The 56,527-nt window shown below is 53.5% G+C and carries 55 protein-coding genes, 1 tRNA gene and 2 pseudogenes (2 of these 58 cut by a window edge); 32 read left to right on the forward strand and 26 right to left on the reverse strand.

All coding sequences use genetic code 11. The features are described from left to right. The 5 genes from sspB to zapE all read right to left on the reverse strand — a co-directional run. Window positions 1-362, reverse strand: the 5' portion of a protein-coding gene (gene sspB / locus P9J57_RS18655; protein ID WP_013024314.1) for a ClpXP protease specificity-enhancing factor. Its footprint begins 124 nt before the window's first position; 362 of the gene's 486 nt are visible here — the first part of the coding sequence; it begins with the start codon at window positions 360-362; the stop codon falls past the left edge of the window. Window positions 363-365: 3 nt separating this feature from the next. After that, window positions 366-1,007 (reverse strand): stringent starvation protein SspA, encoded by a 642-nt coding sequence (gene sspA, locus P9J57_RS18660; RefSeq protein WP_013024313.1) that lies wholly within the window; start codon window positions 1,005-1,007, stop codon window positions 366-368. Window positions 1,008-1,323: 316 nt separating this feature from the next. Further along, complete coding sequence (gene rpsI, locus P9J57_RS18665; protein WP_006121723.1) at window positions 1,324-1,716, reverse strand: 30S ribosomal protein S9; 393 nt, start codon at window positions 1,714-1,716, stop codon at window positions 1,324-1,326. Between the two features lie 15 nt (window positions 1,717-1,731). After that, a complete protein-coding gene (gene rplM, locus P9J57_RS18670) occupies window positions 1,732-2,160 on the reverse strand; it encodes a 50S ribosomal protein L13 (RefSeq protein ID WP_006121722.1) in 429 nt (142 codons plus the stop codon). A gap of 225 nt (window positions 2,161-2,385) precedes the next feature. Further along, window positions 2,386-3,513 (reverse strand): cell division protein ZapE, encoded by a 1,128-nt coding sequence (gene zapE / locus P9J57_RS18675; protein ID WP_014595150.1) that lies wholly within the window; start codon window positions 3,511-3,513, stop codon window positions 2,386-2,388. Window positions 3,514-3,690: 177 nt separating this feature from the next. Between zapE and zapG the strand changes: the two genes are divergently transcribed. From zapG to degS, 3 genes are all read left to right on the forward strand, one after another. Further along, the gene (gene zapG / locus P9J57_RS18680; RefSeq protein ID WP_006121720.1) at window positions 3,691-4,092 is read left to right on the forward strand and encodes a Z-ring associated protein ZapG; all 402 of its coding nucleotides are present in this window, start codon (window positions 3,691-3,693) and stop codon (window positions 4,090-4,092) included. 109 nt (window positions 4,093-4,201) lie between these two features. After that, entirely contained in the window at window positions 4,202-5,584 is a 1,383-nt protein-coding gene (degQ, locus tag P9J57_RS18685) for a serine endoprotease DegQ (protein ID WP_210494782.1), read from the forward strand. 89 nt (window positions 5,585-5,673) lie between these two features. Further along, window positions 5,674-6,735, forward strand: a complete 1,062-nt coding sequence (gene degS / locus P9J57_RS18690) for an outer membrane-stress sensor serine endopeptidase DegS (RefSeq protein WP_013024309.1) — start codon at window positions 5,674-5,676, stop codon at window positions 6,733-6,735. An 84-nt stretch (window positions 6,736-6,819) separates the two neighbouring features. Here degS and epmA read toward each other — a convergent pair whose 3' ends face one another. Continuing rightward, window positions 6,820-7,797, reverse strand: a complete 978-nt coding sequence (gene epmA / locus P9J57_RS18695) for an elongation factor P--(R)-beta-lysine ligase (RefSeq protein WP_029569496.1) — start codon at window positions 7,795-7,797, stop codon at window positions 6,820-6,822. Between the two features lie 134 nt (window positions 7,798-7,931). Between epmA and P9J57_RS18700 the strand changes: the two genes are divergently transcribed. Continuing rightward, complete coding sequence (locus P9J57_RS18700) at window positions 7,932-8,456, forward strand: lipocalin family protein (RefSeq protein ID WP_014595147.1); 525 nt, start codon at window positions 7,932-7,934, stop codon at window positions 8,454-8,456. A gap of 40 nt (window positions 8,457-8,496) precedes the next feature. Here P9J57_RS18700 and P9J57_RS18705 read toward each other — a convergent pair whose 3' ends face one another. The 3 genes from P9J57_RS18705 to efp form a co-directional block, all read right to left on the reverse strand. Further along, entirely contained in the window at window positions 8,497-8,631 is a 135-nt protein-coding gene (locus P9J57_RS18705; protein ID WP_014606758.1) for an entericidin A/B family lipoprotein, read from the reverse strand. Between the two features lie 104 nt (window positions 8,632-8,735). Next, on the reverse strand, window positions 8,736-8,867 hold the full coding sequence (locus P9J57_RS18710) for an entericidin A/B family lipoprotein (protein WP_024472200.1): 132 nt from the start codon (window positions 8,865-8,867) through the stop codon (window positions 8,736-8,738). A gap of 48 nt (window positions 8,868-8,915) precedes the next feature. Continuing rightward, a complete protein-coding gene (efp, locus tag P9J57_RS18715) occupies window positions 8,916-9,482 on the reverse strand; it encodes an elongation factor P (RefSeq protein ID WP_013024304.1) in 567 nt (188 codons plus the stop codon). Between the two features lie 40 nt (window positions 9,483-9,522). On the opposite strand from efp, the gene epmB reads away from it, so the two are divergent. Next, a complete protein-coding gene (epmB, locus tag P9J57_RS18720; protein WP_014595146.1) occupies window positions 9,523-10,551 on the forward strand; it encodes an EF-P beta-lysylation protein EpmB in 1,029 nt (342 codons plus the stop codon). Between the two features lie 161 nt (window positions 10,552-10,712). Here epmB and P9J57_RS18725 read toward each other — a convergent pair whose 3' ends face one another. The 4 genes from P9J57_RS18725 to P9J57_RS18740 all read right to left on the reverse strand — a co-directional run bounded on the left by P9J57_RS18725 (window position 10,713) and on the right by P9J57_RS18740 (window position 13,941). Next, the gene (locus P9J57_RS18725) at window positions 10,713-11,063 is read right to left on the reverse strand and encodes a DUF4156 domain-containing protein (protein WP_014606760.1); all 351 of its coding nucleotides are present in this window, start codon (window positions 11,061-11,063) and stop codon (window positions 10,713-10,715) included. 192 nt (window positions 11,064-11,255) lie between these two features. Continuing rightward, entirely contained in the window at window positions 11,256-12,905 is a 1,650-nt protein-coding gene (groL, locus tag P9J57_RS18730) for a chaperonin GroEL (RefSeq protein WP_013024301.1), read from the reverse strand. Window positions 12,906-12,953: 48 nt separating this feature from the next. Then, window positions 12,954-13,247, reverse strand: a complete 294-nt coding sequence (locus tag P9J57_RS18735) for a co-chaperone GroES (RefSeq protein ID WP_014606761.1) — start codon at window positions 13,245-13,247, stop codon at window positions 12,954-12,956. Between the two features lie 232 nt (window positions 13,248-13,479). Then, complete coding sequence (locus P9J57_RS18740) at window positions 13,480-13,941, reverse strand: FxsA family protein (protein WP_014606762.1); 462 nt, start codon at window positions 13,939-13,941, stop codon at window positions 13,480-13,482. A gap of 321 nt (window positions 13,942-14,262) precedes the next feature. Here P9J57_RS18740 and aspA point away from each other — a divergent pair, with 321 nt between their 5' ends. The 6 genes from aspA (at window position 14,263) to P9J57_RS18770 (ending at window position 19,982) form a co-directional block, all read left to right on the forward strand. Beyond that, a complete protein-coding gene (gene aspA, locus P9J57_RS18745; protein ID WP_015701111.1) occupies window positions 14,263-15,699 on the forward strand; it encodes an aspartate ammonia-lyase in 1,437 nt (478 codons plus the stop codon). A 114-nt stretch (window positions 15,700-15,813) separates the two neighbouring features. Then, window positions 15,814-17,115: an anaerobic C4-dicarboxylate transporter gene (locus P9J57_RS18750; RefSeq protein WP_064353043.1), complete on the forward strand. Its 1,302-nt coding sequence runs from the start codon at window positions 15,814-15,816 to the stop codon at window positions 17,113-17,115. Window positions 17,116-17,163: 48 nt separating this feature from the next. Then, on the forward strand, window positions 17,164-17,487 hold the full coding sequence (gene cutA, locus P9J57_RS18755) for a divalent cation tolerance protein CutA (RefSeq protein WP_250331278.1): 324 nt from the start codon (window positions 17,164-17,166) through the stop codon (window positions 17,485-17,487). Further along, window positions 17,463-19,157, forward strand: a complete 1,695-nt coding sequence (locus P9J57_RS18760; RefSeq protein WP_110286560.1) for a protein-disulfide reductase DsbD — start codon at window positions 17,463-17,465, stop codon at window positions 19,155-19,157. The genes cutA and P9J57_RS18760 overlap by 25 nt, the downstream gene beginning before the upstream one ends. A 64-nt stretch (window positions 19,158-19,221) precedes the next feature. Then, on the forward strand, window positions 19,222-19,800 hold the full coding sequence (dicD, locus tag P9J57_RS18765) for a division control transcriptional repressor DicD (RefSeq protein WP_015701114.1): 579 nt from the start codon (window positions 19,222-19,224) through the stop codon (window positions 19,798-19,800). A gap of 106 nt (window positions 19,801-19,906) precedes the next feature. After that, window positions 19,907-19,982: transfer RNA gene (locus tag P9J57_RS18770), tRNA-Phe, on the forward strand. Between the two features lie 929 nt (window positions 19,983-20,911). Here P9J57_RS18770 and P9J57_RS18775 read toward each other — a convergent pair. From P9J57_RS18775 to feoA, 8 genes and pseudogenes are all read right to left on the reverse strand, one after another. After that, a complete protein-coding gene (locus tag P9J57_RS18775; RefSeq protein ID WP_014606869.1) occupies window positions 20,912-21,331 on the reverse strand; it encodes a hypothetical protein in 420 nt (139 codons plus the stop codon). Between the two features lie 59 nt (window positions 21,332-21,390). Further along, on the reverse strand, window positions 21,391-22,245 hold the full coding sequence (locus P9J57_RS18780; protein WP_029569399.1) for a hypothetical protein: 855 nt from the start codon (window positions 22,243-22,245) through the stop codon (window positions 21,391-21,393). 822 nt (window positions 22,246-23,067) lie between these two features. Continuing rightward, window positions 23,068-23,220: pseudogene (locus tag P9J57_RS18785) on the reverse strand (transposase); the annotation flags it as partial. 594 nt (window positions 23,221-23,814) lie between these two features. Further along, window positions 23,815-24,750 (reverse strand): glycosyltransferase family 2 protein, encoded by a 936-nt coding sequence (locus P9J57_RS18790; protein WP_231858596.1) that lies wholly within the window; start codon window positions 24,748-24,750, stop codon window positions 23,815-23,817. 462 nt (window positions 24,751-25,212) lie between these two features. Next, a complete protein-coding gene (locus tag P9J57_RS18795; protein WP_014606871.1) occupies window positions 25,213-26,517 on the reverse strand; it encodes an oligosaccharide flippase family protein in 1,305 nt (434 codons plus the stop codon). Beyond that, a complete protein-coding gene (locus tag P9J57_RS18800; RefSeq protein ID WP_015701205.1) occupies window positions 26,514-27,512 on the reverse strand; it encodes a glycosyltransferase family 2 protein in 999 nt (332 codons plus the stop codon). The genes P9J57_RS18795 and P9J57_RS18800 overlap by 4 nt, the downstream gene beginning before the upstream one ends. Window positions 27,513-28,374: 862 nt before the next feature. Then, window positions 28,375-30,696 carry a Fe(2+) transporter permease subunit FeoB gene (gene feoB / locus P9J57_RS18805; protein WP_110286563.1) on the reverse strand — a complete coding sequence of 774 codons (2,322 nt, stop codon included), beginning with the start codon at window positions 30,694-30,696 and terminating at the stop codon, window positions 28,375-28,377. Beyond that, on the reverse strand, window positions 30,696-30,920 hold the full coding sequence (gene feoA / locus P9J57_RS18810) for a ferrous iron transporter A (protein ID WP_013024283.1): 225 nt from the start codon (window positions 30,918-30,920) through the stop codon (window positions 30,696-30,698). The genes feoB and feoA overlap by 1 nt, the downstream gene beginning before the upstream one ends. A 433-nt stretch (window positions 30,921-31,353) precedes the next feature. Between feoA and cspE the strand changes: the two genes are divergently transcribed. Both cspE and P9J57_RS18820 read left to right on the forward strand, forming a co-directional pair. Then, complete coding sequence (gene cspE, locus P9J57_RS18815) at window positions 31,354-31,566, forward strand: transcription antiterminator/RNA stability regulator CspE (protein WP_014606872.1); 213 nt, start codon at window positions 31,354-31,356, stop codon at window positions 31,564-31,566. Window positions 31,567-32,120: 554 nt separating this feature from the next. Further along, window positions 32,121-33,782 carry a methyl-accepting chemotaxis protein gene (locus P9J57_RS18820; RefSeq protein WP_013024281.1) on the forward strand — a complete coding sequence of 554 codons (1,662 nt, stop codon included), beginning with the start codon at window positions 32,121-32,123 and terminating at the stop codon, window positions 33,780-33,782. A 43-nt stretch (window positions 33,783-33,825) separates the two neighbouring features. Here the strand turns inward: P9J57_RS18820 and P9J57_RS18825 are convergent, their stop codons facing one another. From P9J57_RS18825 to P9J57_RS18835, 3 genes are read right to left on the reverse strand one after another with little or no spacing between them, the layout of a single operon-like run. Continuing rightward, the gene (locus P9J57_RS18825) at window positions 33,826-34,149 is read right to left on the reverse strand and encodes a YciI family protein (protein WP_013024280.1); all 324 of its coding nucleotides are present in this window, start codon (window positions 34,147-34,149) and stop codon (window positions 33,826-33,828) included. An 18-nt stretch (window positions 34,150-34,167) separates the two neighbouring features. Next, the gene (locus tag P9J57_RS18830) at window positions 34,168-34,794 is read right to left on the reverse strand and encodes an FMN-dependent NADH-azoreductase (protein ID WP_013024279.1); all 627 of its coding nucleotides are present in this window, start codon (window positions 34,792-34,794) and stop codon (window positions 34,168-34,170) included. A 24-nt stretch (window positions 34,795-34,818) separates the two neighbouring features. Beyond that, complete coding sequence (locus tag P9J57_RS18835; protein ID WP_014595134.1) at window positions 34,819-35,598, reverse strand: alpha/beta fold hydrolase; 780 nt, start codon at window positions 35,596-35,598, stop codon at window positions 34,819-34,821. Window positions 35,599-35,717: 119 nt separating this feature from the next. Between P9J57_RS18835 and P9J57_RS18840 the strand changes: the two genes are divergently transcribed. Then, the gene (locus P9J57_RS18840) at window positions 35,718-36,722 is read left to right on the forward strand and encodes a GlxA family transcriptional regulator (RefSeq protein WP_013024277.1); all 1,005 of its coding nucleotides are present in this window, start codon (window positions 35,718-35,720) and stop codon (window positions 36,720-36,722) included. Here P9J57_RS18840 and P9J57_RS18845 read toward each other — a convergent pair. Continuing rightward, complete coding sequence (locus tag P9J57_RS18845; protein ID WP_275241636.1) at window positions 36,705-37,862, reverse strand: endo-1,4-beta-xylanase; 1,158 nt, start codon at window positions 37,860-37,862, stop codon at window positions 36,705-36,707. The genes P9J57_RS18840 and P9J57_RS18845 overlap by 18 nt on opposite strands. A 388-nt stretch (window positions 37,863-38,250) precedes the next feature. On the opposite strand from P9J57_RS18845, the gene P9J57_RS18850 reads away from it, so the two are divergent. The 5 genes from P9J57_RS18850 (at window position 38,251) to P9J57_RS18870 (ending at window position 42,594) form a co-directional block, all read left to right on the forward strand. Beyond that, window positions 38,251-39,213, forward strand: a complete 963-nt coding sequence (locus P9J57_RS18850) for an aldo/keto reductase (RefSeq protein ID WP_013024275.1) — start codon at window positions 38,251-38,253, stop codon at window positions 39,211-39,213. A gap of 207 nt (window positions 39,214-39,420) precedes the next feature. Further along, a complete protein-coding gene (locus P9J57_RS18855; RefSeq protein WP_110286565.1) occupies window positions 39,421-40,761 on the forward strand; it encodes a carbohydrate porin in 1,341 nt (446 codons plus the stop codon). A 212-nt stretch (window positions 40,762-40,973) separates the two neighbouring features. Next, window positions 40,974-41,285 (forward strand): cupin domain-containing protein, encoded by a 312-nt coding sequence (locus P9J57_RS18860; protein ID WP_072404336.1) that lies wholly within the window; start codon window positions 40,974-40,976, stop codon window positions 41,283-41,285. 70 nt (window positions 41,286-41,355) lie between these two features. Continuing rightward, window positions 41,356-41,895 (forward strand): P-loop NTPase family protein, encoded by a 540-nt coding sequence (locus P9J57_RS18865; protein WP_013024272.1) that lies wholly within the window; start codon window positions 41,356-41,358, stop codon window positions 41,893-41,895. Window positions 41,896-42,072: 177 nt separating this feature from the next. Next, complete coding sequence (locus P9J57_RS18870) at window positions 42,073-42,594, forward strand: GNAT family N-acetyltransferase (RefSeq protein WP_031283310.1); 522 nt, start codon at window positions 42,073-42,075, stop codon at window positions 42,592-42,594. Window positions 42,595-42,619: 25 nt separating this feature from the next. On the opposite strand, the gene P9J57_RS18875 is transcribed toward P9J57_RS18870, so the two are convergent. Beyond that, window positions 42,620-43,432: an IclR family transcriptional regulator gene (locus P9J57_RS18875; protein ID WP_014595130.1), complete on the reverse strand. Its 813-nt coding sequence runs from the start codon at window positions 43,430-43,432 to the stop codon at window positions 42,620-42,622. Window positions 43,433-43,750: 318 nt separating this feature from the next. Here P9J57_RS18875 and P9J57_RS18880 point away from each other — a divergent pair, with 318 nt between their 5' ends. The 13 genes and pseudogenes from P9J57_RS18880 to P9J57_RS18940 all read left to right on the forward strand — a co-directional run. Beyond that, entirely contained in the window at window positions 43,751-45,277 is a 1,527-nt protein-coding gene (locus P9J57_RS18880; RefSeq protein ID WP_013024269.1) for a sugar ABC transporter ATP-binding protein, read from the forward strand. A 22-nt stretch (window positions 45,278-45,299) separates the two neighbouring features. Further along, complete coding sequence (locus tag P9J57_RS18885) at window positions 45,300-46,400, forward strand: ABC transporter permease (RefSeq protein WP_013024268.1); 1,101 nt, start codon at window positions 45,300-45,302, stop codon at window positions 46,398-46,400. Further along, window positions 46,397-47,497, forward strand: a complete 1,101-nt coding sequence (locus P9J57_RS18890) for an ABC transporter substrate-binding protein (protein ID WP_013024267.1) — start codon at window positions 46,397-46,399, stop codon at window positions 47,495-47,497. The genes P9J57_RS18885 and P9J57_RS18890 overlap by 4 nt, the downstream gene beginning before the upstream one ends. Before the next feature lie 14 nt (window positions 47,498-47,511). Beyond that, window positions 47,512-48,342, forward strand: a complete 831-nt coding sequence (locus P9J57_RS18895) for an SMP-30/gluconolactonase/LRE family protein (protein ID WP_014595129.1) — start codon at window positions 47,512-47,514, stop codon at window positions 48,340-48,342. Window positions 48,343-48,594: 252 nt separating this feature from the next. After that, window positions 48,595-49,593 (forward strand): 3-dehydro-L-gulonate 2-dehydrogenase, encoded by a 999-nt coding sequence (gene yiaK / locus P9J57_RS18900; protein ID WP_014595128.1) that lies wholly within the window; start codon window positions 48,595-48,597, stop codon window positions 49,591-49,593. A 10-nt stretch (window positions 49,594-49,603) separates the two neighbouring features. Further along, window positions 49,604-50,071 carry a NanQ anomerase/TabA/YiaL family protein gene (locus P9J57_RS18905; RefSeq protein ID WP_133344671.1) on the forward strand — a complete coding sequence of 156 codons (468 nt, stop codon included), beginning with the start codon at window positions 49,604-49,606 and terminating at the stop codon, window positions 50,069-50,071. A gap of 15 nt (window positions 50,072-50,086) precedes the next feature. Next, window positions 50,087-51,382 (forward strand): MFS transporter, encoded by a 1,296-nt coding sequence (locus P9J57_RS18910; protein WP_089517678.1) that lies wholly within the window; start codon window positions 50,087-50,089, stop codon window positions 51,380-51,382. Beyond that, window positions 51,379-52,862: pseudogene (locus tag P9J57_RS18915) on the forward strand (FGGY-family carbohydrate kinase). The gene P9J57_RS18910 and the pseudogene P9J57_RS18915 overlap by 4 nt, the downstream one beginning before the upstream one ends. Next, entirely contained in the window at window positions 52,859-53,515 is a 657-nt protein-coding gene (gene ulaD / locus P9J57_RS18920) for a 3-keto-L-gulonate-6-phosphate decarboxylase UlaD (RefSeq protein WP_014595124.1), read from the forward strand. Before P9J57_RS18915 ends, ulaD begins: the two are co-directional and overlap by 4 nt. Next, window positions 53,512-54,372, forward strand: coding sequence for an L-ribulose-5-phosphate 3-epimerase (locus tag P9J57_RS18925; RefSeq protein ID WP_014595123.1), 861 nt, complete (start codon window positions 53,512-53,514; stop codon window positions 54,370-54,372). Before ulaD ends, P9J57_RS18925 begins: the two co-directional genes overlap by 4 nt. Beyond that, complete coding sequence (araD, locus tag P9J57_RS18930; protein WP_029570889.1) at window positions 54,369-55,067, forward strand: L-ribulose-5-phosphate 4-epimerase; 699 nt, start codon at window positions 54,369-54,371, stop codon at window positions 55,065-55,067. Before P9J57_RS18925 ends, araD begins: the two co-directional genes overlap by 4 nt. A 38-nt stretch (window positions 55,068-55,105) precedes the next feature. Beyond that, a complete protein-coding gene (locus P9J57_RS18935) occupies window positions 55,106-55,624 on the forward strand; it encodes a YagU family protein (RefSeq protein ID WP_078828962.1) in 519 nt (172 codons plus the stop codon). Window positions 55,625-55,888: 264 nt separating this feature from the next. After that, on the forward strand, window positions 55,889-56,527 hold the 5' portion of the coding sequence (locus tag P9J57_RS18940) for an acyltransferase family protein (RefSeq protein ID WP_105077056.1). The gene runs 435 nt beyond the window's last position; 639 of the gene's 1,074 nt are visible here — the first part of the coding sequence; its start codon is at window positions 55,889-55,891; its stop codon lies beyond the right edge, outside the window.

Consider the following 56,527-nt stretch of genomic DNA (forward strand, 5'->3'; position numbering starts at 1 on the left):
TGATTCTCAGCAAATTCCTGTGTGCCGCCTTCATAGGCCGGTTCAGGTTCAAACATCGTGCCTGCGCCGTTTTCACGCGCATAGATGGCGAGTATGGCCGCCATTGGGACGTTCACCTGACGTGGAACGCCACCAAAACGTGCGTTAAACGAGACTTCGTCATTGCCCAGATCAAGGTTACCCACGGCACGCGGCGCAATGTTCAGTACGATCTGACCATCGCGGGCATATTCGAGTGGAACCTGAACGCCAGGCAGGTTGATGTCGACGACCAGATGCGGTGTGAGCTGGTTATCCAGTAACCAGTCATAAAAAGCACGCAGCAAATAAGGTCGGCGGGCTGTGAGTTGTGACATTTCCATACGTTAGCCCCGGGCTTGCAGGCGCATTTCACGTTCAGCTTCAGTCAGTGAAGCAAGGAAGGAGTCACGCTCAAATACGCGGTTCATGTAGCCTTTCAGCTCTTTAGAGCCCGACCCGAGCAGATCGATACCCATTGACGGTAAACGCCACAACAGCGGAGCCAGATAGCAGTCTACCAGGCTGAACTCGTCGCTCATAAAGAATGGCGTACGCCCAAACAGAGGAGCAATAGCCAGCAGCTCTTCACGCAGCTGCTTGCGCGCCGCTTCAGCTTCCTGACCGCTACTGTTCTCAACCTTTCTCATCAGGCTGTACCAGTCTTGCTCAATACGGTGCATCATTAAACGGCTTTCGCCACGTGCAACCGGATAGACAGGCATCAATGGTGGGTGGGGAAAACGCTCATCCAGATATTCCATGATGATGCGTGATTCGTACAGCGTCAGTTCGCGATCTACCAGCGTCGGCACAGTGCGGTACGGATTGAGGTCAATCAGATCCTGCGGCAGGTTATCCATTTCGACCTGCTCGATCTCTACGCTGACACCTTTCTCGGCAAGCACGATACGTACCTGATGGCTAAAAATGTCAGTAGGACCAGAAAACAGCGTCATTACCGAACGTTTGTTGGCAGCGACAGCCATGAAAACCTCCCAGTTTGTTCACAAAAAGTTACTGCGAATGGCCAACCACACGGCGACTCACCTGCTCATAGAACTCGCTCGCAATCCGCGCTAACCACCCCCGACTAATGCGAGGCGCATAACGCGCCAGCTTGCGGGCGCAAAGTGACACAGAGTTTACCAGATTTTAGGCAGCTTGTGGGTGGGGGAATGCATTTTTGCGGGTAAAATGCGAACAGTATTGTGGTTTTATACGACAGGATGACCTGAGAATAAAAATAAAAAACCCGCCGGAGCGGGTTTTTTGTGCCAACTGTGTCTGCCGAAGCAGCAACAATTAACGCTTGGAGAACTGAGGACGACGACGTGCTTTACGCAGGCCGACTTTCTTACGTTCAACCTGACGAGCATCACGGGTAACGAAGCCTGCTTTACGCAGTTCGCCACGCAGTGACTCATCATACTCCATCAGAGCGCGGGTGATACCATGACGGATCGCGCCTGCCTGACCAGAGATACCACCACCTTTAACGGTGATGTACAGGTCCAGTTTACCAACCATATCAACCAGTTCCAGAGGCTGACGCACGACCATGCGTGCAGTCTCGCGACCGAAATACTGCTCCAGAGAGCGTTGGTTGATTACGATGTTACCGCTACCCGGCTTGATGAAGACGCGTGCGGATGAGCTTTTGCGGCGACCAGTGCCGTAGTTTTGAGTTTCAGCCATTGCCTTTAATCCCGATTAAATGTCAAGAACTTGCGGTTGCTGTGCCGCATGGTTGTGCTCGTTACCTGCGTAAACTTTCAGTTTACGGTACATAGCACGACCCAGCGGGCCCTTCGGCAGCATGCCTTTAACCGCGATCTCAATCACGCGCTCAGGACGGCGAGCAATCATCTCTTCAAAGGTCGCCTGTTTGATACCACCGATGTGACCAGTGTGGTGATAGTAAATCTTGTCAGAACGCTTGTTGCCGGTTACAGCAACTTTCTCAGCGTTCAGAACGATGATGTAATCACCAGTATCAACGTGCGGAGTGTATTCCGCTTTATGCTTACCACGCAGACGGCGCGCCAGTTCAGTCGCCAGGCGACCCAAGGTTTTGCCAGTTGCGTCAACAACATACCAGTCACGTTGGACGGTTTCTGGTTTAGCTGTAAAAGTTTTCATCGAAAAGCTTACCCAAATTAAGTTACACGTTGGTGAAATCCCAAACGCTTAAGTAAACGAATGAGGCTCACACGACCATTTTGACCAGCAAGCCACCCCTTCGGATAGCGTTACCGGAACGCAGAGGATTTGGGAAAAAAATCCTGTGCTGTAACGTGGGGTCGCAAGATTATAGAGAAGTCGATTACAAAAATCGAACCCTATTTTCATTTATTACCTGGAATCTCAGGGTAAATGCGCCAGCCGCAGGTACTCTTCGCTCTGCATTTCCTGCAAACGGGACAGACAGCGCTGATATTCAAATTTCAGGCGCGTGCCCTGATAAATTTCGAACAAGGAGGTTTCTGCAGCGACCACCAGTTTGACATGGCGCTCGTAAAACTCATCCACCAACGCCAGAAAACGCCGCGCCTGATCTTCCGTCTTGTAGATCATGACCGGTACATCAAACAGCAGGACGCTGTGAAAGCGGCGTGACAGCTCAATATAATCATGCTGGCTGCGCCCTTCTCCACACAGGGTTTTAAAATCAATCGCAATCACCCCTTCTGCCACGCCCAGGGTCGGCATTTTACGGTGATTGATCTCCAGCACCGGTGCGCTGTCGCGTTTTTCGCCTGACAATGCCTGGAACATGCGGTCCATCTCGGCGTAGGTTTCCGGCCCCAGAGGAAACGTCCACAAATGCGCGGACGTCAGCGTACGCAGACGGTAATCAATGCCCGCATCGACATTCATTACCTCACAATGCTGCTTAATCTGCTCGATGGCGGGCAGAAAACGGGCACGCTGCAGGCCGTTTTTGTACAAGTTATCAGGCGGAATATTCGAGGTCGCAACCAGGCTGATGCCGCGCGCAAACAGGGCTTCCATCAGCGTTCCCAGCAGCATGGCATCCGTGATGTCAGACACAAAAAACTCATCAAAACAGAGAATATCGGTTTCTGCTTTAAAGCGGTCGGCGATGATCAGTAACGGATCGCTGTGCCCCTGCAGTTCGGTCAGCTCTTCATGCACGCGCAGCATGAAACGGTGAAAGTGTAAGCGCAGTTTGCGGTCGCCAGGAATAGACTGAAAAAACAGATCCATTACCCAGGTTTTCCCCCGACCAACACCGCCCCACATATACAAGCCACGGACGGGCGCTTTGGGCTGCGACTTTTCTTTTCCCATCAGCTTCGACAGACGACCTAACAGCCCCTGCGAGGGAAGTTCGGTGGTGTGCTGACGCGCGATCAGCCCTTGCTGGATAGCATCTAAGCGGGTAATCGCTTCACGCTGTACGTCGTCGGGCTTGAAATCGCCCTGTGATAGCGCTTGCTCATAGCGGGCAAGCGGAGATGAGGTTTGCATGGTTCGCTCAGTGTCCCTGAATTTTGTCTTATTCAAACGTCGTTTGTCGAAAAAAAGGCCGCTCTACACTAAGGCATGGCGCTCCAGAGTTCCACATCCATAAGATTAACGGGTATAGTGACTATTATTAAGTGGTGCAACGCCCTACGGAACAACGGAAATAACACGGGAGTCATTATGACCTGGGAATACGGGCTAATTGGTTTAGTGGTAGGTATTATTGTCGGCGCAGTCGCAATGCGTTTTGGCAACCGGAAGCTGCGTGAGCAGCGCAGCATGCAGTACGAACTGGATAAGACGAAAGCCGAGCTGGCAGATTATCGCGAAGAGCTGACCAACCACTTTGCGCAGAGCGCAGAGCTGCTGGATAACATGGCGCGTGATTACCGTCAGCTTTATCAGCACATGGCGAAAGGGTCCAACGATCTGCTGCCGAACATGCCCGGGGACAAAAACCCCTTTGCATGGCAACTGACCGAAGCCGAAGCGGATAACGATCAGGCACCGGTGCAAATGCCGCGTGACTACTCTGAAGGCGCCTCTGGCTTACTGCGTGGTGAACGCGCCGTCCGCGACTAAGCATGATCGGGCACAGTGACGCTGTGCCCGCTGTTTTTGCGAACCCCGGCCGCAAACGGCTGTCTCATTGATTTACTCCCCCCATTTTTGCAGCGAGAGCGTTGTAGCAATGAAAAAACAAGCACGACTGTTAAGCGCATTAGCCTTGAGTATTGGAATGAGTCTTGCCTCTGCGCCCGGCGCGATGGCGACGCTGCCTGCACAGATTCAGAGCCAGCCGCTTCCCAGCCTGGCACCGATGCTGGAAAAAGTGTTACCTGCTGTGGTCAGCGTGCACGTTGAAGGCACCCAGTCTGATGCCCAGGCCCAGACACAGGATATTCCCGAGCCGCTTAAGCGTTTCTTTGGCCAGTTGCCAGGTGGCGCCCCAAGCCAGCCTCAACCCTTTGAGGGGCTGGGGTCCGGTGTCATCATTGATGCCGCCAAAGGCTATGTTCTGACTAATAACCACGTGGTCAACGGCGCGGATAAGATCAACGTCCAGCTCGGCGATGGCAGCGAATATGATGCCAAACTGATTGGTCACGATGAGCAGACCGACATCGCCCTTATCCAGATTCAGGGCGCGAAAAACCTGACGCAGATAAAAGTCGCCGATTCGGATCAGCTGAAAGTCGGTGATTTTGCCGTGGCCATCGGCAATCCTTTTGGCCTTGGTCAGACAGCGACCTCTGGAATTATTTCGGCACTGGGCCGCAGCGGCCTGAATCTCGAAGGGCTGGAAAACTTTATCCAGACCGATGCCGCCATTAACCGCGGTAACTCGGGCGGCGCGCTGGTTAATCTGAACGGCGAGCTGATCGGCATTAATACCGCCATTCTGGCCTCCAGTGGCGGCAATATCGGCATTGGCTTTGCGATTCCGAGCGATATGGCTATGAACCTGGCCGAGCAGTTGATTAAGTACGGCGAAGTCAAACGGGGTCAGTTGGGTATCAAAGGTACCGAGATGACCGCGGACATCGCAAAAGCGTTTAACGTTGACGCACAGCGCGGCGCGTTCGTTTCTGAAGTGCTGCCGCAGTCTGCGGCGCAAAAAGCCGGTATCAAGTCAGGCGATATCATTGTTTCGGTCAACGATAAACCGATTACCAGCTTCGCAGAACTGCGGGTGAAGATCGGCACGACGGCGCCGGGTGAGAAAGTGAAGCTTGGCCTGCTACGTGAAGGTAAACCGGTGAGTGTTGATGTCACCCTTGAGCAAAGCGCCCAGACGACGGCCAGCGCACAGCTGCTTTCTCCAGCCCTGCAGGGCGCGACTCTGAGCGATGGTCAGACCAAAACCGGTGATAAAGGCGTGAAGATTGATGCCATCGAAAAAGGCACTCCGGCTGAACAGGTCGGCCTGCAAAAAGATGACGTGATCATTGGCGTCAACCGCACGCGAATTCAGAATATTGCCGAAATGCGCAAGGTGCTGGAAGCCAAACCGCCGGTGATGGCGCTGAATGTGGTTCGTGGTGAGGAAAGTATCTATCTGTTATTGAGATAAACCCCGCACGATGGCGGACACAAGCACGTGTGTGTCCGCCGCTCTCATGTTATTCTCCCCAACGTTCTCCCCTGACGTGATTTAACACCATGTTTCTTAAACTCTTGCGTTCAGTGGTGTTGGGACTGATTGTTGCGGGCATCTTGCTCGCAGCGCTGCCCGCACTGCGTTTGGGCGGTGCTGCCCTGTATAGTCAAAATGACAGTAACGATGAAACGCCCTTTGGCTTTAATCAAGGGGTGAGGCGTGCCGTGCCTGCCGTTGTGAATGTTTACAACCGCAGCGCGCATGGGAACAACAACCGCGGTATTACCACGCTGGGCTCTGGCGTGATTATGAATAACCGGGGTTATATCCTGACCAACAAGCACGTTATCAATAATGCCGATCAGATCATCGTCGCTCTACAGGATGGCCGTTTTTTTGAAGCCACGCTGGTGGGTTCAGATGCCATGACCGATTTGGCCGTGCTAAAAATTACCGCGTCAAACCTGCCGGTTATCCCGATTAATCCCAAACGCGTCGCACACATTGGCGATGTGGTGATGGCCATCGGCAACCCCTATAACCTGGGACAAACGGTCACACAGGGCATTATCAGCGCCACGGGCCGCGTTGGACTCAGCTCGTCAGGCCGCCAGAACTTCCTGCAAACGGATGCATCAATCAATCAGGGGAACTCCGGTGGCGCACTAATTAACTCGCTGGGCGAACTCATGGGCATCAATACCCTGACGTTCGATAAAAGCAGCGATGGCGAAACGCCCGAAGGCATTGGTTTTGCTATCCCCACCGCGCTGGCAACCAAAATAATGGATAAGCTCATCCGTGATGGTCGGGTCATTCGCGGCTATATCGGCATTACCGCCCGCGAAGTGCCGCCGCTTCACGGCCAGGGCAACAGTCTCGATCGGGTTCAGGGCATTATCGTCAGCGTGGTGACGCCGGGCGGCCCGGCTGAGAAAGCCGGTATCCAGGCCAATGATGTGCTGCTGAGCGTAGACGGTAAACCGGCGCTCTCCGCACAGGAAACCATGGACCAGGTTGCGGAAATTCGTCCCGGCTCGGTGGTGAATGTGCAGGTGCTGCGTAATGACAAAAAGCTGACCTTCCCGGTGACGATTCAGGAGTTTCCGGACAGCAGTCAGTAGCGGTGAAGGCAAACAAGGCCCACTGGAGGCCTTGTTTATCAGCTTAAACGGCGCTGCGCCATTCTGTCAGCACGGCGTTAAGCGTCAGCAGCGGTCTACCGGAAACGCAATCACCTCCGACAGCGACTCTGCCTTCAGCGCCAGCATAATCAACCTGTCCACGCCCAGTGCAACGCCCGAACAGGCCGGCATGCCGTGCTCCAGCGCGGCCAGCAGGTAGTGATCAATCGGATGTTGCGGCAACCCTCGCGCCGCACGCCGACGATTATCCTGCTCAAAGCGTTGGCGCTGTTCACGGCTGTCGGTGAGTTCACGGAAGCCATTCGCCAGCTCAATGCCCTTGTAATACACCTCAAACCGCTCTGCCACCCGATGATCTTCCGTACTGATCTCCGCTAATGCCGCCTGGCTGGCCGGAAAGTGGTAGATAAAACACGGCTTGTCCTGACCAATCTTCGGTTCCACGCCCAGCATAAACAGCAGCATCAGCAAGGTATCGCGATCCTCTTCCCGACTGGCCAGCTCGCCCTCACCCAGTTTTTCCGCCGCCTCACGCAGCTGCGCTTTGTCGGCAGAAAGCGGGTCCAGCTCAAGGTGACGAATAAAGGCCTGCTGATAAGAGAGCGACTCCGCGCTGTCGCACTCCAGCACCTGCTGCAGCAAATCGTCGACCTCATTCATCAGGCGGTACATATCGTAATGGGGGCGATACCACTCCAGCATGGTGAATTCAGGGTTGTGGTAGCGCCCGGCCTCTTCGTTGCGAAAGCTGCGGCCCATTTGATAGATAGGGCCACTTCCGGCCGCCAGAAGGCGTTTCATGTGGTATTCCGGGCTGGTCATCAGCCAGAGATCGCGGCCTTCAGACAGGCCAGGGCCGACAAAGCGCGTCTGGAATGGCACCAGATGAATGTCGGTAATCGTGGCCTGACTCATCGCGGGCGTGTCGACTTCCAGTACGCCACGATCGGCAAAGAAACGACGCACTTCAGCAATAATGGCTGCGCGTTTAATTAAATTGGCAATCGAAGCGCCAGGTTGCCAGCTTGTCGTTTCACTCATGGTGACGGCTCCTGATACAAATAAGGGAGGGAAGTCTACTCGTAATGTCAGTGGCAAACAATCGTGGCGCAAGCCTGTCCAATAAACTGACCGGCTTCTATAATTAACAGGTTAAATAACAAAGGAATCTTTTTATGTCTCCATGGAAAACATTGGTCGCCAGCCTGAGTGCATTCCTGTCCGTCGCCTGCACGACCACACCGCCAAAAAACGTTACCGTCGTTGAAAACTTCGACAGTCAGCGTTACCTCGGTCAGTGGTACGAGATAGCCCGGCTGGATCATGGCTTTGAACGCGGCCTCGAACAGGTTACGGCAAATTACAGCCCACGTGAGGATGGCGGCCTGAAAGTCGTTAATCGCGGCTATAACGTTAAAAAGCAGCGCTGGCAGGAGAGCGTGGGTAAAGCCTACTTCACCGGCGATAAACAGCGTGCGGCACTCAAGGTCTCGTTCTTTGGGCCCTTCTATGGTGGCTATAACGTGATAGCGCTGGATCCTGACTACCGTTACGCACTGGTATGCGGGCCTAACCGCCACTATCTGTGGATACTGTCACGGACGCCGCAGTTGGATGAAGGTGTGAAACAAAAGCTGGTGCAGCAGGCACGCCAGGCCGGTTTCCCGGTAGATGAGCTGATTTGGGTGAAACAGGGCTAGAGAAAGGCCGGTACGAAAAACGTTCGTACCGGTTTTACCGTTACTGCGCGCTACGCTGGATTGCATGGCCGCCCGCTTCAACGTCTTCGCCGACGCCGCGCGTGGTGTTGCAGCCAGAAAGCAGTGCAGAGAACATCATCACAGAGAAAATCGCAACAATACTTTTCTTCAACATATCCATATCCTTTTTGGTTGCATTATAGGTACAGCTTTTAAAGCATAGACTGATTATGCAACGTCGCGAGCCTGAGCCGCCGAAAAAAGGAAGGCAGGAATAACTTATTTAGCCGCGCGCGAGATTGCGCCGCCCAGGTGAGATACGTCTTCGCCAAAACCGTGGAAGGTGTTACAGCCGCTTAGTCCAGAAGCCACCAGCAACGCCAAGGCGATAAGTTTTGCTCGTTTTTTCATGGTGAACTCACTCAAAAAAAGGCGCATCACAGGATGCGCCTTTCAAGGTTATTTTACGCGTGACACGTATTCGCCAGAGCGGGTATCAACCTTCACCACCTCGCCAATCTGCACGAACAATGGCACTTTAATGACTGCACCCGTAGACAGCGTTGCTGGCTTACCGCCCGTACCGGCAGTATCACCTTTCAGGCCTGGGTCAGTTTCAATGACTTCCGCTTCAACAAAGTTTGGTGGCTGAACCGCAATCGGTTTATCGTTCCACAAGGTTACGATACACTCCGCGTTGTCCTGCAACCACTTCTGCACTTCATCCAGCACTTTTGCTTCAACCTGGTATTGCTCAAAAGATTCCGGGTGCATGAAGTAGTAGAAATCGCCGTCGTTGTAAGAGTACTGCAGCGTCATATCCTTCACGTCTGCGCCTTCGGCAGAATCCGTTGATTTGAAGGTTTTCTCAACGCGTGAACCGGTCAGCAGACGACGCATTTTTACACGTGCAAACGCCTGACCTTTACCCGGCTTAACGAACTCGCTTGATTCGATGGCATAAGGTTCGCCTTCGAACATGATTTTAAGACCGGGACGGAAATCGTTGCTAAGATAAGTCGCCATAAAGGCCCTCTGTAGATATTAACTGGTAATAGCCAAAAAAATGGCACACATTGTAACCCTAAATTCCCCTTCCAGAGAAGATTGGTTGCAGCAACTTGCTGATGTTGTCACTGATCCTCATGAATTACTGCAACTTTTAGCGCTCGACCATCATCCGGATCTGGCTGCTGGCGGCGACGCACGCCGACTTTTTGCCCTGCGCGTGCCGCGCGCCTTTATCCGGCGAATGAAAAAAGGCGATGCGCAGGATCCCCTTCTACTCCAGGTCCTGACCAGTCGTCAGGAGTTTGTCGACGCGCCCGGTTATAGCACCGATCCGCTGGACGAACAAAATAGCGTCGTGCCGGGATTACTGCATAAATATAAAAACCGTGCATTGCTGCTGGTCAAAGGCGGCTGCGCGGTGAACTGCCGCTACTGCTTCCGCCGTCATTTTCCCTATCAGGATAATCAGGGCAACAAGCGTAACTGGCAGGCCGCGCTGGATTATATTGCAGCCCATCCTGAACTGGATGAGATCATCTTTTCGGGTGGCGATCCGTTAATGGCAAAAGATCATGAGCTGGCCTGGCTCATTGACGCGCTGGGCGCTATCCCGCATCTGAAACGGCTACGTATTCACAGTCGACTGCCGGTCGTGATTCCGGATCGCATTACCGAGGCGCTGTGTCAGACGCTGGCGGAAACGCGGCTTCAGGTCTTGATGGTCACCCACATCAACCACGCCCGTGAGATTGATGAGGCGCTCTGCGATGCCATGCTGCGCCTGAAACGTGCTGACGTGACGCTGCTTAATCAGAGCGTACTGCTGCGCGGCGTGAATGATGATGCACAAACCCTGGCGGCGCTGAGCAATGCGCTGTTTGATGCCGGCATTCTGCCCTACTACCTGCATGTGCTGGACAAAGTGCAGGGCGCAGCGCATTTCTTCGTTTCTGATGAAGAAGCCCGGGCGTTGATGCGTAGCCTGCTGCCGCGGGTGTCCGGTTATCTGGTGCCGAAGCTGGCACGTGAGATCGGCGGGGAACCCAGTAAAACCCCGCTGGATCTGCAACTTCGGCAGGAATAAATCACGGGCGGCACACAGCCCGGTAGCCGCAAGCCTCATTTCCGCCGAGCAGCGGGCTGCCAACCCGTTGCACTGGCGGCTAAAAGCCATTGATAAACGCTAAAAAAACGACCGGCACATTGGCCGGTCGTCTCAAAAAATGTTGCCTGTTCAGCGCAGGCTCAGTTAGGGCATTTATAGACCTGGCCGGTCATCTTGCTGTCGAGTGGTGCAAAGGCTGAAAGCAGGTTTTGTGTAGGACTGGTTGCGCCATAAATGACGTTTCCGCCCATTTCGGCAGCACGGTTCCGCAGGTCGTTAGCCGCACCGCGCAGCGCGCTGGTTTCGCCACCGGCTCCGCTTAACCAGTTACTTTGCGAGCCGGTCAGGCTGCCCAGAAGCTGACATTGTTTGCCAGGCTGCTGATCGGTAAAGGTGACGCGCTGTCCAGCAGAAGTCAGGTCGGTTGAGCTGCTGCAGCCTGCAAGCAATAACGCACCAGCCGTAAGACCGAGCAAGAGGTTAATACGCATTATAATCCCCATTTATTATCATCAGTGTCGGATGGCAGCGTAGCAGAAAAACACGCATTTTTTCTGAACATTCATTGCCCTAATCCGTGCCAACGTAACCGTTGCGCCCCTACTTATACCCTTTCCTCTGCAAAAGAAAAACCCCCGACCGTTTCCGATCGGGGGTTCTTATGACGCAAGCGTCAGGGGCGATTACATCATGCCGCCCATACCGCCCATGCCACCCATACCGCCAGCGCCTGCACCTAAGTCTGGCGCATCGCCTTTCGGCAGGTCAGTGACCATACATTCGGTGGTGATCATCAGGCCAGCAACCGATGCCGCGTACTGCAGAGCAGAACGGGTCACTTTGGTTGGGTCCAGAATACCGAAGTCGATCATGTTGCCGTATTCTTCAGTCTGCGCGTTGTAACCGTAGTTACCGTCGCCTGCTTTCACGTTGTTCGCCACAACAGAAGGCTCTTCGCCGGCGTTAGAAACGATCTGACGCAGTGGAGATTCCATTGCGCGCAGCGCAACTTTGATACCCACGTTTTGGTCTTCGTTCTGACCACGCAGTTCGGTCAGCTGTGCTGCAACGCGAACCAGCGCCACACCACCACCTGCAACCACGCCTTCTTCAACCGCAGCACGGGTTGCGTGCAGGGCATCTTCAACGCGTGCTTTTTTCTCTTTCATTTCAACTTCAGTTGCTGCGCCCACTTTCAGAACGGCAACGCCGCCTGCCAGTTTCGCTACGCGCTCCTGCAGTTTTTCTTTGTCGTAGTCAGAGGTGGCTTCTTCAATCTGCTGACGAATCTGAGTGACACGACCCTGAATAGTGGTTTCTTCACCCACGCCATCGATGATGGTGGTGGTGTCTTTGTTGATCACGACACGCTTCGCCTGGCCCAGATCTTCCAGTGCTGCTTTTTCCAGCTCCATACCGATCTCTTCAGAGATCACGGTACCGCCGGTCAGGATAGCGATATCCTGCAGCATGGCTTTACGGCGGTCGCCGAAGCCCGGTGCTTTAACCGCAGCCACTTTCACGATGCCGCGCATGGTGTTCACCACCAGCGTCGCCAGCGCTTCGCCTTCTACGTCTTCCGCGATGATCAGCAGTGGTTTGCCTGCTTTCGCAACGGCTTCCAGCACTGGCAGCATTTCACGGATGTTAGAAATCTTCTTGTCAGCCAGCAGGATGAACGGGGTTTCCAGCTCAACGGCACCTGTTTCTGGCTTGTTGATGAAGTACGGAGACAGGTAGCCACGGTCGAACTGCATACCTTCAACCACGTCCAGCTCGTCCTGCAGGCCGGTGCCTTCTTCAACGGTGATGACGCCTTCTTTGCCCACTTTTTCCATCGCCTGAGCGATCAGGGTACCGACGGTTTCATCAGAGTTAGCAGAGATAGTCCCTACCTGAGCGATAGCTTTAGAGTCTGAGCAAGGAACAGACAGTTTTTTCAGCTCTTCAACCGCAGCGATGACCGCCTGGTCGATACCGCGCTTCAGATCCATCGGGTTCATGCCCGCTGCAACGGCTTTCAGGCCTTCGGTGATGATGGACTGCGCCAGCACGGTTGCCGTGGTGGTACCGTCGCCTGCCGCGTCGTTCGCTTTAGAGGCAACTTCTTTCACCATCTGTGCGCCCATGTTTTCGAACTTGTCTTCCAGCTCGATTTCACGCGCAACAGAAACACCATCTTTAGTGATGGTCGGTGCACCAAAAGATTTATCCAGAACCACGTTACGGCCTTTCGGGCCCAGGGTAACTTTTACTGCATCTGCCAGTACGTTCACGCCACGCAACATTTTTACGCGTGCGTCATTACCGAATTTTACGTCTTTAGCTGCCATTTCAAATTTCCCTTAAATTCGTTTCGTTCAGTGAATTACGCGTAAAACTTACGCTTCAACAATCGCCAGAATGTCGCTTTCAGAGATGATCAGGACTTCTTCGTTGTCGATTTTTTCAGTTTTGGCACCGTAGCCTTCGCTGAAGATCACGACGTCACCAACTTGTACGTCCAGCGGCTTCACTTCGCCACTCTCAAGGATACGGCCTTTGCCCACAGCCAGGACTTCACCACGCGTGGATTTGCCTGCTGCAGAACCGGTCAGCACAATGCCACCCGCTGACTTAGCTTCAACTTCTTTACGCTTCACGATGACACGATCGTGTAATGGACGAATTTTCATTTGATAGCTCTCCTTTGAGAAGTCCAATCATTCATTTTTGGGTTGAATACCGGGCTGTGTGGCTTCCGGCCTCGTGACCAGAGAGATAGGGCCGCGACCTGACACTTTCAAGGGGGCAACCCACAAATTTTTTTAGTCTGATGATGCAACTGATGACTTTTTAGACAAACCGCGCGGACGGGTCAGAAGACAAACAAAAAGCGCGACCTGATGTCGCGCTAAGAGGATGAGATTAACGATCTTTTGGATCGTCATGATGTTCAAGGCGATCGCTGTCTTTGCGTTCGAACTCGCCATCCATTGTATAACCGCTGTCCGGGCCTGCACCCGGCCCCCGCCAGACGCGCAGATGCGGCATCAGTTTTAAGGTCAGGTGTTTTTGCACCGGTGGCAGTAAGAGCAGCAGGCCCAGCATGTCGGTAAAGAAACCCGGCAGCAGCAGCAGGAAACCGGCAATGATCAGCGAAACGCTTTTCACCATTTCCTGCGCCGGACTTTCGTTACGAGCCAGCTTCTCCTGCATCAGCATAAAGTTTTTCATGCCCTGATTTTTTACCAAAGACACGCCGATGCAGGAGGTGAAAACCACCAGCAGCATGGTGAGCAGCACGCCAAGGACGTGTGCAACCTGAATGAAAAGCGAGATCTCAATCCAGGCCAGTACGAAAAAGATCACTAACGGTAACCAGCGCACCGGATTCTCCTGTGAGTCAGGCTGCCCGGCTGATGACCCGGCAGCGTAAAAATGATGGTAACAAGATACAGAGATGGTCATTCAGGCCGCCCATTTCAACCGTGCCAGGCAAATTTTTGCTGCAGGGTTAAATTTGTGAGCAATTTCACATATTGTTAACGTCATAAGGCCAGTAAGGTGATCTCTGTTCGCGCTTTAGGGCTGGGTCAGAATAGGATCGTGCTCACCCGCCTGAATACGGATAAAATAGCGGTTCTGGCGCTTCCCCACAAAACAAACACATCATCTGCGATGGTTAGCAGTGACAACAAGAAGGTTATCATGGCGAACAACATTCGTATCGAAGAAGACCTGTTAGGCATGCGCGAAGTTCCGGCGGATGCTTATTATGGCGTTCATACTTTGCGTGCGATTGAAAACTTTTACATCAGCAACAGCAAAATCAGTGATATTCCTGAGTTTGTGCGCGGCATGGTGATGGTAAAAAAAGCGGCGGCGATGGCCAATAAAGAGCTGCAGACGTTGCCGCGTGACATCGCCAATACCATTATTCAGGCCTGCGATGAAGTGCTGAACAAAGGTCGCTGCATGGATCAGTTCCCGGTCGATGTGTATCAAGGCGGCGCGGGCACCTCGGTCAACATGAATACCAATGAGGTGCTGGCCAATATTGGTCTGGAGCTGATGGGGCATCAGAAAGGCGAATACCAGTATCTGAATCCCAACGACCACGTGAATAAATGCCAGTCCACCAACGATGCTTACCCGACCGGCTTTCGCATCGCCGTTTACAGCTCGCTGTTGAAACTGCTCGACGGCATCAGCCAGTTAGCCGAAGGTTTCCAGCGTAAAGCTGACGAATTCCAGACGATTTTAAAAATGGGCCGTACTCAGCTACAGGATGCGGTGCCGATGACGCTGGGTCAGGAATTCCATGCGTTTAGCGTGCTGCTCAATGAAGAGACGAAAAGCATTTTGCGCACCGGCGAACTGCTGCTGGAGGTTAACCTGGGCGCGACCGCTATTGGTACTCGCCTGAATACGCCGGATGGCTACCAACACTTAGCCGTTCAGAAACTGGCAGAAGTCAGTAACCTGGCGGTGGTGCCAGCCGAAGATCTGATCGAGGCCACCTCCGACTGCGGCGCCTACGTTATGGTGCACTCTTCGCTGAAGCGTCTGGCCGTGAAGCTTTCTAAAATTTGTAACGACCTTCGCCTGCTCTCGTCGGGTCCGCGTGCCGGCCTGAACGAAATTAACCTGCCAGAATTGCAGGCCGGCTCCTCAATCATGCCTGCCAAAGTGAATCCGGTGGTGCCTGAGGTGGTAAACCAGGTGTGCTTCAAAGTGATTGGCAACGATACCACGGTCACCATGGCGTCCGAGGCCGGGCAGCTGCAGCTTAACGTTATGGAACCGGTGATTGGCCAGGCGCTGTTTGAGTCGGTCAGCATCCTGACTAACGCTTGCTACAACCTGCTGGAAAAATGCGTTAACGGCATCACAGCCAACAAAGCGGTCTGTGAAGCTTATGTATTTAACTCCATTGGCATCGTCACTTACCTGAACCCCTACATTGGGCACCATAATGGCGATATCGTCGGTAAAATTTGTGCCGAAACCGGTAAAAGCGTTCGCGAAGTGGTGCTTGAGCGCGGCCTGCTCACCGAAAGCGAGCTGGACGATATTTTCTCTGTGCAAAACCTGATGTATCCGGTTTATAAAGCCAAACGTTACACCGACGAAAACGAACAGTAAGGCTTAATTGTACTTACTGATGTAAAAGGCACATCGTAATCAAAACGATGTGCCTTTTTGTTTGTTAAAAGGATGAGTTTGCTTACCGGCTAATCCTGTTTGAGGAAGTGACAGATGTTCCTGATTGAGCTGTTTATCGTGTTGATGGCGATCTGGCTGGGCGCACGCCTGGGCGGCATCGGCATAGGTTTCGCAGGCGGCACAGGCGTCCTGATCCTGACGCTGGGCTTTGGCATGAAGCCCGGTGCGATCCCTTTTGATGTGATCGAAATCATCATGGCCGTGATCGCCGCGATTGCCGCCATGCAGGTGGCGGGCGGCATGGATTATCTGGTCAGCCTTGCCGAGCGTTTGCTGCGTCGTCATCCACGTTATGTCACTTTCCTTGCGCCGCTGGTGACCTACATGATGACCCTGCTGGCGGGTACCGGCCACACCGCCTTCTCCACCTTGCCGGTCATTGCTGAAGTGGCGAAAGAGCAAGGCGTCCGGCCTTCCCGCCCGTTATCGATTGCGGTTGTCGCCTCTCAGGTCGCCATTACCGCCTCTCCCATTTCGGCAGCGGTGGTGTTCTTTGCCACGCTGCTGGAACCGCGCGGAGTGAGCTATATCATGCTGCTGGCGATTGCCATTCCGGCCACCATGGTGGGGCTGTTTCTTGCCGCCCTGGTGACCAATTTTCTGGGTAAAGAGCTAAAAGATGATGCGGTTTACCAGGCAAGGCTGGCGAAAGGTGAAGTGACGCTGCGCGGCGAGACGGTTTATCAGACTCAACCCGGTGCTAAAAAATCGGTACTGCTGTTCCTGGCCGGTATTGCCGCCGTGGTGATTTACGCCACCGCCACCAGCGAAAGCGTCAACCTGATCGCTAACCCACCGCTGCCGCGCAATGAGGCGATCGTCGTGTTTATGCTCACTATTGCCACGCTGATCAGTCTGACCTGCAAAATTGATACCGGTGCTATCCTCAGCGCCAGCACATTCAAGTCTGGCATGAGCGCCTGCATCTGTGTGATGGGCGTGGCCTGGCTGGGCGACACCTTTGTAAAAGCCCATCTGGCTGATATCCAGATGCTGGCGGGCGATACCTTAAAAACCTATCCGTGGATGCTGGCGCTGGTGCTGTTCTTCTCTTCCATGCTGCTTTATTCCCAGGCCGCCACCGCCAAAGCCCTGCTGCCTGCCGCGTTAGCGCTTGGCGTAACGCCACTGACAGCCATCGCTTCATTTGCCGCCGTGTCTGCGCTGTTTGTGTTACCGACCTATCCCACCCTGTTAGCCGCCGTGGAGATGGACGATACGGGTTCGACCCGAATCGGTAAGTTTGTCTTCAACCATGCCTTTATTATTCCTGGCGTCCTTGCTATCACCTTGTCTGTCATGTTCGGCTTTATTTTTGGTGGGCTGTTACTGTAACTCCAGCCGGGCAGGGAACGTGCTACTATCGGCGTTATTTTCAACAGGATCGTTACGATGAACGCCGTTATCATCCTCTGTACTGCGCCAGACCAGGCCTGTGCGCAAAAGCTTGCCGCACAGGCGCTGCAGGCCAGGCTGGCCGCCTGCGTCACCCTCTTGCCGGGTGCAACGTCATATTATGTCTGGCAGGGCCAACTGGCGCAGTCCAGCGAAGTTCAGATGTTACTCAAATGCGACACAGCCCATCAGCAGGCCTTGATCGAACTGCTTAAGCTCGCGCATCCTTACGATGTACCAGAACTGCTGGTACTTCCGGTTCAACATGGAGACAGTGAATACTTGTCATGGCTGCACGCATCTCTCGCTTAATCACACTGGTACTGGCGCTGTTTATCTGCCTGCAGGCGCAGGCTGCCTTATTTTCCCCCAAAACCACCAGCCGCTTTTTGCCCGTTGACCAGGCTTTTGCCTTTGATTTCGATCAGCAAGGCTCGCAGCTTAACCTGCACTGGAAAGTCAAAGAGGGCTATTACCTTTACCGCCAACAGATTAAGGTCGTGCCCCGTGATGCACGTATTGCGCCGTTAGCCCTGCCTGCGGGCCAGCCGCATGAGGATGAATTTTTTGGTAAAAGCGAGATTTACCCGCAGGATCTCAGCGTGCCCATCATACTGCAGCAGGCCGCGAAAGGAGCGACCCTTAGCGTAAGTTATCAAGGCTGTGCCGCCGCCGGCTTCTGTTATCCACCGGAAACCCGCAGCATCCCCCTTTCCCCGGTAGCCGCCACAATGTCCCCGCCAGCCGTTGCGCCTGCCAGCGCCAACCCTCTGCCCTTTTCGCCGCTCTGGGCGCTGCTGATTGGTATCGGCGTGGCCTTCACGCCGTGCGTGTTGCCGATGTATCCGCTGATCTCTGGCATTATCCTTGGCGGTAAGCGTAACTATTCACTGGGCAGGCTGTTTGCGCTGGCCATGGTCTATGTACAGGGAATGGCGCTCACTTATACCTTACTGGGCGTGATTGTGGCGGCGGCGGGCCTGCGCTTTCAGGCGGCGTTGCAGCATCCTTATGTGCTTATTGGCTTATCGGCGCTGTTTATACTGTTAGCCCTGTCGATGTTTGGCCTGTTTTCGCTACAGCTTCCCGCCAGCGTGCAAACGCGTCTGGCACTGTGGAGCAATCGTCAGCAAGGCGGCTCACTGCCGGGCGTTTTCCTGATGGGCGCGCTGGCAGGCCTAATCTGCTCGCCCTGCACCACTGCGCCACTCAGCGCGATTCTGCTTTATATCGCGCAGAGCGGAAACCTGCTGGCCGGTGCCGGTACGCTGTGGCTGTATGCCGTCGGGATGGGATTGCCGTTGATTGCCGTTACCCTGTTTGGCAACCGCTTTCTCCCTAAAAGCGGTCCCTGGATGCAGACCGTCAAAGAAGGGTTTGGTTTTGTTATTCTCGCGCTGCCGGTCTTCCTGCTGGAGCGGATACTGGGCGATCTGTGGGGCATGCGTTTATGGAGCCTTTTGGCCGTGGCATTCTTTGCCTGGGCATTCAGCGCGAGCTTACGCGCCAGCGGCGGCAAATGGCGCGTGATGCAAATTATGATGCTGGTCGCCGCCCTGATCAGTGCCCGCCCGTTGCAGGACTGGGCCTTTGGCAGCGGCGCGCCGCAGCAAAACATCGCGCACCTTCCCTTTCAGCCTGTTCAAACCCTTGAACAGGTAGACCAGGCCCTGCAGCAGGCTCAGGGCCGTATCACCATGGTGGATCTCTATGCGGACTGGTGCGTGGCCTGTAAAGAGTTTGAAAAATATACTTTTAGCGACAGCGCGGTACGTGACAGCCTGAACAATGTGCAGCTGTTGCAGGCTAACGTCACGGCGAACACGGCCACCGATAATGCGCTGTTGCAGCATTTGCACGTGCTCGGGTTACCCACGATTTTGTTCTTTGATGCGACAGGAAAAGAGATCCCGGAATCGCGTATTACCGGCTTCCTGAAGGCGAATGATTTTCGCGCGCATTTGCAGAAATTGCATGAGTAAACAACACTGGAACCAGGACACAGTCTGCTGAACAAAACAGGCTTGCACACCAGAGGAGAACGATTTGCAACGTGAACAGATACTTGACCATGCGTTAAACGTACTGGAACAAAACGGTCTGGCGGCGACCTCATCGCTGGCAATCCTGGCCGATGATATGCAGCTCAGCCTGACACAGCTTGAACAGTTTTGGCCCGATCGTGACGCGCTGCTCTACGATGCGCTGCAGTTTCACGCCCAGCAGATTGAACAATGGCGCCATGACATTCTGCAGAACGACGCTCTGCGTCCTGATCAGAAGCTGATGGCACGCTATGAAGGATTAAACGAACAGGTCAATAAGGGCCGCTTTCCCGGTTGCCTGTTTATCGCCGCCTGCAGTTTTTATCCCCAGCCCGATCATCCCATCCATCAGTTGGCAGAAAAGCAGAAGCGCGCCTCATGGCAATTTACGCATACCATCTTAACCTCGCTTGGTCTGGATAACCCCAGTATGGTTGCCGATCAAATGGAACTGATACTGGAAGGCTGCCTGAGCAAACTGCTGGTTAAACGCAACGTGCAGGATGTTGATGTGGCGAAACGCCTGGCGGAAGACGTATTGAGTATCGCCCTCTGCCGTAAAAACGGCGCACTGGCCTGAGCTTCATCGTCTTTGACTGAAATTCAGGCAATCAGTCACGTTTTGCGTGGTTTTTTTATCAAAGCCGTTGACGGCCTGCGGCCTTTACGGTTTAATGCGCCCCGTTGCCCGAATAGCTCAGTCGGTAGAGCAGGGGATTGAAAATCCCCGTGTCCCTGGTTCGATTCCGGGTTCGGGCACCATATTATTGTCTTGGGATAGCTTAGTCAGTCCGGAGACATAAAAAATCAGTACGTTAAATAAACCCGATGATATCACTGAATATCAACGGGTTTTTTTAAATCTGGATTTTAGGGTATAACTGCAAGCTCGTGGGTTCGATAAACGCTGGAACCCCCATCAATACGCCATCCGCACTGCCACGCTGCACAATGAACCTGACAAGCTGCAGCAACATCATTCAACGAACAGCGCTATGCTCTGGCAACCCATGCAAGCACGACACGCGTCGCCAGTAGGGTTATATTTCGGCGTGACAATCCCGGCAGCTGATTTTGCAGATGTGGGGGCAAAATGGCGATCGGTAAAGGCCCGCAAACAGTTTTATGCGGTTTAGCGAGGCGCGACGCTGATATCGGATCCGCCCTGCAAAACCCTATTAGGGAATAATGTGATCGCGGCCTGTCCGTTGATTAGCAGACAGGAATCCCTCACGGCGTGCAGCGAGTCGCTGATTTCAGGCTCTGATTTTTTCTGGTGGAAAAGGGAATTCATCGCTGTTTAGATAAATTTGTGCACAACCGACACGTCTTAAAGCGTAGTGTCAATCACCTGAGAACAGAGCCTGACATTTCTTTCAATGTGTGCCCGACGCATTACTGAAGATGGACGGGCGTACAGGGTATTTAATTCCCTGCCGGATACATTTAATTCAGCCAGACCGAAACTGGCTAGCCCTGATTATAACTGGATTAAACTCGGGGTCAGGATTAGACGTTAGGATATAATGATAAGGTTAAATCTGATTGAGGCGGCGCGGTGCCAGAGCGCTAACGACGAAATCCGTTCTACATCAATTATTCATAAAAAACGAAAGTCAGTCGTAAAGCATTGGCAATAAAAATTTAAAAAAGAGGGTGACATATAATCTCACCCTCTTTAACTTCCAGTTTTACATATACCAATTACTTACAACGTTGTTTTTATCAAACCAAACGGATAAATAATCACTATGTTGCTCAGTATTGCCAGTCAGTTTGCCGGATGCTTTTGTCATTGACTCAGAGGCACCTTGCGCACTCGAAGCCATGCCAACGGCGCTTGAGAGGGCACTCACGCCCGGAATATATCCTAAGACGCTTGACGCAGTACTTAAGTTTCCACCCTTTCTATAACGCCAGTTGACCGAACCATCTGAGGATGAACTTTGATCGTCAGGTACGCCATAAAGCGCCTTGACTTCAGCCTGTGTGGTTTTGTTGGCTATGATATGGGATGAAACATAAGTGCGGCTAAATTTATCCTCCCCACCCGATGTGCTACATCCTGTTAATACGAACATTATTGTGAAAAGAACCATGATGCTTTTCATTTTTTTCTCCATGAGTTGTGAACGACTGAACGCTTTATGGAATCGATAAAAAAGGTGAGTTAGCTTTTATTAATATTGAATGTCTTGAGTTTGAATAAACACCCGCTTGCCCCTTTTAAAGGCTTCGCGTCAACAGGTATAGACGTGAGAAAATCACCGGCAGTACTTACAGAACATCCCGCGGTATCCATTGCTGAATCATCAAAACCCCATTTTAATCCACCTGACCACATACAGACCTCTTGTTTACCATTACTCCAGGCAGTACAGGGAATACCTTTATATTGCTTTTCTCCCGTTATTTTCCAGCCGACAGACTGGGCATTCTGATGATTTTGAATGCGACTGTCGCTGTCGATAGCCTGATACATTCCTTCCTCTGCAGCATCTTTAACTTCGTTTTGGTCTGTGTGTTCTTCGAGTGTAATCATACAGGCATGCTGAGCATCCTCACCCTCAGCGCCCATCGTCCAGCTGACTTCCTTAGCAACCTGATGATGTCCATCAATAGATATCTCTACCTCTCCCTTACCCAGCCGGGCCTCATCTTGTGCTGAAAGCGCTTTGAAAGGCATACCGGAACCCTTGCAGGCATCAAGTTTCACTTGATAATTCTTGCGTGCAAGGTTTTCACCATTTGGCAACCACTCCCATTCAAGTACCACATGCATTGTCGGGAGCGCCAGGGCACTACCCTCTGAATGAGAGGCTTTGTCACTGTTTTCTTTATAGTCGTCTTGATTATCTGTGGCAGATAATATTCCAGCAGACTGGGCATAAGCACCACCGCCAGAAAAAAAACAAAAAATAAAAGCGATAAGCGCTGAAATGAGCGCCGCTATGCTTCTGTTAAAAAAAGCGTTGTGTGTCTTTTTTACGAAGCATAATGGAATGTTTTTTGTGTTTTTTTTCATTTTTACCTTCAAGTAATTTTTACTATAAAGCTTCAATGAAAGTTAATATCAAGTAAATCTGGCATGACAGATTTATTTGATATCAATATTATGACCAGGTAGCTTTAACGCGTTGATTTTGATACCGGTGTGTTGGGAATCAACTTCGCACCTTCAGGTCTTTTCGGACAAACGCCAGAAGAATACCCTCTGGTTATTAGGCCATTTTCAACACGAAAACGCTGAAAGCAGGTGGCATATTGAGGAATAGAATGCCATGTGGTTGAGTCGCTGCCATTTATTTGCCACTTGTACTGGTAAGCCAGTATGCTGCAACCCTTACTCAGGGTTCCGCTTTTTTTTGGTGGCCTCCATGACATAACAAGGTCATCTGCCGATTCCCCAACCTGTGATGCAGCGATATTCGAACTTGTCTGGTATCGTTGATTCATCATTAAATTACTCAGGGGCAATCCTGCACATCTATTTAGAGATTTTAGGGTTAACAACACAGAAAGTATTTTCATTTCCCTCTCCAGACAGAAGTGAAAGCTGTCAGGTGTGTCAGTGTAAAACTTTATTAAATGTTGCTAAATTGTAACCTTTCTATGCTTTTTTTACGGTTAATGCAAGCGCAAAACTTACAAAAAAATTACATAGGCTGCTATTAATTCAAATTGGAATGATTGCCGATATCGTTACCCATTGTTTTTTTGATATTTTTTATTTAATAATATTTTAATGAATCGTTTGATACTTTTGCATCTCTTTCCAATTCGGCAAAACGCGTTTCATGCATTCGATTCAGAATTATTGATTTATATTCTGACTGTTCATTATTACAGAAAGAATCCGGACCTGACGTCTTTATCCCTGCGTGAAGCGGTGGGTGGGGATATCGAGGCGTAGTGCGAGACTGGAAACAGAATGGCCGCGATCAACGACCTGTTTCACTGCTTCGATTTTAAACGCTTCGGGATAACGCTTACCGCTCATGGACACCTCTCATTAAGTCATTTCAACTGACGCTGAGAGGGCGGTTAAACCCGTGGCGATTGACTGAAAATGGTTATCGATCCTTTAAAAGACATCAGGCCACACACTATCGCGGCTATTTTGGAATTCGTCTACAGTTCAGCTTACGACATCTGGAAAGAACGCGAGTCTGAAGCCACTTATTATGATGTTCTTGATGACGTTTTTCTCTTATTGAAGAGGGGATAAATCACTCTTGTGTATCATAATCCATCAATCTCATGGGGTCGTTGCCCGATGCTGGCATTGATCAAAGCGATAAAACCCACCCAGCGTGCTCTTATTCCGCGTTTCAACTGGACGTGACGACCTGCCAGACGGGTTGTTATATCGCTCAAGGACACTGACTGAATTTGGGAAAATCACAGAGCGTTGGCTGACGGCATTCAACAGCCCGCGCTCTTATGCATGCCTTAACAAACTGACGCTGGAAAAACAGCGCCTGATGCTGACGATCCGGAAATCGCAAAACCAGGTAAAGTTAAAACAACAACATGCCCCGCCCTGCACCAGAAGGCTGGTAGTGAATAATGAAAACAGGCGACAGTTTGAATCTTAAAAAAAACGCAATCTGTAGAGCATATACAGCACCAGATAGGCCGCTCTGGCATTGACGTTCATGACATGATACTTCACTTTCTCGCTTCTGTTTAACAGCCCCAGGACATTCTCAGGATAACGCTTCTCTTTAATACGCTTGATGCTGTTACGCACCTCATTAATATTCAGCGTGGTGTAGTACATCGCGGTCACGATCTGCATATCCAGCGTCAGCTTACGTTTGGTTATTCCAGTAGAAAAGCGGGCCATATCGCCGTTTTTATACTTAACCAGCAGCCTTTGATATAAGTCGTTGAGGTAATGTTTACGATCCAGCAGCTCTTCATACAGTACGCGTTTCTTTGAAAGCGAGTTCTCTACATCATCATAGTGATAGGAGGCACTGTCGAAAACAAACAGGTTATCGATGTAGTAGAAATAGTTAAGATTAAACAGGAGATCTTCACTCATCGAAATGCCTTTAGTGAAGCGAATACTAAAATCATCGATAATTTTTTTTCTGTAACACTTGTTATGAAGATAACCAATATTATCGCTGAGCTCTATCTCGCCCAGGACGGCCGGAATCTCGGGTTGGGTAAAATAACCGTAAGTAGAAAGGTCGCCCACGCGATCGCACTTGAGGTTCCCTACCATCAGATCAACAGGTTGTGGAATGCCTGAGTAAAGGTGCTGATGAAATACAGCAAGGAAATCACTGTCAACCCAGTCGTCGGAATCGATAAAGATAACATAGTCACCCGATGCCGCTTCCAGTCCAGTATTGCGGGCGACGCTAACTCCGGCATTATCCTGAGTAATGACTTTAAAATTATTGTACTGTTTGAACTCCTCAAGGATCGCAGCGCAGTTATCTTTACTGCCATCATTGACCAGAATGATTTCATAATTTTTAAATGTCTGGAGAAGAAGGCTTTGTAGCGTACGCATCACCGTTTTCTCGGCATTATAAACCGGTATTATTATACTGAATAAATATTTATCATTCATTTTAAAACCTCGTAACCAGCATACGTCATGGCACTATCGGACAGAGGAAAACTGGCGCTGTTTAGTCGCCTTCATTCCTTATCTCCCTGGAGAAAATGAGCTTTTTAATTATTTATAAATCCACGATCACAGTATAAAAGCGCTAAATTAAACTGACTATAAACAGGTATAATTCCGGCAACGAAGATCAGTAATTAACCTTAATCAAATACTGTAGATAAAATAATGAATAAAATAATAAAGGCATACGTACGCCTCCCGCAGGTTTGCAGGATTATAAAAATAATATTTATCTGAAGCCTACAGATAATCTACGAGGAAATTAAATCTCAATGAATGTATTTCAATATGATGAAAGGTATTATTTCTCAAAAATAATAATACCTTTCATAAAAGCTTAACTTACCGGCCAGAAAACAGGGTACGGTTAATCAGGAACCATAATTTACCCGGCTGGATGAATATTTTATGAATATTCATCATCGGCTGACCACGGAAAAAATAATTAAGAACGGTGAAAGCCATAAACTCGGTAATGACAACGCTTATCGCCGCTCCGGTGATGCCAAACAGCGGCACCAACGTTACCGTCGTTGCCAGACACACGGCCAACACACAAAACGTTTTTTTGATCAGATAACGATAACCGTTGTACTTGATGATGAATCTGTCCATTACGCTGCTCAGCACACCAAACATGGCACCAACGCTTAACAGCACCATGGGCGCAATTGCTTCGGTGTAGGCCGCGCCATAGAAATGCGCAATAAACCACGGGCCGACAAGGATGATGCCAAGGATCACACCAAGTGAGACGGCAATGACCAGCAACTGCAGTTTTTGGGCCCGCACCACGGCCACGTCAGGATCGCGTTCGGCAAACAGAGCCGGATAGAAAGAAGCCAGCAGCGCATTAGGCAAAAACACCCACGCCACTGACAACGTCATCGCGACCGAAAAAATACCCGCCTCTTTCAGGCCTAAAAACCAAGAGACGCTGAGCTGATTCAGTCGGGTGTAAATGGTAATCGCGATAACCGACATCACCAGCGAACGCCCGGCCTGAAGGATATAGCGGCTGTAACGGCGAATATGGCTCAGCCTGGGAAGCGGCGGTCGTACCTGAGAATGCCTGTGATACCAGCCAAACACGCAAATTTTAATGACGAAAGGAATAAAAGTCGCCAGTACAATCGGAATCGCCAGCAACTCAGGTTCGAGCTGGTAGTACGAAATTCCATAGCGAATGCCCAGACTGATGAGCAGACCGGTCAGATTCGCCATGACATTCAGCCTGGCATTCAACACCGCTTCGTTATAGATGTTAATCAGGTCGATAGCAGAAAACAGGCAGGCCAGCGCGGCGGCGCAGATAAAGACAAAAGCCTGAGCACTCATCTCCTCACGCATCACGATGATGCCAATCACAGACAACACGCAGTAGATGGCAAAGACCAGCATGACGGCGGGCACCATAAGCCGGATGCCAGAGCGGTGGTTCTGCGCAATGCGTTTGAGCAGAATGACGTCGCAGCCCATCATGGCAACCGACTGGATAAACTGGAATATCAGCATCGAAATCGCGATGACGCCGAACGTCACAGGCCCCACGTATTTCGCCACAAAAGAGGTGACGAACATCAGCCCAAAGACGGCAACCAGCTTCTCAATAATCATCCACAGGGAGTTTTGTAGCTTCTGTTTCACGACCGTGCCCTCAGCACATTCTGTGCGAAGTGACGCAGCCCCGATACCAGCCGCGGAGACAGAAAGAAAAAGGTGAAGTACAGGCTCCATGCATCCGGAATGACACCGGCGGCGCAATAAGCACGGTAATTTTGACGGTAGAGATCGATATATTGCTTAACAAACGCAGCGTTGAACTCCCTACTGTGCAGTGCTTTGTAAATGTGCGAAGCGGTCACCTTCAGGAACAAAAAGTAGTAAAAGCGTTCATGGGGGCGCAGCAGCAGCATTTTAATTCCTGCAAACGCCCGGACATAGGTGAAGTGTTTTTCTTTAAGATCCGAACGCGTGGCAGAGTTTCTTGATTCGACATAGTGATAAACCACACGACGGCTAAACACGACCTGCCCGTGGCGCGCAGCAGACAAATAACTGATGACAAACAACAGATCTTCAAAGTTAAAGATATCTTCACGGAAGCGCAACTGCTGCTGCTGCACGATGTCTCGGCGAAAAAACTTGTCGCAAAGACCGTGCCTGGGCGTGTGATACAGCAGTTCACTTATCGCCTTATCCGCACTCATACAGCGCTGTGTGTCGTTTTCTGTTACCTCTGACAGAGGTTCCCCATCATGAGAAAACGTACGCGATTCGCCTACGGCCAAAATTGCATCGTCCTTCATGAGCATCAGCCAGGTATCAAGTACACGTGGGGGCAGGAAATCGTCAACATCAACGAAAGAAATAAAGGTACCCTTTGCGGCGTCCAGCCCACAGTTACGCGCTGAAGAAACCCCGCCATTAGGCTTATCGATGATCAACACACCAGGATAATTCTGGTATTCATTCAACAGTTCAAGTGAATTATCGCTGGATCCATCATTCACCAGAATCAGTTCACAGCGCTCAGCCTGTGGCTGCTTAAGAATACTCTTAACGCAGCGCGCAATAAATTCGGCGCCATTGTAAACGGGCACAATAAATGACACTAAAGGGCCCTGCTGATTATTAATCATATAACCTCTGGTGTGACAAATTTATTAAAATGAAATGCAGAGAGATGGCCAGTTAGTCCCAACTATTTTTTATTTGAACAATTTTTGGCTACTCTAAATCAGTCGTATGTAGGCACATCGTCAATTTTTGTATCAAAATGTTTTAAAGAACTCCAGTGATAAAAAAAACCAAAAAAAACAAAACAATAACAGATAAATTAGGAGTATTCTGTAATTTATAAAGGACCTGGAATACCGTCTGAAATGCACAAAGGATGGTATATTCCACTTTACACAAATGCGGATCGTTTTCGCAATAAGCCGGCTCTACAAACCGCCCCACAATGCGAAATCAGGACTCTCTTAATCGTAGTCTTACGGGGAGGAAGTGGGGATTCTGTCTCAGGAATAAGAATATCCTTATAATAGCCATCAAAATGCTAAAGGCGGCATAACTAAAAAAACAGCAAAGTCCACAACTAAATAAATATATAAAGCAGAAGACGCCATCGTGTTTAATTAACGTTTAACTTCATGCATCGATGTATTGAAGATATATCGCCACGCTAAATATTCACGCGGCTGATATATCGAATACTCTTTTTTGCTTAAATGGCCTGTTTTTTTAAACATCACATTTTGGCCGGTAGCCGTCATGCTCACACGGGCCTATGAGCACGCACTATGTATTGTACCTAAATTGAAACAGGCTGAGGGCCAATCAACTGCCGCGTGACTAAGGCTGTTGTCAGCGGGCACAGTGGTTTTCAGGATCGGGGCAACTGACAACGCCCTGGCGTCGGACCATCAGTACCATTGCGCCCATCACGCCAACAGCAACAGAGGCGAGTTCCGGGCGCTGATTCGTCGCACGGCAAACGCCCTAACCTGTATGCTGATGTTTGGCGCATCCCTGGCAGCCCCCACAACCCACTGAGGTTGCCACGCTGGAAAAAGGCGTCACCTTCACGCGCGTGCTGAATCGCCGCAGCAGAACAAACACCACAGCGTTGACCATTACGACACCGATCAGGCAAAGCGCACTCACGCCAGGGTGGCTGCGGAAGCTGACGCTCTGATAAAACAGCGTGGCGACGGAATAGGCGACGTTTAAACCCCAAAAGAATGAAAACAGCATCCAGTTTCTTCCAGCCTCGCGGGCAATCGCCCCCATAACCGAGACGCAGGGCACGTAAAGCAGCACAAAAATTAAGTAGCTGTAAGCGGCAAAGCCGTTGCCAAACTTCGCACTCATCACGCCCATCTGCCTGGCATTTATTTCACTGTCTCCTTTGCTGGCCTCGATAGGATTTGCCAGCGCGCTCAGGCGAAACGCCGCTTGCAGACTGTTGCCGGTTTCTGTGAGTGCGTCGCCCAGCTCACCTAACAGATCAAAGTGCTGCGGATCAAAGGCACCGCTTTGCACATCTTCTCCGACATAGAGGCTGTTCAGCGTTCCAACCACCACTTCCTTTGCCATAATGCCGGTGACCAGGCCCACAGTGGCCTGCCAGTTATCCGGAGTGATCCCGATTGGCCGCAGTGCTGGCGTGACGACTTTGCTGGCTGAGGCCAGGGCGGACTGGTTGATATTGTCCACCGTCGATCCGTTAAACGAAAAGCTGCTGAGCAGACCGATAACCATGCTCACTAAAATGATGACCCGTCCGGCACGGATGATAAACATTTTCAGGCGCTGCCAGGTCTGGATCAGCAGGCTCTTGAGATGGGGACGATGATAGACGGGCAGCTCCATCACAAACGGAGACGCTTCTCCACGCAGCAGCGTATGTTTCAGGATCAACCCGGTGATAATCGCCACAGCAATGCCCAGCACGTAAAGGGAAAAGACCAGGCTGGCGCTGTAAGCCCCAAAAAACGTGGCGGCAAATACAGCAAAAATGGCCAGACGAGCGCCGCAGGACATAAAGGGCGCAATCAGCACCGTAAGTAAGCGCTCACGGGGTGTGTCGAGCGTGCGGGCGCCCATAACGGATGGCACATTGCAGCCAAAGCCGACGATTAAGGGAACAAAGGATTTACCGGGCAGGCCCAGCGACTGCATCAGGCGATCGATAACAAATGCCGCACGCGCCATGTAACCGGAATCTTCCAGAAAAGAGAGAAACAGATACATTAGGCCAATCTGCGGCAGAATCGGTAGCACGGTATTGATTCCGGCACCGATTCCCTGTGCCAGAAACACCGTCACCCAGTCGGGAAAGTGAAAGTGAAAACCCAGCCATTGCGTGCCATGAATAAACAGCGCCACCGAACCGCTATCGAATAGTGGCTGGAGGGCGGCACCAATATTGATCGACAGAACAAACATCAGGTACATCACACCCAGAAAAACTGGAATACCTGCCCACCGGTTGAGCACGATGCTGTCCAGTCCTTCAGTCAGCGTGCCCGGCGCCGACTGCTGAATATTACTGACGGCGGCACAGAGCGTCGCAATGGCCTGATAACGGCTGTCGGCGATCACCATCGCCGGATCGCCGCCAGCCTCCTCAACAATCTCGGGCAAATGCGCTACGGCCGCAGGACAAACCTCACGGCTGTGAACATCGCCTTCCAGTAGCTGTAACGCCAGCCAGCGCTGTTTTTGCGCGCTGATCTCGCCGGGCATCATAGCGCGGAGCCGGGAAATCGCTGCTTCGATCCCGGACGGGTACACCACCGGCGGCGGCGCGATCTCTTTTTGCCAGCTATCAATGGCGTCTTTCAGCTTAGCGATGCCGTCAGCACGGGTAGAAGTCAGGGTGACAACCGGACAGCCCAGACGGGCTGAGAGTGCAGCGATATCAATGCGAATGTTATGGCTGGCCGCAATGTCCTGCATAGTCAGCGCCACAATGCAGGGAACCCCCAGTTCCAGTAACTGAAACGTCAGGAAAAGATGGCTCTCCAGGTTTGAACTGTCGATCACGTTCACAATCAGGTCGGCGTGATCGTCAAACAGGTATCGGCAGGCGATGCTTTCATCAACAGAGCCGTCCGCCGAACAGGTGGTGAGCGAGCGGGTGCCTGGCAAATCCACCAGTCGCACATCCGTTGTGGCGGTAAAAAACTGCCCTTCTTTACGTTCGACAGTGACGCCAGCCCAGTTGCCGACGCGCTGACGTGCGCCAGTAAGCTGGTTAAACAGCGTGGTTTTGCCGGTATTTGGGTTGCCAATCAGGCCAAGAGTCAATGTTTTCATCAGCGTATTTCTTCCAGCATGACGGACGCCAGGTCCTGCTGCCTGACCGCAAGGCTCACGCGACGCGTGCGGACCTGCACGGGATCGCCCAGCGGTGCGATCCGAACGACCTCAATCAGCGTGCCGGGTAACATGCCCATAGTTAATAATTTTTGCCGCCAGGCGGGATGAATAGAATGTTGGTATCCCCTGATGCGATAGGTTGTACCTGGTGTAATTTGCATGGCCTTATCCGTTCCGGTAACAGCAGAAAGGGATTATACAAATGATAACTATTCTTGTTTATTGATCTGGATGGGCAGAACCCCAGGAAAGCAGAAATGAATGGGGTGGTGGCGATCGGGATAAGCGGGCCTGTTCAACAACGGGCCGTGGCCAGCGCAAGGCCGTGCGCTGGCCGGGTTTGTTACATGGCCGCCTGCCTGTCTGACTTAAATAAAATTAAACCTTGCTTAATACGTTCAACCTCTATAGTGTAGCGACATCGGTTTGGAACACAGACCTTATGAAAGCAGTTTTAGTAAAGCAGTCCTCAGTTCAAGCGTCATTCCCAGATGCCCTTCTTCATGAGCCTCCTCCTAAGTGCCCAATAAGTAAAATCTGCAAAACAGGCCATCTTCGTCACCTTGCGTGGCTCAAAATGAAAAGGACACATCTATGTCAACTAAAATGACTGGTTTAGTAAAATGGTTTAACGCTGATAAAGGCTTCGGCTTTATTTCTCCTCAGGACGGCAGCAAAGATGTATTCGTACATTTCTCTGCTATTCAGAGCAGCGATTTCAAAACATTAGATGAAGGCCAGAAAGTGGAGTTCTCAATCGAGAACGGCCCTAAAGGTCCTTCAGCTGGCAATGTTGTTGCTCTGTAACAGCTGATGCCCTCACGACCGCTTACGATCGCGATGATGGCAACAGCCTGAGCAGTTAAGTCGTTGTGAAAAGAACCCGCCTTGTGCGGGTTTTTTTATGCCTGTCATAAACTGCATTCGCCCTTGCGGCAGCCTTCCAGAATTTTTTTCGCCCGCCATTGCGCCTGACATCCGCTAACTTCTGCATCGCTTGCACGAATAACGCCAGTGGGAGAAAAGCGCCGGGCATCAGGTTTTCATTATTATTTCAAAGCGTTATTATATTCACGTGAAAATACAGGCATCGGGTGTGCAAAATAACGACGCATGGGCGCAAACCGTGGACCTTTTTATTATTGTCAGATCACAATAATGTATCTGATGGTACATTTTAGCCGCGCTGCCTTTTATCATTGAGACGATGTTCCCCAAGGGCTCGCTAACATCTTCTCTCTTCAGAAAAGCCGCTTTTATTTCTTAGTTATTGTCATAGATCACATTATTTAGCGCGTCACTATTAAGCTAATCATTTTAATACCGATAAACCTGTATCACCTTTTACCGGGATTACTGCAATGCTTAAAAACCTTAAAATCACGACGGGTATTGTTGCCGTGTTATTTCTGTTTAGTGCGCTATTGACCATTACGGGCTTTCTTTTTTATTCCTCTGTCAGTCAGGCCGGGCGAAATTTCTCTCATACTGAACAACTTACGCTGCAGCAACAACAGTTGAGCGACAGTGTACAAACGCTGATTAAAACCCGCGTGACGATCAGCCGCGTGGCGATTCGCTTCCTTAAAAACCAGAAAGATCCGGCGTCACTGGCGTCTATTGCCAAACTGCTGGAGGTGGCAAAACAATCCGCCGATAAAGCTGATGAGTATTTCCAGGCTTATAAGACCGCACCCGCATTACCGGGTCAGCATGCTGAGGTGACAAAAAATGTCGAGGCGGCTTACAACAAGATGCACGAAACAATGCTCGCCTCAGTAGACTTCCTGAAAAATAATAACTATCAGGGTTACGGGAATCTTGATGCGCAGGAAGCTCAGGATAATCTGGATAAGGCTTATCAGACATGGCGCAGTGCGAACTACCAGTTAATGAAGCAGATAGCCGCTGAAAACGATAGCAACTACAGTAATATGCTGTGGACGTTGCTGATTATCGCGATCATTGCCCTTGTCACCGTTGCCACTGTTTGGGCCGGTCTGAGAACCCTGCTGCTGAAACCGCTGAGCATGGCGACGGATTACATGCGTGCTATCTCTGCCGGTGATCTGACTCAGGAGATCGCCAGTGAGAGTCAAAATGAAACCGGCAGACTGCTTCGCCAGCTCGAAGAGATGCGCAGTGCGCTGGTTGTCACCATCCGCTCTGTGGATGATGCCACGCAGTCAATTTTTACCGGCGCGGCAGAAGTTTCTGCCGGCAGTACCGATCTCTCCTCGCGCACCGAACAACAGGCCGCAGCCCTTGAGGAAACCGCAGCCAGCATGGAGCAGCTCACCTCAACGGTAAAACTGAACGCGGAAAATGCTCAGCAGGCAACCACCATGGCGAAAGATGCCTCCGTGATGGCCTCGCAGGGTGGGCAAATCGTCGCGAAGGTGATCGCCAACATTGAACAGATAAGTGAAAGCTCAAAACAGATCGCCAGCATTATTGGCATTATTGACAGCATCGCCTTCCAGACCAATATCCTGGCGCTTAACGCCGCAGTGGAAGCCGCGCGTGCGGGCGAGCAGGGACGTGGTTTTGCTGTGGTGGCCGGTGAAGTGCGGTCTCTGGCCGGTCGCAGCGCCAGCGCGGCCCAGGAAATCCGCACGTTGATTGACCAGTCCACCCAGCGCGTAAACAGTGGTTCGACGCACGCCTCAGAAGCAGGCGATGTGATGGGCAGCATTGTGAATTCCGTTAACAGCGTGACGCAGTTGATGGCAGAGATTGCCTCAGCCTCGGCCGAGCAGACGCGCGGCATTGAGCAGGTGAGTAAAGCGGTATCTGAAATGGACGGCGTCACGCAGCAAAACGCCGCGCTGGTTGAAGAGTCGGCCAGTGCCGCTGCATCGCTGGAGGATCAGGCAACGCAGTTACGCCAGTCGGTAGCGGTGTTTAACACAGGCAGAACCCCGGCCGCAGGTCAGAATGTGCTGCGTAAACCATCGCTGAAGAAGCCTTTAGCGGAGAGCACTAGCGCTGGCCTGTCAGCGGAAAACTGGCAGTCCTTCTGATTGCATTGCTGCGGGGCAAGTGCCTGCCCCGCAGCATCGCGTTTTAGTGACCAGAAACGTCAATGACCTTCGTATCCTTGCCCCAACCAGATAAAAATGCTGACGAGACCAGCGCCGGATGCACGCCTGTCACCACCACATCGACTAACGCTGATGCAACAAAAGGATCGTCATCCAGCATAGTCCTGACGGCATGCTCATCGGGTGCCGCCGCTAATACCAGTCCGCCGCGCTGATGCTCCAGGGGGCCGGCAAATATCACCTTGCCTGCTTTGATATTGTCAGCCAGCCATGCTTTATGACCTGGATTGTATTTTTCTCGTTCCGCTTCAGAACGACGATAAATGAGCGTGATAACGTAAAGCATGAGCTATCCTCCGATTTATTACAGATTTAGGGACTGAATAAGCGTCGCGGCAGCATGGCGAGCGTTATCCATTTCGCGCAGCAGAATTGCTTCGCCTTTTGACGCCCCTTCTGCACGAACAAAATGAATGTTCTTGATGCCTAGAAATCCAAAAAAGGCAGAGAGATAGCGCTCCTGAAAATCCATATCTTCAAACTGACCACCGTGGTAAAAGCCGCCTCGTGCTGAAGCAATAATCACGGTTCGCCCACCGGATAATCCTACCGGACCGTTCTCGGTGTATTTGAAGGTCTTGCCTGCCTGAGCGAGCCGATCCAGCCAGGCTTTAAGCTGAGTTGGCACCGAGAAGTTATACATAGGTGCACCTACCAGGATGACGTCACTGGCAAGGAATTCCGCCACCAGGCTTTCAGATAATCGATGCTGCTGGATAACGCGCTCATCGAACACGTCTCCGTCCAGCGATCTGAATCCTGCTGCAATGGGTCCTGTAAGGTGGCTGATCTCATCCGCTACCACGTCGCGGTAAACCACGTGAGTATCCGGGTATTTTTCAGTCAGTCTGCTAGCGATATCTGCCGTCAATTGACGAGTAACGGATTGCGCTTGAAGAATACTGGCGTCGATATGAAGTAATCGGATCATGTCATTCCCCTGGTAAAGTTAACGCTACGGAGTGGTAAGGGTCCTGGCGGCGCGATCTATCAAAGCCGCAACCTGTTCAGGATGTGAAACAAGAGACATATGACTGGAGGCGATGCGCTCAATGCTGGCTCCGATGGAGGCAGCAATGCGCGTCTGGACGGCAGGCGGTAGCGCCTTGTCATCTGTGGTCAGCAAATACCATGAGGGTTTGCTTTTCCATGCGGCCCGTTTCACCTTGTCATCAAACGCCCGCGCCGCTATGGGCTGCTGGACCGCAGTCAGTTCACGCACCAGTGCTTCAGGCACGTCACCGGCCATGATCTCAGCGAAATGGTCTGCACTATCGAGCCAGATCAGTCCATGACTGTCAGCCAACATCCCTGTCATCGGGGCATGAAGTCGCTGCAACAGATCGGCGGCAGATTCACCGCTGTCAGGCACCAGCGCAGAGAGAAACACCATCCCTTTGACCTTTGGATCATTTGCCGCGTCGGCAACCACCACCCCGCCCCAGGAATGCCCCACCAGCAGCACCGGCCCCTGTTGACGCGCAATGACATGCTCAGTGGCATTGACATCATCCTGCAGCGAGGTCAGCGGATTCTGTACGGCAGTAACGTGATAGCCTTTATGCTGAAGCTGGGTAATCACGGCTTTCCAGCTTGAGCCATCGGTAAAAGCGCCGTGAACTAACACAATGTTTTTGATGGCTGCTGCCTCCGCCATGATTTGCGTGCTGAGTAACGTCAGGCCCAGCAGAACGGCGAGTTTTAAACGTATCGCTTTTCCTGTTTTTCCCCACATCCGTCTTTCCACCCATTAGCCGTTATCATGCAGACCATCGTAACCCTGTAAAAAACACCTTGTAAGATGGCGAACTGGACAATTAACATGCAAAACTCGCCATTAAGAGGAAAACGCATATGCGCATTGCGATTGTGGCGCTGGAAGGCAGCCTGTCTTCAGCGATTAACGGGTTTTGTGACACCTTATGGATTGCTCGCCAGGTTATTGCTTCCCGCCCCGACTATGCTGAACGCGTTGCCAGCACGCTGTTAGAAACGCAAATTGTCAGCGCAGATGGTCAACCGGTTCGGGATGCGCAAGGCCGATGGCTTCATGTCGATGGGGATTTTGCCCAGGCCGCTCAGGCCGACATCGTACTGGTAGGTGGAATGGCGCTCGGCAGCGACAGGTTTCCGCTTCATGCCGGTGCGGTCACGCATGCGGCGCAGTGGATAAAAAAAATGCATCAGCAGGGCGCAACGGTAGGTGCCGCCTGCGCTGGGGGTTTAGTGCTGGGCGAGGCGGGATTGCTCGATCGCCGACGTTGTACCACCACCTGGTGGCTTTTTCCTACACTGCGGGAGCGTTACCCTCACGCCCGTCCTGTCTGGGGAAAAACGCTGGAACAGCAGGACAACATTATTACCACAGGCGGCCCGCTTTCCTGGACCGCCCTCACGTTGCACCTGCTCCAGACGATGCTGGGGGCTGACATTACCAGACAGATTGCCGATATGACGGTGGCTGATGCCCAACCCTTGTCGCAACGTCTCTACGCACCGCCCGGCTTTATCAATACCCAGCACCCCTTGCTCATGCGGGCTGAAGAGATTATTCGTTATCAAAACCCCGGCATTACGGCAGAACAGTTGGCATCCGCCCTGCATACCAGCGAACGCACGCTTCACCGCAAAATGAAATCGCTGACCGGGGAAAGCCCCAAGACCTTCATCACCCGGGTAAGAATTGAAGGTGCCTGTATTCAGTTGGAAAACCCCGCCGTGAGCATTCGCAAAGTAGCGGCCGACTGCGGTTATTCGGATGAGACGAGTTTTCGTAAAGCATTTAGCCAGATGATGGAGATGACGCCGCTGCGTTATCGCCAGTGGATAGCTGCACGCGCGTCATCTGAGATCCGGTGATGAGCGGAGCGCGTGCAGCGCCGCCCAGCTGGCGTCTTTGAGGCTGCCGTCTTTACCAAACAGCAGCGGCCCGGTCGCCAGCGCGTCCCCCGCCTTCGGTGTCGCAGCCGTGCGGTGGGGCGTATCCCAAACGCCCCACGTTAAAATGGCGGCAACGCCCGCCTCCAGAACCAGTGAAAGATAGCGTTTATACAGCGCGGCAACCGCCATCGGCCGGCTCTCCATCGGCACGCTGCTGTCATCCACGTCCAGTTCGGTGATGTACACCTTCAGGCCAAGCGATTTCACGTCGCGAATAAATGCCGCCAGCCCCGGCCCAAAGGCGGGATGAGGCCCGGCTTTGAGATGAGACTGGATGCCGAGCGCGCCAATCGGAATATGTCTGGACTGCAAGTCGCGCAGCATCGCCAGTACCGCCGCCCGTTTCCTTTGCCCACTCACATCGTCACTTTCCAGCCCGTAATCGTTGTAACAGATGACCGCATGGGGATCGGCCTGGTGCAGCGCCTCGCAGGCAATATCCATATAACGCGTACCAAGCCGCTGATACCAGAAACTGTTGCGCCATCCACCAGGTTGTCCGTCGGCGAGATTGATGATTTCGTTAGCCACGTCCCAACTGTGAATCTGCCCGCGGTAGCGGCCCGCAACGGTCGCTATATGCTGCCTCAAAACCTTCTCCAGCTCAGCCTCATCAGCAATAGCCTGTACCCAGTCCGGCAGGGCGCGGTGCCAGCAAAACGTATGCCCGCGAAGCCTTATCCCCTGCTCGCGGGCAAAGGCGGCGATCGCATCGGGCCCGGCGAAATCGTAGCGATCGCGCGCGGGATGGACGGCCATCCATTTCAGCGCATTTTCCGGCACGATAATGCTCGCCTGACTCGCCACAAACTGCCGATAGTGCGCATCGGATTGCAGACTGTCGGGCCTGACGGCAAAGCCAAACAGCCGATGACTTTGCGCCGCAACAATTTTAAGGGCGGGAAAAGGTGGGATGGATGCCAGAACCGGCAACGGCAGCGCGCCCGCCAGCATCAGCGCCGCGCTGCTTTTCAGAAACCGGCGTCGGCATGGCGAGGTTGAGGTTGAGGTTGAGGTTGAGGTTGAGGTAAAGACGGTATCGGTAAGACGTAGCGCCACGATGCCTCCAGATTCCAGTGGGCAATATTCCGGCCACGTTGGCCCGGCCCCTGCTTTTTTATAGCGCCAAACGACCTCGCCGTCTGCCGCGATTCTTTGCATTCTGGTTAAGATGGGTTTCAGACTGTAAAAAATGCAAGGTCAGGTTCCGTGCCGGGAAAAGATGGCCTTATCAGCTGGCATCGGCGGCGCCTGATGGCGGGCAAAACAGATGAAAAGACGTTCCCTTTCATCTGCCCTATACGGGCTAAATTCATCTCACCCTTCTCATCCGTCTCGGCACATTGCATTCGCCTGGCGCACGGGTTGATAAGCCGAATTAAATAACGAGGATTTTCCTTTGCTAAGCTGAAAGATATACCTTATTCGTTTAACCAAGGAGAATGCTATGACGCAGCTTAAAACCCGCCAGCTCGGCAACAGTGGTATCAACGTGCCGCTTCTGACTTTTGGCGGCAATGTGTTTGGCTGGACGGTAGACGAGAAAACCTCGTTTTCCCTACTTGATGCGCTGGTTGAAAAAGGTCTGTTCTTTATTGATACCGCAGACGTCTATTCCCGCTGGGCACCAGGCAATCAGGGTGGCGAGTCAGAAACCATCATCGGCAAATGGCTGAAGAAAAGCGGCAAACGCGACAAGATCGTGCTGGCGACAAAAGTCGGTATAGAGATGTCGCCAGAGAAAAAAGGGCTGAAACCCGCCTATATTCGCCAGGCCGTGGAGGATTCCCTGCGCCGCCTGCAAACGGATGTTATCGACCTCTATCAGGCACATCGTGACGACGAATCCACGCCGCTGGCCGATACGCTGGGCACTTTCGACGCACTGGTGAAAGAAGGAAAAGTGCGGGCGCTGGGTGCATCCAATTACAGCGCGCAGCGGTTGCAGGCGGCGCTGGATATCAGCAAGCAGCAGGGGCTGGCGCGCTATGAAACCCTGCAGCCGGAATACAACCTTTACGACCGTGAAGGTTATGAAAGTGAGCTGGAGCAGGTCGCACGCGACAACCACCTTGGCGTGATCAATTACTATGCGCTGGCCAGCGGCTTTCTGAGCGGTAAATACAAGAAACCTCAGGATGCCGCGAAAAGTCAGCGCGGCCAGGGCATTGTGGATAAATACCTGAACGAACGCGGCTTGCGGATTGTTGAGGCGCTCGAAGATGTCGCCGCCTCGCATGATGCTTCGGCTACTCAGGTTGCACTGGCCTGGCTGATTGCCCGTCCGGGTATTACGGCACCGATCGTCAGCGCCACCTCCCTGCAACAGCTTGATGAACTGGTAAAGGCAACGGAACTGGCCTTAAGTAAGCAGGAGATTGAAGAACTCTCCCGCGCCAGCAAAGCCTGAGGCGAAAGGGATGCTCCGGCATCCCTTTTTTTACGCTGCCTCGCAATAAATGCCTTTTCTGTTAAAAACATATTCGTTCAGAGAGAGCTGTCACACTTGCGTTAATTACTTATTATCTTGACGTTATATACGCACGGATTTGCAAAAATTGACATTTAGTCAGCATTATTCTCTGCCCTGTCAATTACTGTCATTCACACAAGAATAATGATTATGAATATGCAAAAAGCAGTGCAGTTTATGCCTCGCCTGGCCGCGGGCACCCTGATGTTTACGATGCTAAGCGCCTCCGCGCTGGCCGCCGATGCCTTCAGCTACGATTCACCTTATCTGTTTGGTGACTGGAAAGGTTCGCGAACACAGCTGGAACAAGACGGCATTAAATTAGACGTTAATTACACCATGGAAAGCGCCGCTAATCTGGGCGGCGGCGCCGATACCCATACCTCAATGCGTTACAGCGATCAGTGGGCTTTCGGGGCCAATTTTGACCTGCAAAAACTCCTCGACTGGCAGGATACTCAGTTCCAGGTGACCATCACCGATCGTAATGGTCGCAACATCTCCGATCAGGTTGCCGACCGTCGCACCGGGATGCTCTCTTCGACACAGGAAGTCTACGGCCGCGGCCAGACCTGGCGACTGACGCAGTTCTGGTTAAGCAAAGGCCTTTTCGATAACACAGTGAATGTTAAAGCCGGCCGCGTCACCGTCGGAGAAGACTTCGATAATTTCGACAGCAAGTTTCAGAACCTGGCATTCGGCAGCGGTCAGGCCGGTAACTGGCGCGGCGATCGCTGGTTTAACTGGCCGGTATCCCAGTGGGGCGGACGGGTGAAGGTTAACTTTACCCCTGAGGTCTTTTTCCAGGTTGGTTTTTATAATCAGAACCGCGCGAACTACGACCGGGGCGACGGCTTCCGTCTTGATACCAGCAATTCTGAAGGCAATCTGGTGCCGGTCGAACTGGGCTGGAAACCGACTTTCGGACCGGAGAAGCTGCCGGGTAATTATCGCATCGGCTACTACTACTCGTCGGCAAATGGCGATAACTACGGCAGCTGGCGTGATGGCGCCTACCAGAGCAAAGACCATGCCTACGGCGGCTATGTGCTGTTACAGCAGCAGCTTACGGCACAAGGCGGTGATGCCAGCCGTGGCCTGGGCGTCAGCCTTCAGGCGGTCATGAACGATCATAAAACCTCTAAAACAGATAACTACCAGTCCATCAGCTTCACCTGGAAAGGGCCGTTTGATGCCCGTCCGCAGGATGAGATGGGTGTGGGGGCCGCGCGTATTCACGTTAACAGCGCCTATACCCGCTCGCTGCGTGCGCAGAACGATGCCAGCGGCCAGACTGACTTTACGAGTCCAACCTACCTGCCCATCCAGGAGGGGTCGGAATACAATTATGAGATTTACTACAACGCCCAGTTGACCAGGTGGCTGCAGTTGCGTCCTAACCTGCAATACGTTGTTGCGCCGGGCGCCGTCAGTGAGGTGAAAGATGCCTTTGTGGGTGGAATCAGCGCTAACGTGAACTTCTGATTCCGCCTTCATGCCAGCCGGGCAGGTGACCGCATCCGGCTGGCTGGTTTTATCGTGCACGTGGCAGCGCCCCGGCGTGCCGCGCTGGCTCACCTGGCCCCGTGCGAGTGACCTCCCCTTCCTCTGCCAGCAATATGCGCAATATTTTGCAAATCATGCCTCATGTGATGCGATATAACCGTATCACACGCGTTCAGACTGTCAGGAAAAAAATGAAAACCTACGTCAGCAAAGCTTTCTCAGCCGAAAAGGCCTGGGGCGCCCTCGACATTGCTAATTTTGGAGGCACAACCGTGCGCCTTCACTGGACAGACAGGCCTTACAAATGGCATATCAATGATGGCCAGGAAGTGTTTGCCGTTATGGATGGTTGCGTTGACATGCATTACAAGGAAGCGGGAGAAACGAAGACAATTCGTCTCGAAACGGGCGATATTTTCTATGCCAGTATCGGTACCGAGCATGTCGCCCATCCCCAGGGTGAAGCGCGAGTGCTGGTGATCGAAAAAGAAGGTTCAGTCTAATTCTGCTAGATTGCCCTTCTGCCCGTCGGGCTGAGGGCAATCCACCACACCTTCTACTAGGACCGTCGCCATGAATGCGTTAATCAGTCTTGAGGATCTGGGGCCACGCATCTGCATTATGGGGCCGTCTAACAGCGGAAAATCAACGCTTGCGACCGCGATCTCACATCACACCGCCCTGCCTGCCATTCATCTTGACCAACTTTATCACCTGCCCAATACCCACTGGCAGCCAAGAGAGAAGGCTGAGTTTTTGCATTTACATCATCAGGCTATTCACCGGGATTGTTGGGTAATGGACGGCAACTACACAGCCTGTCTTAACGAACGACTGGCGCGAGCAACCGGCTATATTCTGCTTGATGTCCCAATGCCCGCCAGCTTGCTGCGTTACGTCAGACGTTGTTACGCCAGTGCCAACCGGCCGGGCGCACTTGAGGGCAGTGTGGATAAGGTGAACTGGGCGATGATAAAGCACATCGCGTTGATAACGCCGGGAAACCGCAGGCGCTATAAAACGCGCTACCCGCACATCGATCTGCCCAAATGCTTTTTGCAGGGCACAAAGGCGATTGATGAGGCTTACAGGCGCTGGAATTTGGCTGTGTAATCCGCGTATTCTTGTTCGGGATCGGTCGTGTCTGGCCCGGTTGTATGGTGGGAGGCGTTGCGCCTTACCGCGTCCGGTTCAGCCAACCTGGCCTCTGCCGGTGAAGCGCGATGTCCGGTCGTTTTTATTCTGATGACAATGCCCTTTCGCGACGCTAACAGGCAGGGAGACAGTGAAATGGAAATAATACTGGCAGAAGACAGCCACGTTCCGGCAATACAACAGATTTACGCCCATCACGTATTACAGGGCACGGGCAGTTTTGAAATCGTCCCGCCCGACGAGGCAGAGATAGCCAGCCGGCTGGAGAAACTTCGCGCCGCCGGGCTGCCCTGGTTCGTCGCCCTCAGTGAAGGACAGGTTTGTGGCTACTGTTATCTGGGCTTTTACCGGCCCCGTTATGCCTATCGTTTCACCCTGGAGGATTCCCTGTATATTGCGCCCGCGTTCCAGGGAAAGGGCATTGGCAAACGCCTGCTGGCCCATGCTATTCACTGGGCTGAGTCCCGCGGCTTTCGCCAGATGGTGGGAAACGTAGGTGACAGTGCCAATGTGGCCTCTATCGCCCTGCACCGTGCCGCCGGTTTTACCGTGACCGGCACATTAACGTCGGTGGGGTTCAAGCATGGCCGCTGGCTGGATACGGTGCTGATGCAGCGCACGCTCGGTGACGGAGACAGCACGCTACCTGAAAACTAAGCCTGGCTCGGCAGGCCGGGCGTTTTCAGGCGGTGAAGCCCAGCTCTTCTGAAATGGCCTGCGCCGTGGCAACCACCTTCGCCATCAGATGCTTCGCGCCAATCTGCTGCAGCTTGGCCGTCGGCAGGGATACCGAAACCGCATAAGGGACACGCTGCTGAATATCGAACACCGGTGCCGCAATGCAGGTGACGCCCAGTTCATTTTCTTCGCGATCCATCGCGGTGCGCTGCTGAAGAATATCGTTGAGTTCCTGCTGCATCTCGGGCAGCGTGGTAATGGTATTTTTCGTCAGTTGCTCAATGCTGTCCTGATGGTTTTGCCAGTATTGCAGCAGGTACTCTTCGCTGCCCCAGGCCAGAAAAATTTTGCCCATGGCTGAACAGTAGAGCGGCATATGCTGACCGATGTAGGCGCGGGTGCGCATCATGCCCGTAGTAGGTTCTAACTTGTTGATCAAGACAACGTGATCGTCTTCGCGGCTGGAGAAGTTCACGGTTTCACCCACGTCCAGGTTGAGTTTTTCCAGATGTGGCCCTGCAACGTGAATAATATTGAGCGACGACAGCGCCTTCTGACCGACTGAAATAAACTTGGTGGTTAAGCGGTAACTCCCGGGCGAAGGTGCCTGGGTCACGTAACCGCTGCTGTGCAGCCCCTGCAACAGGCGATGTACGGTGCTTTTGTTCATTCCAGACAGTTCAGCAAGATGGGCTAGCGGGCAACCGTTAGGATAATTACTTAACAATTCTATTAACTGCAGGCCACGAAACAGGCTTTGTGTCCCTAAGGGTTTATCGCTCTTCGTTTCCTTTGCTTTATCCACTTTCACCGCCATCCACCGACCCTCTCCATTTCTCACTTCCTGAACGCGCTAACGCATGATGTTAACTCAAGGCTTACCGACAGGGAATCTTTAGCTTTTTAGTGTGGTCGGGCGCACGCTTCTCGTCGTGACAGAAGTGCGCTGTTCATCACAAATTCAAAACAATATTTTAACTTACTGTTTCTTATAGATAAATATCCACCCTCCTTCTTTGCTTTTCCCCGGCGTCAGGAATACTATTTTTTGGAATAGTATTTCACATATTGAAATTAGCAACGAGCGGTCGCCGCTCTTGCTGCCGATACTCACCAGGCGTCACGGGAGGCAGAAATGCAACCTCATCCGGATAAACCGGTTCTTACACTCAGCCATATCACCAAACGCTTTGGCGGCAACCCCGCGGTTAATGATGTGAGTCTGGACGTCTTCCCCGGCGAGGTGGTGGCGCTGCTGGGGGAAAACGGCGCAGGTAAATCCACCCTGATCAAAGTGCTGGCTGGCGTGTATACCAGCGATGAGGGCCAGATTACCTTTCAGGGAAACGTCACGGCATCCGCCGCCGCGTTGAAAACGGCAACCAGCCAGCCCATCGCGTTTATTCACCAGGACCTGGGGCTGATTGAGTGGATGACCGTGGCGGAAAATATGGCACTGGTGATGGGATTCAACCGCCGCTTTGGCCTGGTCAACTGGCGGGCGGTGCGTGAGCGGGCGCGTTCGGCGCTGGAGGAAGTCGGTATTCAGCTGGACCCCGATGCCCGCGTGTTTGAACTGTCGCGGACAGAGAAATCGCTGCTGGCCATCGCCCGTGCCGTCGCGGTCAACGCCGAAGTGCTGGTGCTGGATGAGCCCACCGCCTCGCTGCCCGCCAACGACGTGCGCCACCTGTTTGGCGTGATTGAACGCCTGAAAAGCCGCAACGTCGGCATGATTTACGTGACACATCGCCTGGATGAGGTGATCGAAATTGCCGACCGTATTTGCGTGATGCGAGACGGTAAACGCGTTGCGGAAGGCGTCACGGCAGATTACAAGCTTCACGATCTGGTGGAAATGATTGTGGGCGAGGCGCTGGAGAGTAACCAGCGCCTCGCGCTGCCCGAGGCGCGGCCGCCGGTGCTGTCGCTGAATCAGCTGTGCATTGACGAAGTCGGGCCGGTTTCTTTTAGCCTGCAGCCAGGCGAGATGCTGGCGCTGGCAGGACTGCGCGGAGCCGGTCAGGAAGAAATAGGCCGAATGCTGTTTGGCCTGAAGCAGGCCACCAGCGGACAGGTTATTTTTCGCGACAACCCCTGCCACCCACGCTCTCCCCGTGAGGCGATGGCAGCGGGCATCTCACTGGTGGCAGGCGACCGCACGGGCGAAAGTCTGGTGATGTCGATGAGCGTGCGTGAAAACCTGTTTATTAATCCCTGCGCCAGCGGTCATCGGCTGATATCGCACTATGGTCGCCGCGCCGAGGTAGGCGCCAGCTGGTGGAAAGTCCAGCTGTTCGACGTGCGTCCCAAAGACGTCAACCTGGATATCAGCGCCCTGTCCGGCGGCAACCAGCAGAAAGTGGTCATGGCCCGCTGGATGCACCTCAACGCGCCGCTACTGATTCTTGAAGATCCTACCGCTGGCGTGGATGTCGGCGCACGCGAAGAGATTTATCACCTGCTCAATAAAGCCCTCGCCGAAGGCGTGGCGGTGCTGGTGATTTCCAATGACCTTGAAGAAATTGCTCATATCTGCAACCGCGCGCTGGTGTTTAACCGGGGCCAGGTGGTGGGTGAGCTGAGAAATGAACAGGTTACGTTTGCAGGTTTACTGGAGCTGGCCTCGGCCAGTTCTGCTGCTCCATTAGCTACCGTCTGAACAGGCAGTCAGGAGAAACGAAATGTCTAAAACCTCGGTGAAGTCCACCGCGCTCGAACAACGGGTCAGCCTTGCTCAGCATGGCTTTGCGCCGTGGTCGATGCAGATCCTCACCCGCTACGGGCTACTGCTGTTATGTGTGCTGTTAGCGTTACTGTTTTCAGTTCTGTCCCCCACCTTCGCTTCGATGTTGACCGTACAGGCGATTCTGTCCAGTAAGGCAAAAATTGCGCTGCTGGCGCTGGCGGCCACCTTGCCAATGATCGTTGGCAAAATCGACCTCAACGTCGGTTTTGGCATCGTGCTGTGGCACATCCTGGCCATTACGCTGCAGGTGGAATATGGCTTTTCCTGGCAGATGGCGGTGCTGACAGTGCTGGTGTTGTCGGCCCTGTATGGCCTGCTTAACGGCATCCTGGTCGCGCTGGCAGACATTGACAGCTTCGTCGCCACGCTGGGCTCCGGGACGGTGCTGTATGCGATTGCGCTGTGGCACTCCGGCGGCCGACAAATTGTGGGTGATTTACCGGATGCGTTCAGCGCGCTGCACAGCACGGAAATCCTTGGCATTCCGATTGGCGCATTCTATGTGCTGGGCCTGGCGCTGGCGTTATGGCTGGTCACCGAGCATACGCCGCTGGGAAGATGCATGTATGCCGTGGGCGGTAATCCCGTCGCGGCACGCCTCAACGGCATCGCCGTTAATAAGTACGTCATTGGATCCTTTATCGCCTCCAGCGTCATTACCGGCTTCAGCGGCGTGCTGATTGCCGCAGAACAGGGCGTCGGCCAGGCCAGCGTCGGGATGGATTACCTGCTGCCTGCCTTAGTGGGCGCCTTTCTGGGCAGCACCACCATTCGTCCGGGACGGGTTAACGTTTGGGGCACCGTAGTGGGCATCGCCATTCTGGCTATTGGTATCGCCGGTATTCAGCAGTTTGGCGGCGCCTTCTGGGTTGAACCCTTATTTAACGGTGCCACGCTGTTGCTGTCGATTACGCTTGCCGGCTACGCCCAGCGTCGCCGTATGTTGAACCAAAAAGCTGTCGTGCGCAGTCAGAGCACGCCAGCAACAACACCTGACCCACAGCAAAAAACCATCACACCAGGGAACTCATTATGAAAAATCCGGTATTTGGTCTTTCTCTCGTTGCCATGCTGGTCGCCTCACTGCCCGCTCATGCAGACAGCTACCTGGAACAGGCCACCGCGGCCGTCGCCAAAGCCACGTCCAGCGCCACCACCTGGGACGGCCCTACCACGGGGCCGAAACTCCAGGCGAACAAGAAACTGATTTTTATCGCCTCAGATATGAAAAATGGCGGTGTACAGGGGGTTCAGCAGGGGCTGAGCGAGGCGGCGAAAGTGGCGGGCTGGAAGCTGGATACGCTGGACGGTGCGGGATCGGTGAAAGATCAGCTTGCCGCGCTGAATCAGGCTATTGCCCAGCGCCCTGACGGCATCATTATTGGCGGCTGGAACCCCAACGTCGCCAAAATGCCGCTCAAAAAAGCGGTCCAGCAAAAGATAGTGCTGATGGCCTGGCATGCGGAGCCACAGCCAGGCCCGATTAAGCAGTACGGCATTACGGATAACATTACTTCTGACTCAAATGAGGTTGCCCGCCTGGCGGCACAGTACGCGGTGGTGAAATCAGGCGGTAAAGCTCAGGTCATCATCTTTACCGACTCGCTGTACAAAATCGCGCTGGATAAAGCCAATGCGATGAAGCAGGAAATTGAAAAGTGCAGCGAGTGTAAGGTCATCGACTTTATTGACACGCCGCTGGCCGATACCTCTAACCGTATGCCGTCGCTCACCTTCAGCTTGTTACAGAAGTACGGCGACCGCTGGCAGTACTCGCTGGCGATTAACGATCTCTATTTTGACTTCATGGCACCGGCGCTGAAAACCGCAGGCAAGGGGGGCAAAAACGCGCCATACAATATCTCTGCGGGCGACGGGTCTGTCTCGGCCTTCCAGCGTATTCGCAATGGTGAAAGCCAGTCGGCAACCGTGGCAGAACCGTTAAAACTGCACGGCTGGCAGTTGCTGGATGAGTTCAACCGCGCCTTCGCTGGCCAGCCGCCTTCCGGCTATGTCACGCCTGCGCACTTAATTACTCAGGAAAATATTAGCCGGGATGGCGGACCGCAAAATAACTACGACCCCGAAAACGGTTATCAGCAGCACTATAAAACCATTTGGGGCGTGAAGTAACGGAGGCCAGCAGCATGCAGGTAGAAAAACTGTGTTCCCCTGCCATCTGGGCCGAAGGCCCGGTATGGCTGCCGCAGCACGATGCGGTGGTATTCAGCGATGTCAAAGGCAACCGCATGTACTGCTGGCAGCGCAACGGTGAGCTCAGCATCTGGCGTCATCACGCTAACTATGCCAACGGCAATGCCCGGGATGGGCAGGGACGCGTAGTCAGCTGCGAACACGGCCGCCGGGCTATCAGCCGGACCGAACTGGATGGCACGGTCAACGTGTTGATCGACAAAGTAGAGGGCAAGCGCTTTAACTCGCCCAACGATCTGGCGATCCGCGCCGATGGCACCATCTGGTTTACCGATCCGCCTTACGGGATCGTTAACGATCACGAAGGCTATCTGGCCCCGAGTCAGGTGATTGGCTGCTATCTCTACTGCTTCGATCCCGCCTCCGGGCAGCTCAGTATTGCGGCCAGCGATCTGCAACGGCCTAACGGGCTGGCGTTTTCGCCCGACGAGAGCCTGCTGTATGTTGCCGATATGTCGGTGGTGGACTTTCCAACTCTGGGGCGCCACCAGCTCCGGGTCTATCAGGTTAAAGGACGCGAGCTGTCGCCCGGCCAGTTTTTTGCCGATGTCACGCCGGGCTTCCCGGACGGATTCTGTGTCGATTCTCACGGCGACATTTACTGTAGCTGCGCAGACGGCGTGATTATTTTTAACCCTGACGGAGAGCGCAAAGGCAAAATTCCGATCCCTGAAACGGTATCCAACTGCACATTGGGTGGGCCGGATAATAATGAACTCTATATCACCGCAAACACGTCGCTCTACCGGGTAAGGCTGCCCTAAGCCGTCTGCTCAGGCAGGGATGCCGCACGCGTCAATCAGGTCAGCCTCTCTTGGGCTGACCGGCCCGCCTGTGGGCAAAATCTGGCGAATAAGCCAGAGATCACAAAAGCCGACAATAAATATAAGATACTGATTTTTATTGATTAATTTTTCGGTCATTTCTTTGACTGGCCCGGCTTTTCCCCATAGCATTTAGTTGAAATGACATTCCACATTATGAAATAAAGCGGTAACGCTGGGAGTATCAGTCGTATGAGAATCAGCTATCAGCAGTTGTATGAGGAGTTTCTCCGCGTACTTACAGGTCGTAACGTGCCTCAGGATAAAGCCGAAGCCTGCGCGCGCATGTTTACCGAAACCAGTCTCAACGGCGTGTATTCCCACGGCGTAAACCGCTTCCCGCGGTTTATTCAGCAGCTGGATGCTGGCCATATCGTGCCCGAGGCGGAACCACAAAAAGTCCTGTCGCTGGGCGCGATCGAGCAGTGGGATGCGCAGCGCGCCATCGGCAACATCACCGCGCACGGGATGATGGATCGTGCTATGGCCCTGGCATCGGATCACGGTATTGGGCTGGTGGCACTGCGTAATGCCAATCACTGGATGCGTGGCGGCAGTTATGGCTGGCAGGCAGCCGAAAAGGGCTTTGTGGGCATTTGCTGGACGAACTCCATTGCCGTGATGCCGCCCTGGGGCGCGAAAAGCGGCGCTATCGGCACCAACCCGCTGATCATCGCCGTGCCAGGCGAGCCAATCACCATGGTGGATATGTCGATGTCGATGTTCTCCTACGGCATGCTGGAAGTGAACCGTCTGGCCGGTAAGAGCCTGCCGGTCGATGGCGGATTTGATGATGAAGGCAATTACACGCGCGATCCGGCCACCCTTGAGCAAAACCGTCGCATCTTACCCATGGGTTACTGGAAAGGCTCCGCGCTATCGGTGGTACTGGACATGCTGGCCACCCTGCTCTCCAACGGTGCCTCCGTCACCGAAGTGACACACGACAACGGCGATGAATTCGGCATCTCGCAGGTCTTTATCGCGATTGATGTTGACCGCCTTATCGACGGTGAAACCCGCCAGCACAAGCTCGACCGCATCCGGGCATCAATTATCAACGCTGAACGGGCCGACAGCGCGCAGGCCATTCGCCTGCCCGGCGATAAGTTTCCGCCGCTGCGGGCTGAAAATCAGCGACTTGGCATTCCGGTAGATGAGCGCGTCTGGGCGCGTATCCAGGCGCTGTGAGGAGGGAATCATGATCACCGGACACATCGCGAATACCGACCCGCGTCACTATCCTCCGGCGATCGCCAAAGCGATCGCCTGCCTGACCCGCTACGACCTGCCCACCCTGGCGGCGGGACGTTATCAGGACAGTGAAACCGGCTGGGTTATGCAGGTACTGGATCTGCACACCGTTCCGGCCGAGGAGAACTACCCGGAAGCACACCGCCTGTACATTGATGTGCAGTACCTGGTTACGGGCGAAGAAGTTATCGGCGTCGCAACGCAGCCTGTGGATTTCGCGGTGCATCAGCCTTACGACCCGGAGCGCGACATTATTTTTTACCAGCACGTGCCGCATGAGACCCAGGTGCGCATGCTGCCGGGCACCTTTGCCGTGTTTTTTCCGCAGGATATCCACCGGCCAAATTGCGCGGTGAGCACGCCAGGACCGATTCGCAAAGTGGTGGTCAAGATCCCCACCTGCGATCTGGCGTAAGCAAGGAGAAAGGCCATGAGTCTGACATCAACTGCCGTTAACCGTGAAAAGATCCCTGCTCTGCGCTGGTTACGGATCATTCCGCCTGTCCTGATCACCTGCATCATTTCCTATATGGATCGGGTTAATATTGCCTTTGCCATGCCGGGCGGAATGGACGCCGAACTGGGCATCAGCGCCTCAATGGCCGGTCTGGCGGGCGGTATTTTCTTCATTGGTTACCTGTTTTTGCAGGTGCCAGGCGGCAAGCTGGCCGTCTACGGTAACGGCAAACGCTTTATTGGCTGGTCGCTGCTGGCCTGGGCAGTCATTTCGATACTGACCGGCATGGCAACCAGTCAGTACCAGCTGCTGGCACTGCGCTTTGCGTTAGGGATCGCCGAAGGCGGCATGCTGCCGGTGGTGCTGACGATGATCGGCAACTGGTTCCCGGATGCCGAGCGCGGCCGCGCCAATGCGATTGTGATCATGTTTGTCCCGATCGCCGGGATCATTACCGCGCCGCTCTCCGGCTGGATCATCACCGGCTGGGACTGGCGCATGCTGTTTTACGTGGAAGGCGCGTTATCGCTGGTCGTCATGGCCCTGTGGCATTTCACCATCAGCAACCGGCCGCAGGAGGCGAAGTGGATTTCTCCGGCTGAAAAGCAGTATCTGATTACGACCCTGCACAACGAGCAACTGATGATCAAAGGGCAGAACGTGCGCAACGCTTCTCTGCTTAAGGTCATGCACGAGCCCGTGATGTGGCGGCTGATTCTGGTCAATTTCTTTTATCAGACCGGCATTTACGGCTACACCCTGTGGTTGCCCACCATTCTTAAAGAGCTGACCCACGGCAATGTCGAGCAGGTTGGTATGCTGGCCATACTGCCCTACGTCGGGGCGATCTTCGGCATGTTTCTGTTTTCTGTTCTTTCGGATGCAACCGGGCGGCGCAAGCTGTTTGTGGCGCTGCCACTGGCAGGTTTTGCGCTATGCATGGCGCTGTCGGTGTTGCTAAAAGCGCATATCTGGTGGTCCTACGCGGCGCTGGTGGGCTGTGGCGTGTTTATTCAGTCTGCAGCGGGCGTGTTCTGGAGTATTCCGCCGCGCCTGTTCAATGCCGAGGTCGCGGGCGGGGCACGCGGCCTGATCAACGCACTGGGCAACCTTGGCGGCTTCTGTGGGCCTTACATGGTCGGCGTGCTGATGGCGTTCTACAGCAAAGATGCCGGGGTTTACAGCCTTGCCATTTCGCTGGCGCTGGCTGCGCTGCTGGCAATGACCCTGCCTGCCCGCTGTGATTCTGCGAAACGGGAGGCGTTATGAAACGCTGGCTGGGACTGGACTGCGGCGGCACCTTTATTAAAGCCGGACTCTACGACAGGCAGGGCCGCGAGCTGGCCGTTGCGCGGCAAAACCTGCCGGTACAGGTACCAGAGCCGGGTTATGCCGAACGCGATATGACGCTGCTCTGGCAGCAGGCGGCAGCGGTCATTCGCGAAGTATTGACCCGCAGCGGTCAGGATGCCGCCGACGTCGCTGGATTAGGCATCTCTGCTCAGGGTAAAGGGCTGTTTCTGCTGGATAAAGATCGCAATCCGCTGGGAAATGGCATCTTATCCTCCGATCGTCGCGCCCTGAGCCTGGTGTGCAACAGTGGCAGCGGGAAGGCATGCCGCAAAAACTCTATCCTCTCACCCGACAGACGCTCTGGACCGGCCATCCGGTGTCGCTCCTGCGCTGGCTAAAGCAGCATCAGCCGCAGCGCTACGCCGCAATCGGCAGCGTACTGATGGCCCACGACTACCTGCGTTTCTGTCTGACCGGCGAGCTGGCCTGTGAAGAAACTAACATCTCTGAATCCAATCTGTACGACATGCAGGCGGCAGACTGGTCGCCCGCGCTGGCTGAGATGCTGGATATCAGCGAGATCGTGCCGGCGTTGCCCCCGATTGTGGCATCAACGCAGATTGCCGGCTATGTAACCGCGCAGGCTGCCGCCGCATGCGGTTTGCTGCCCGGCACGCCTGTGGTCGGGGGCCTGTTTGACGTGATGTCCACCGCGCTGTGTGCGGGACTGAATGACGCAACGCGCCTGAACGCGGTGATGGGCACCTGGTCGGTGACCAGCGGCATTACCGACTGCATTAGCGATGAAGCAGACTATCCCTACGTTTACGGTCGCTATGCCATTGAAGGCCAGTATCTTATCCACGAAGCCAGCCCGACATCGGCGGCAAACCTGGAGTGGTTCTGTGAACAGTGGGGCATCCGCGACTACCAACAATTAAATCAGTGGGTTGAGGAGCTGGAACCTGCCAGCAGCGCGCTGCTGTTTCTGCCTTTTCTGTACGGCACCAACGCCGGGGCCGACCTGCACGGCAGTTTCTTTGGTCTGCAGGCGGGCCACACGCGTGCCCACCTGGTGCAGGCCATCTACGAAGGCGTGGTGTTCTCCCACCTGACGCATCTCAACCGCATTCTGCAACGCTTTCCTCAGGTCACTGCCCTGCGTCTGAGCGGCGGCCCTACGCGCTCCGCGCCCTGGATGCAGATGTTTGCCGATGCCAGCGGCCTGCGCGTTGAAGTGCCGCAGATCAGCGAAAGCGGCTGTCTGGGCGCGGCGCTGGTGGCGTTGACCGGCACCGGTGCTTACGCCTCGCTGCAGCAGGCCCAGCAGGCCCTGGCGCCGGATATCGTCACCTGGCTACCGGACAGCACACGGCATGCCCGTTATCAGCAGAAGTATCAGCGTTATCAGCATCTGATCCGCGTCCTGAGTGACGCACAAGGAGCCCCCTTATGAGCCTGCCTTTACTCCAGCTGGCGCTGGATCATACCGCGCTGGATGCGGCGCTGGATACCGCACAGCAGCTGCATCAGCATGTCGATATCATCGAAGCCGGTACGTTGCTGTGCCTGAGCTGCGGAGTCGAAGCCGTGCGCCGTCTGCGCCAGCAGCATCCGCAAAAGACCCTGGTGGCCGACTATAAAGTGGCGGATGCCGGCGGCACGCTGGCAGACATGGCCTTCACGGCGGGCGCAAGCTGGATGACGGTCATCTGTGCCGCACCGTTGGCGACGTTTGCCAGCGCGCTGGACGTGGCACAGCAGCACCAGGGCGATATTCAAATCGAACTGTTTGGTCACTGGACGCTGGACGATGCCCGCCGCTGGCGGCAACTGGGGCTGAAACAGGCCATTTACCATCGGGGGCGGGATGCCCAGGCCAGCGGGCAGCAATGGAATCAGCATGACCTGGATACCATGAAAGCCCTGTCGGATTTGGGTTTTGCGCTCTCCATCACGGGCGGCATTACGCCTCAGGATCTTGCGCAATTTAAAGACGTTGACGTGAAAGCGTTTATCGCCGGGCGCGCCCTCAGCGATCCCGCCAGCGGCATTCAACGCGCAGCGGAATTCCATCAGGCCATTGCCAGCATTTGGGGAACAGTATGAAACGCCAGCATCCGTTAGGTATTTACGAGAAAGCCCTGCCCGCTAACCTCACCTGGCCTGAACGACTGGCGCTGGCAAAAGCCTGTGGCTTTGATTTTGTGGAAATGTCGGTAGACGAAACCGACGTGCGGCTGGAGCGCCTGACCTGGAGCAAAGAGCAGCGCCTGTCGCTGGTCAACGCCATGATTGAAACCGGCGTGACCATTCCCTCCATGTGCCTGTCGGCGCATCGCCGCTTTCCGTTTGGCAGTCACGATCCGGCGATCCGCCAGCGGGCAGACGATCTGATCGATCGCGCCATCCAACTGGCAAAGGACGTGGGGATCCGCACGATTCAGCTTGCCGGTTACGACGTCTATTACGAACCCCACGATGATGGCACCGTGGCGCGCTTTGCCGAAGGCTTGTCACGTGCGGTGCAACGCGCCGCCGCGGCGCAGGTGATGCTGGCGGTTGAGATCATGGATACCGAGTTTATGAACGCTATCAGCAAGTGGAAAGTCTGGGAGCAGCAGCAGGCTTCTCCATGGTTTTCCGTTTATCCGGACGTGGGCAATCTCAGCGCCTGGGGCAATGATGTCACCGCCGAACTGACCCTGGGTATTGATCGCATCGCCGCGATTCATTTGAAGGATACCCAACCCGTGACCGCAAGCTCGCCGGGCCAGTTTCGGGACGTCCCCTTTGGTCAGGGCTGCGTGGACTTTGTCGGCGTATTCCGCACGCTTAAGGCGCTGAACTATCGCGGATCGTTCCTGATTGAAATGTGGACGGAAAAAGCCGAGGAGCCGGTTGCCGAGATCGTGCAGGCCCGGCGCTGGATTGAACAGAAAATGCAGGAAGGAGGTTTAGTATGAGCATAGCCGCCATGAAAGAGCAGGTGCTGGCCGCCAACCTGGCGCTGCCGCGCCATCAGCTGGTGACCTTTACCTGGGGCAACGTCAGCGCTGTCGATCGCGCGCAGGGGCTGATGGCCATCAAACCCTCCGGCGTGGAGTACGACGGCATGACGGTGGACGACATCGTGGTCGTGGAACTGGAAAGCGGACGGGTGGTGGAAGGCAGTAAAAAACCCTCGTCGGATACCGCGACGCACCTGGCGCTCTACCGCGCCTTTGCGGATATTGGCGGCATTGTGCATACCCATTCGCGCCACGCCACCATCTGGGCGCAGGCCGGTCAGGACCTGCCCGCCTGGGGCACAACCCATGCCGACTACTTTTACGGGGCCATTCCCTGCACCCGGCTGATGACGGAGGCCGAAATAGCCCACGACTATGAACACAATACCGGCGAAGTGATTATTGAAACCTTCCGCACGCGCGGCATCAGCCCGACCGCTATTCCTGCCGTGCTGGTTAACGCGCACGGACCCTTTGCCTGGGGAAAAGACGCCGATAACGCGGTCCACAATGCGGTGGTGCTGGAAGAGATCGCCTATATGGGCATTTTCTCCCGCCAGCTGACGCCCGGTATTACCCACATGCAACAGCCCTTACTGGACAAGCACTTTCTCAGAAAGCATGGAGCAAATGCCTATTACGGGCAGTAATCCACGGTGGTTATCTTACTCAGCAGGAGCGGTTAACTATGAACAGGTCGTTTCGTCTGACGTCCCCTGCCGACCGGCATTATGGTCCGGCGCTTTGGGCAGGGTTTTGGGGCGGCAACGTTGCCAGCTTCGTAAAATGGGGAACGGAGAATCCGTTTCCGCCCAGAACGCCTGACAGGGCGATTCCCCCTGCGGAGATGCTGCAGGATATGGGGATCAACGTCAGCAACCTGGTCTATCATTATTCCGGTCACGTGGTGAACTGGGGCATTGCCGGGGTTCACCACCTGTTCTCAATCGTCTTCGCCCTGCTCTACTGCGCCCTGGCCGAGATCCTCCCGGTCGTTACGCTGGGCCAGGGCGTAGCGTTTGCCCTGCTCATTACCCTGGGCTTTCACGGCGTGATCTTGCCGATGAACGGCTGGGCACCGCCCTTGTGGCACCTGCCGTTAGCGGAAATCGCCTCGGAGACGTTGGGGCATATTCTGTGGATGTGGACGATTGAGATCTTCCGGCGCGCCATGGGCGGGAGCGTCTTTCCGCGCGCGTCCGCGTAGTGCCTGTATCCCCTCAAGTCATCATATTTGTTTAAGAACCCTCTGAAATCCCAACGGCGCACTTCTGATCCTGTGCGCCTAACTCCGTCGATCGTCGCCATTTTTTCTGCAAAATTAGGCTATCAGGCAAAATCCTTTTTTTTTGGCTGCTAAGTGGCGGTTGATAATCGTTAAGGCATTTTTACAATACGGCCTACGCTTAACCCTAACCGGCTCGTTCAGGCGAACGCCGTGATTGAGTAAACTGACAGGCCTGTAACGCTCATGAAAATCGTCTCAATCCAGTATCTGCGCGGCCTGGCTGCGCTACTTGTGGTGCTGGCGCACAACTCATCGCTGTTAGAAAGTCACTGGACCCGGCACATTCCCGGCGCGCTGGGCGTGGACGTATTCTTTATTATCAGCGGCTTCATCATGACTTTTATTACGCATCAGTTTAACGAAGCGCCGACGTCGTTCATGGTGAAACGCTTTTTCCGCATCTGGCCGGTCTTCTTTGTGGTTTGGCTGCTCTCGTTCGTGGTGGTTTATCACGACCGTTCGCTTCAGGATATGTCCTGTGCGCTCTACTTCTGCCTGCAGGATTACAGCAGCCCCGGGCCGACCTTTGGATTCAGCGCATTAGGTCCGCCGTGGACGCTTTCCTATGAGATCCTGTTCTACGCCGTATTCACCGTGGCGATGTGCATAAACTATCGCTACCGTAGCTTCCTGTGCGCACTGATTTTCCTCGCCTCCAGCGTGGGCTTTCAGCTGTATTACAACGGCAGTTTTACCTTTTCCTCTCAGGTTTCGCCTGATATGGCGGTAACGCACTGGTGGCAGGCGTGGATCAAACTTATCAGCAATACCATCTGCATGGAGTTTATCTTAGGGATGATGCTGGCTGAATTAATCGTCAGA

It is taken from the genome of Pantoea sp. nfd-35 (assembly GCF_056892255.1).

What these genes read in the sequence shown, in the direction of transcription:
- sspA (WP_013024313.1), bottom strand. Translation starts at nt 1,007, where the DNA reads ATGGCTGTCGCTGCCAACAAACGTTCGGTAATGACGCTGTTTTCTGGT.
- rpsI (WP_006121723.1), bottom strand. Translation starts at nt 1,716, where the DNA reads ATGGCTGAAACTCAAAACTACGGCACTGGTCGCCGCAAAAGCTCATCC.
- rplM (WP_006121722.1), bottom strand. Translation starts at nt 2,160, where the DNA reads ATGAAAACTTTTACAGCTAAACCAGAAACCGTCCAACGTGACTGGTAT.
- zapE (WP_014595150.1), bottom strand. Translation starts at nt 3,513, where the DNA reads ATGCAAACCTCATCTCCGCTTGCCCGCTATGAGCAAGCGCTATCACAG.
- zapG (WP_006121720.1), top strand. Translation starts at nt 3,691, where the DNA reads ATGACCTGGGAATACGGGCTAATTGGTTTAGTGGTAGGTATTATTGTC.
- degQ (WP_210494782.1), top strand. Translation starts at nt 4,202, where the DNA reads ATGAAAAAACAAGCACGACTGTTAAGCGCATTAGCCTTGAGTATTGGA.
- degS (WP_013024309.1), top strand. Translation starts at nt 5,674, where the DNA reads ATGTTTCTTAAACTCTTGCGTTCAGTGGTGTTGGGACTGATTGTTGCG.
- epmA (WP_029569496.1), bottom strand. Translation starts at nt 7,797, where the DNA reads ATGAGTGAAACGACAAGCTGGCAACCTGGCGCTTCGATTGCCAATTTA.
- P9J57_RS18700 (WP_014595147.1), top strand. Translation starts at nt 7,932, where the DNA reads ATGTCTCCATGGAAAACATTGGTCGCCAGCCTGAGTGCATTCCTGTCC.
- P9J57_RS18705 (WP_014606758.1), bottom strand. Translation starts at nt 8,631, where the DNA reads ATGTTGAAGAAAAGTATTGTTGCGATTTTCTCTGTGATGATGTTCTCT.
- P9J57_RS18710 (WP_024472200.1), bottom strand. Translation starts at nt 8,867, where the DNA reads ATGAAAAAACGAGCAAAACTTATCGCCTTGGCGTTGCTGGTGGCTTCT.
- efp (WP_013024304.1), bottom strand. Translation starts at nt 9,482, where the DNA reads ATGGCGACTTATCTTAGCAACGATTTCCGTCCCGGTCTTAAAATCATG.
- epmB (WP_014595146.1), top strand. Translation starts at nt 9,523, where the DNA reads ATGGCACACATTGTAACCCTAAATTCCCCTTCCAGAGAAGATTGGTTG.
- P9J57_RS18725 (WP_014606760.1), bottom strand. Translation starts at nt 11,063, where the DNA reads ATGCGTATTAACCTCTTGCTCGGTCTTACGGCTGGTGCGTTATTGCTT.
- groL (WP_013024301.1), bottom strand. Translation starts at nt 12,905, where the DNA reads ATGGCAGCTAAAGACGTAAAATTCGGTAATGACGCACGCGTAAAAATG.
- P9J57_RS18735 (WP_014606761.1), bottom strand. Translation starts at nt 13,247, where the DNA reads ATGAAAATTCGTCCATTACACGATCGTGTCATCGTGAAGCGTAAAGAA.
- aspA (WP_015701111.1), top strand. Translation starts at nt 14,263, where the DNA reads ATGGCGAACAACATTCGTATCGAAGAAGACCTGTTAGGCATGCGCGAA.
- P9J57_RS18750 (WP_064353043.1), top strand. Translation starts at nt 15,814, where the DNA reads ATGTTCCTGATTGAGCTGTTTATCGTGTTGATGGCGATCTGGCTGGGC.
- P9J57_RS18760 (WP_110286560.1), top strand. Translation starts at nt 17,463, where the DNA reads ATGGCTGCACGCATCTCTCGCTTAATCACACTGGTACTGGCGCTGTTT.
- P9J57_RS18775 (WP_014606869.1), bottom strand. Translation starts at nt 21,331, where the DNA reads ATGAAAAGCATCATGGTTCTTTTCACAATAATGTTCGTATTAACAGGA.
- P9J57_RS18780 (WP_029569399.1), bottom strand. Translation starts at nt 22,245, where the DNA reads ATGAAAAAAAACACAAAAAACATTCCATTATGCTTCGTAAAAAAGACA.
- P9J57_RS18790 (WP_231858596.1), bottom strand. Translation starts at nt 24,750, where the DNA reads ATGCGTACGCTACAAAGCCTTCTTCTCCAGACATTTAAAAATTATGAA.
- P9J57_RS18800 (WP_015701205.1), bottom strand. Translation starts at nt 27,512, where the DNA reads ATGATTAATAATCAGCAGGGCCCTTTAGTGTCATTTATTGTGCCCGTT.
- feoB (WP_110286563.1), bottom strand. Translation starts at nt 30,696, where the DNA reads ATGAAAACATTGACTCTTGGCCTGATTGGCAACCCAAATACCGGCAAA.
- feoA (WP_013024283.1), bottom strand. Translation starts at nt 30,920, where the DNA reads ATGCAAATTACACCAGGTACAACCTATCGCATCAGGGGATACCAACAT.
- cspE (WP_014606872.1), top strand. Translation starts at nt 31,354, where the DNA reads ATGTCAACTAAAATGACTGGTTTAGTAAAATGGTTTAACGCTGATAAA.
- P9J57_RS18820 (WP_013024281.1), top strand. Translation starts at nt 32,121, where the DNA reads ATGCTTAAAAACCTTAAAATCACGACGGGTATTGTTGCCGTGTTATTT.
- P9J57_RS18825 (WP_013024280.1), bottom strand. Translation starts at nt 34,149, where the DNA reads ATGCTTTACGTTATCACGCTCATTTATCGTCGTTCTGAAGCGGAACGA.
- P9J57_RS18830 (WP_013024279.1), bottom strand. Translation starts at nt 34,794, where the DNA reads ATGATCCGATTACTTCATATCGACGCCAGTATTCTTCAAGCGCAATCC.
- P9J57_RS18835 (WP_014595134.1), bottom strand. Translation starts at nt 35,598, where the DNA reads ATGTGGGGAAAAACAGGAAAAGCGATACGTTTAAAACTCGCCGTTCTG.
- P9J57_RS18840 (WP_013024277.1), top strand. Translation starts at nt 35,718, where the DNA reads ATGCGCATTGCGATTGTGGCGCTGGAAGGCAGCCTGTCTTCAGCGATT.
- P9J57_RS18850 (WP_013024275.1), top strand. Translation starts at nt 38,251, where the DNA reads ATGACGCAGCTTAAAACCCGCCAGCTCGGCAACAGTGGTATCAACGTG.
- P9J57_RS18855 (WP_110286565.1), top strand. Translation starts at nt 39,421, where the DNA reads ATGATTATGAATATGCAAAAAGCAGTGCAGTTTATGCCTCGCCTGGCC.
- P9J57_RS18860 (WP_072404336.1), top strand. Translation starts at nt 40,974, where the DNA reads ATGAAAACCTACGTCAGCAAAGCTTTCTCAGCCGAAAAGGCCTGGGGC.
- P9J57_RS18865 (WP_013024272.1), top strand. Translation starts at nt 41,356, where the DNA reads ATGAATGCGTTAATCAGTCTTGAGGATCTGGGGCCACGCATCTGCATT.
- P9J57_RS18870 (WP_031283310.1), top strand. Translation starts at nt 42,073, where the DNA reads ATGGAAATAATACTGGCAGAAGACAGCCACGTTCCGGCAATACAACAG.
- P9J57_RS18875 (WP_014595130.1), bottom strand. Translation starts at nt 43,432, where the DNA reads ATGGCGGTGAAAGTGGATAAAGCAAAGGAAACGAAGAGCGATAAACCC.
- P9J57_RS18880 (WP_013024269.1), top strand. Translation starts at nt 43,751, where the DNA reads ATGCAACCTCATCCGGATAAACCGGTTCTTACACTCAGCCATATCACC.
- P9J57_RS18885 (WP_013024268.1), top strand. Translation starts at nt 45,300, where the DNA reads ATGTCTAAAACCTCGGTGAAGTCCACCGCGCTCGAACAACGGGTCAGC.
- P9J57_RS18890 (WP_013024267.1), top strand. Translation starts at nt 46,397, where the DNA reads ATGAAAAATCCGGTATTTGGTCTTTCTCTCGTTGCCATGCTGGTCGCC.
- P9J57_RS18895 (WP_014595129.1), top strand. Translation starts at nt 47,512, where the DNA reads ATGCAGGTAGAAAAACTGTGTTCCCCTGCCATCTGGGCCGAAGGCCCG.
- yiaK (WP_014595128.1), top strand. Translation starts at nt 48,595, where the DNA reads ATGAGAATCAGCTATCAGCAGTTGTATGAGGAGTTTCTCCGCGTACTT.
- P9J57_RS18905 (WP_133344671.1), top strand. Translation starts at nt 49,604, where the DNA reads ATGATCACCGGACACATCGCGAATACCGACCCGCGTCACTATCCTCCG.
- P9J57_RS18910 (WP_089517678.1), top strand. Translation starts at nt 50,087, where the DNA reads ATGAGTCTGACATCAACTGCCGTTAACCGTGAAAAGATCCCTGCTCTG.
- ulaD (WP_014595124.1), top strand. Translation starts at nt 52,859, where the DNA reads ATGAGCCTGCCTTTACTCCAGCTGGCGCTGGATCATACCGCGCTGGAT.
- P9J57_RS18925 (WP_014595123.1), top strand. Translation starts at nt 53,512, where the DNA reads ATGAAACGCCAGCATCCGTTAGGTATTTACGAGAAAGCCCTGCCCGCT.
- araD (WP_029570889.1), top strand. Translation starts at nt 54,369, where the DNA reads ATGAGCATAGCCGCCATGAAAGAGCAGGTGCTGGCCGCCAACCTGGCG.
- P9J57_RS18935 (WP_078828962.1), top strand. Translation starts at nt 55,106, where the DNA reads ATGAACAGGTCGTTTCGTCTGACGTCCCCTGCCGACCGGCATTATGGT.